Here is a 56,809-nt window from a genome sequence, read left to right as displayed (position 1 = left end):
TTATTGGAAATTCAACGAACAGGCCTGTGTTTGTTTTTTTAATCTTTTTAGATCGATTTCAAGCTTGTTGTTGTACGTTCTGGCAATGTCCAGCAATTCTTCTTTAGGACCGTAATACACGACTTTAAATTCACCATCAAGGTAGTGCACGATGAAGAAATCATCAAAATGCGAAAATGTATTTTGGTTGACTGTAATAAATCCGTTTGTTTGGGCAGTCGTTTTTACACTTATCCGCCTTCCCTTGCTGATCACGTCGAAGCCATGCTGATTAGTCTGTCTTGATAAATGGCCGTTTGTGTGAATGGCACATAGGAATTCGCCGATTCTGCCTATCAGGTGGCGCAATTCCGTAGGTTGACAGTTTAGTAAACTCATTTCATATCTCAACATTTTATTATATTCTTCATAAAGCGTGATCATCTGCTCTTTGCTGATGAATTCGACCCCGTCTTCTCCATAGGAGCTCTGTTTGTAAATTGTTTTTATGCCACTTTTCCATTCTCCAACAACTATGTCTTCTTTAGAACCTTTAGGTCTGTGAAAAATTAAGCCTGTGTATGGATAGCATTCTCCCAGATATTTATAAATCCCCCTATTGACGTACTCAAATAAATGATGATTGAAGATCGCTCCGTTATTCATCCGGTTATAGCAATAGTCGGATAAGATAACGCTTGCAGGATTCGAATCGAATTGCTTAACTAAAGCTGCTTTTACATCCGATGACGTGAGTAATTGATTTATTTTGGAATCCAATACAGCTTTTATTTGTTCATAGATGATCATGTTTTCACTGCTTTCCTTTATAATTTCTTCAATTACTGGATCGGCTAAAGATCAGAAGCTTTAACTTTTATTTTTGAACCCTTTCAAAACATGAGATACGATAGATAAAAGAAAGAATGTAATCAGAAAGGAAGGGGCTTATGCTCAAAAAGTTCACGTTAACGACAACTAGCCGTGACCAGATGATTGAGGTGACAGAGCAGGTGCAGCAGTTTGTCACAGAGGAAGCGATCACAGAGGGAGCGGCGGTGGTGTATTGTCCTCATACGACGGCGGGTGTGACGATTAATGAGAATGCTGATCCGGATGTAAAGCGGGATATGCTTCGCCGGTTTGATGAGGTGTATCCATGGTCTCATGAGCTGGATCGCCATGCAGAGGGGAATACGGCTGCACATATGAAGGCAAGTACAGTTGGTTCGTCGCAGCATGTGATTATTGCAGCCGGCCGTTTGTTGTTAGGGACCTGGCAGGGCATTTATTTTTGTGAGTTCGATGGACCGCGGACACGCACGTTTTATGTGAAAATTTTATAAAAGGATGAAGAAGGAAAGGGGAGCGGAATGGGCGCCCCTTTTCTTTTTTTGAAGAGCAGTTTTTCCCTCCTCTTTCATTTTGTTTTCAGAAATAGAGAGTACATTAGTAAGCAAAGGGGGGAATAACATGCGAAAAAAATGGATGGCATCTCTTTTAATGATGTTCGTGCTCTTTTTCGGTTTTTCTTCAGGACAGTTGGCGAGCGCGGATGATGAGTATGAGCATGAATATGGTGAAGGCAAAGTAGAGGATCATGAATGGGACGATGAGGATGACGATTGGGAAGAGGAGGAAGGCTATGAATATGAGGTGCCTAGTCAGTCTTCTTATTGGCACATGTGGACGCGGGATACGAGTGTTGCCGCAGACAGCAGCCTGCCTTTTCAGGAAGCCCAGGAAGTCGCTGTTCAGTTAAACAAGGAGAGCGAACAGCTTTACGTGATTCCCCGGAATGGCCAGCTGCTGGTCTCAGGGGAAAAGATGGCGAATCTGCTTCAGGCAGATTATACGTATCATAAACAGAGCAGAATTCTAGAGGTGTCCAAAGGGAGAGATGAGCTGATCGTTCGTTCAGGCTCAAACGCAGCTTATGAAAATCTGGTGAAGACACCTATGCCTTCAGAAGCGTATTTTTTCGAGAAGTCCGTGTACTTGCCAGTTTCTGTCATAGCTAATACATTCGGTTACCGGGTGAGCTGGAATGAAGGCAGCCAAACGATTGTGCTGCAGTCTATTTGATGAATGAGGTGAAATGATGAAGAAAAATGCGAAGGCTAAGTGGATAGTCGGTATGTCTGGAATTGCCTTCTCCGCTTTTATTCTTGGACAATTGGACGATTTTCAAGCAGAGGGCCATGATACAAATACATTGGCAGTAGAAGCAAATGATACGATGAGCCAGCGGGAAAAAGAACTTTTGAAACTTGATTGGAGCAGCTTTTCGGTTCAAGCAGCCAATGAAGGGAATGGGGAAAGTGATCGCATGTCAAGAAAGTCGAAAAGAGACTAATACGCTTGAAGTGGAAGTCATGGATAGTTCGTTTTTTGTTTCCATTTCCAATAGCGAACAGCCGGATTGGAAAGAAGCCATTCGTTCGTTGCTTCACTATTTTGATTACGCCTTTTCAAGGTTTCGCACGCACAATGAATTGTGGATATTCAATCAAGCTGCAGAGGGAGCTGTTGTTTCTGTTTCTCCTGTTTTGTACGACCTGTTGAAAACAGCCGAGAGTTATCGATTGAAAACAGGAGGATGTTTTTCTCCTTACATGCTCAATCAGATGGAGGCTCATGGATATAAACAGTCTTTTCCTTTTGTCACAGCCCCAAAGGAACAAGGAGAGGCATTGACCGAAGAACTGGGAGGAGAGCCTCTGATATTTCACAGTAACGGTACCATCACAAAGAAAACGAAGCACAACATTGATCTTGGAGGAATAGCCAAAGGCTACGCGGTGGAAGCGGCGGCCAGGTGGCTGCGAATCCATGCACGGAGCCGCTTTGGCATTGTAGATGGCGGAGGGGATATACAGGCTTGGTCAAATGGAGAAAAGACGTGGAGAATCGGTGTAATGGATCCCTTTCAAGAAGGGCGCGAGATCGGATCATTCAGCTTTCAAAATGGAAGCATCGCCACCTCTAACCTCATCTATCGCAGCTGGTGGCAGGGAGAAGAGAAAAAGCATCATTTGTTAGATGGAAGAACGGGAAAACCGGTTGAGCCGGTTATTGTCCAATCCACTGTTTTGGCTGAGTCCTGTCTGGATGCTGAGGTAGGGGCTAAGCTTTGTTTCATGGACGGTCTTGAACAGGCGGGAGATCAGTTGCAGAAGCTTGGCGGCCGTTTTCAATTTGTGCTTGTTCAGCCGGATGGACGATTGACAACAGGAGGTGTTGGCGTATGAGCGTGGAGTTTTTTTCTACTTGGCATTTCATCCGCTTTTCGGGGCTTCTTGCCTTCTTTCTGATGACTTTTTCCGTTTCTGCCGGCTTATTAAGCAGCATGACGATGTTCAAGAAAAAGAAGCCGCTGATGCTTGAACTTCATCAAACAAGCAGCTGGATCGGATTTCTAGTTATGTTGTTTCATATGGTGGTTCTTTGGAAAGATGAGTACGTTTCTTATCAAATTGCAGAAATAATTATACCTTTCATGGATGACTATGCACCTGTGTATTCGGCTTTTGGCATTTTTTCCTTCTTTCTTTTCCTGATTGTGCTGGCGACATCCGATTTCTTTATGAAGAAGCTGGGAAGAGGGCTTTGGAAAAAAGTTCATTTACTAGTGCTGCCTGCCTGGGTGTTTATGATGCTTCACGGTTTGTTCATCGGTACGGACACAGAACAGTTCGGCATTGCCTCTGTTTATGCAGGAAGCGCGGTTCTTGTTGCGTTGCTGCTTGCGCTTCGGTATGCAGAGGCTCTTTTTCAGCCCACAAAAAAAACGCCATAACGGCGTTTTTTTTTGGCTTTTGTGAATGTTAAGGAAAAGTAATTGTAAATTCAGTCCCTTTGTCGAGCTCGCTTTTTACGGTGATTTTTGCGCCGTGGGCTTCTGCAATCATTTTGGCAATGGAAAGGCCGATGCCGGAGCCATTTCGGTTGCGTGACGGGTCTGCCCGGTAAAAACGGTCAAAGATATGAGGCAGATCATCTGGCGAAATGCCGCTGCCTGTGTCCTTTATCACTACGATTATTTTCTCTCCTGCCTTCTTTGCAGTACAGCTAATTACTCCCGCCTCTGTATAATGGGAAGCATTATCCAATAAAATGTAAAACAGCTGCTGGAGGCGTTCTGAATCGCCTTTTATGTGAAGGCTGGCGGTAATCTCGCTTTCCAGCTGCAGGGAGACAGGGAGCACGCGTGAAAATCTTTCGAGTAAATTCTGTAACAGCATAGAAAGATCGACTTCCTTCAGTTCAAGTTCAAAATGACCTTGATCACTGCGTGCCAGCATCAGCAGATCATTGAGCAGCTGATGCATCAATTCCGCTTCTTTTTTTACATCATCTAAAACATCTTGGTTGAAAGGGCTCAAGTTTTCTTTTTCTTTATCGAGAATTTCGATCGAGCTGTAAAAAACGCTGAGCGGCGTCCGCAGTTCGTGGGAGGCATCTGAGACAAACTTTTTCTGTGTCAGATACGCTTGCTGAATCGGCCGCATGGCTTGCCCTGCAAAGAAATAGCCCATCCAAGCAAACAGGAGGCTGAATAAGACAGCAAGCGCGATAAGGATCCAGATGATTTTTTGGATTAAATGCTTCTCGGAGGTGATATCCATACCAATGATCACACTTCCAATCATTTGCTGGCCCTGTTGTATATCGTAACGGGCCAGCAGCAAATGGGCGCTTTCCCATTCCAGCTCTTTCACGTATTCATCCTCCTGCTGTTGAAGATTATTGCTTTTAATATAAAGCGAGAGGCCTTTAACTGTTTCATCCCCTTTGACCAGCCGGCCGCTTTCATCAAACAGATAATAAAAAATGCCGCGATCCGGTTCAAAATCAATATCTTCATGATGGAGCTCAAGCAGTTCCTCTGCCCATTCATGCTCCTCTTCGCCATAGAACTGTGAAAGTTCATGTAGCTCATTGTTTTTGATGGCTCCTGAAATAAATATATACAAGGTAAAAATGAAAATAACAAGAATGACGAGCAATGACCCGGTAAACAGGAAAGTCAGCTTGGACTTGACGGAATTAAACATCAGCATTCCTCAAAATGTAACCGACTCCTCTTACATTTTTAATGATAGACGGCTTTCCAGGCTGATCCACCTTTTTGCGGAGCAGCTTCACTAAGGCATCAAGGGCGTTTTCAGTTACCTCCACGTCAAATCCCCAAATTCTTTCAAGCAAAATCTCCCGCGTTAATACGTAATTCTGATTGCGAATCAATAATTCAAGCAAATCGTACTCCTTTTTGGACAGCTCAATGATTTCACCGCCGCGGGTCACTGTCCGTGTATTTAAATTTAACTTTAAATTACTGCAGGAGAGCACTTCTTCAAAGGGCTTGTCGATTCTCCGCGACAGGGCCCGCAATCTCGCGGCAAGCTCCTCAAACTTAAATGGCTTGACGATATAATCATCGGCGCCGGCATCCAGTCCTTCAATCACATCCTCCAGTGAATCCTTGGCAGTCAGAAACAAGATGCCTCCTTTGTATCCATTCTTTCTTAGATGCTGGCACGCCTCAATCCCGCTCATCTTAGGCATCATCCAATCCAGAATGATCACATCGTACTGCGTAAATTGCGCATAATCGCAGGCCGTTCTTCCGTCCTTGACCCAGTCGGCGCAACTGAACTCTTTTTGCAATAAATGGTGAATAAGCTTTCCTAAACGCTCGTCATCTTCCGCAAATAAAATATTCATCAGACTATCCCCCTCTGCAATCATGTTTTTTACTTTTAGAATAGCAGATTATCCTGAAAACCTCCTGAAAACGATAAAAGGTTTTTCTCTTTATTCAAAATAGGGTAAAGCCACCCAATTTTGAATAAACGTGACTGTTCATTGTTTGCTCGTGCTGCCGTTGGAGGGTGTTCAGGCGCCAGACCGCCTTGGCCTATGCCTTTGTTTTCAAAATGGCACAATTCTTGCTTTTATATTCCACAACAAAAAGAAATGAGCGCAAATAAATTTGTTTGCTAAAAAAGCGAAAAAGGAGGAATGGCCATGGATATTACTTTCTTGATGGATGAATCGGAGCTGCAATCCAATCGGTTTGTTTGCTTGATGACGGAGGAGCATCGTTATGATTTTGCCATTATTAACACGAAGCAATTTTTAGGCAACAGCATCGTTCTCTCACTGCAAAACCACCGAATGGTATTGATGTGCGAAGAGGATATTGAAGATCGTGACTATTGGCCGCAGAGGCTGGGGATTGAAGCAGGGGATATAGAGGCTGTGCAAAGCTTTCTATATGGCGTTTTGGGAGCCTTGGAGCCGGCTGAGCTTTCTTATTAAAGAGAGAGCTTTGTTTGTAACAAAGGTGTGATCCAAATGAGAAGGCAGTTTTGCTGACAATCTGTTCGTTTTTTTAAATAAGAGAAATGAAGGGGATGGATAAGACATGGAAACCATTCATATTCGACCTGCTGAGGAAAAAGATGTTCCGCAATTGATGGAACTGATGTATGAGTACATCGTCGACTTCTACAAGTGTGACCGCCCGAGTGAAGAATCATTGGAAACATTGATTAAGCATTTAATTCAACATCCTTACGAAGGCATCCAATTTGTAGCGGAAAGGAGCGGAGGGGACCTTGCCGGTTTTGCGACCTTGTATTTTACTTTCAATACACTTGAAGTAAAGAGAATGGCTTTTCTCTATGATTTATATGTGACGCCGAGAATAAGGGGGCAAAAAATCGGAGAGCAGCTGCTGCAGACTTGCATCCGTTATATGAGGGAGAATGGCTATTCTCACATGATTTGGGAAACCGCTCATGATAATCTGGCTGCGCAAGCTTTATATGATAAAGTCGGTGCGAGTAAAGCTGCTTGGTTAAACTATGAAATCACTTGAGCGGCATATGCAAATGCGCAAGCGATAGATAAACAGCTAAAAAGATAGAAAATTCTTTTTATTTCCAGCTATAATGATATACTTTGAGTAGTGAGACATTGCATAGGGGGAATAGAAATGAACGTCTATCAAGTAACACGGGAAGATGTACACAGTGTGGCTGAGCTGTTCGATGCATACAGAGTTTTTTACGAGCAGCCTTCTAATAAGGAGGCCGCGGAGAGCTTTATCCGTGAGCGTCTGGAAAAGGAGGAATCGGTCATTTTCATGGCGGTTGAAAACGGCCAATCTATCGGGTTTACTCAGTTGTACCCAACGTTTTCTTCTGTGGCTATGAAACGAGTATGGATTTTAAACGATTTGTTTGTCACAGCGGACAGCCGCAATAAAGGAGCAGGGAGAGCACTGCTGCAGGCTGCCAAACAATTTGCAAAAGAAACGGGCGCCAAGGGATTGCAATTGCAGACAGCGGTAGACAATAAATCAGCCCAGCATTTATATGAATCGGACGGCTGGGTGAAGGATGAGAAGTTTTTTTATTATGAATTTAAGCTATGAGCGGGACCGATTCGCAAAAAGACATTCTAAAGGCTGCCTTTAGGATGTCTTTATTTTGCTATAAAAGCCGTACAGGCAGCATATGATAAATAATGTTTAAAATGAGATGAACTTCCAATTCAATAGCTATTTCAGTTGCTTCATAGTTATAATAAAAGGGAAAAAATAATAAATCATTGCTTGATAGCAGGCAGATGACTAGATAGCTTTTGTGGAGTGGATAAACGGCTTTTCTTTACAGCCATAAGTTTCTATTAATAACGATTGAATGGTGATGACGTGGAAAACTTTGTTCAGCATTTAGAAGCATCTTTACATAAAGGTTTTATCAATCAAAATATTCGGCAAATCGGAAATTACAAGCCAAAATTATTAATCAATAACACACAAAAAAATGAAACGGTTCTTACCTCGATAATTGAAGAATTGCATCAAAGCCAAACATTTATATTTTCTGTAGCCTTCATTACCGAAAGCGGACTTGCCACCTTGAAGTCCTGCCTTTGGGATTTAAAGAAAAAGGTGTGAAGGGTCGGATTTTAACTTCTACCTTTTTAAACTTTAACCAGCCCAAAGTGTTTAAAGAGCTGCTGAAAATTGCAAATGTGGAAGTAAGATTGACGAATGTAAAAGGCTTTCATTCAAAAGGATATATTTTTAATCATGGAAGACATTATTCATTGATTGTCGGAAGCTCTAACTTAACAGCCCATGCCCTAAAGGTGAATTATGAATGGAATGTAAAATTGACTTCCCATGAAAACGGGGAAATTGTTCATCATTTTCGCGACCAGTTTGAAGAAGTGTGGGAGCAATCCCAGCCGTTAACTGAACAGTGGATTGCGGAGTATGAAGCAGACTATGTGCAGCTTGTTGATAAGAAGGCGATGGATCAAGTAATGGAGCTGCCTGCACCTTATCGTGTAAATTCCTTAAAAGAATCGATTGAAATCAAGCCAAATAGGATGCAACATGAAGCGCTGGCTGCCATTCAGGCTGTTCGGGACGCAGGAAAAGACAAAGGGCTTGTTGTCTCAGCAACAGGCACAGGAAAAACCTATCTTGCAGCTTTTGATGTCAGACGGTTTGCACCTAAGCGTCTGCTGTTCATTGTTCATCGGGAGCAAATTGTAAACAAAGCAAAATCAGATTTTCAGAAGGTGCTTGGCGGGATCGATGAAGAGTTTGGCACGCTCACAGGAACGAACAGACAAACAGAAGCGAAGTATTTATTTGCGACGATTCAAACCCTGTCCAAGCAAGAGGTGCTAGGCCAATTTGATCCCAATGAATTTGATTACATTTTGATTGATGAAGTACATAAAGCCGGAGCTGCCTCTTATAAGAAAGTGATCGAGCACTTTCAGCCGCACTTTCTAATGGGCATGACGGCAACCCCGGAACGAACAGACGATATTAATATTTACGAATTATTCGATTACAATGTTGCTTATGAAATTCGTCTTCAGGAAGCGCTTGAAGCGGATATGCTTTGTCCCTTTCATTATTTTGGCGTGACAGATTTTGAATATAACGGCGAGACGATTGATGATACAACTGTTTTATCCCAGCTTGTGACGGAAGAGCGCGTCCAGCATTTACTGGACAAAATTCAATACTACGGATTTTCTGGCCGAACGGTGAAAGGGCTAATGTTTTGCAGCCGGAAAGAAGAAGCGAAGGAATTGTCCCGCCAGTTGAATGAAAAAGGCTTGCGTACCGCGGCGCTGACAGGTGAAAGTTCTCAAGAGGAAAGGATCCGCTCTGTCAGGAAATTAGAAGAAGGGGAGCTTGATTATATACTTACTGTTGATATTTTCAATGAAGGAATCGACATTCCAAGTATTAACCAAGTTGTCATGCTGCGGCAGACGCAATCCAGCATTATCTTTATTCAGCAACTGGGAAGAGGATTACGGAAGCATAAAGCGAAGGATTTTGTTACGATTATTGACTTTATAGGAAATTATAAAAATAACTATTTAATACCGGTTGCCCTTTCTGGAGAGAGCTCGCAAAATAAGGACAGGCTTCGCCGAAGGACCCTGGATACGAGTTATATTAAAGGCATTTCTACGATAAATTTTGAAGAAGTGGCGAAGAAGAAAATTTTTGAAGCTATTGATAAAAGCAATTTGACGGCAATGAAAATATTAAAAGAAGCGTTTATTCATTTGAAAAATAAAATTGGCAGAACGCCTTATTTGTATGACTTTATCAATAATCATTCTATTGATCCGGTCGTCATTGCAGAAAAGAATGCGAATTATCATCAGTTTCTCGCCAAAATGGGAGAGGATGTCCCGCCGTTAACTGATTACGAAAACAAAGTGTTGACGATGTTATCGCTCGAAATATTGAATGGCAAGCGAAAACATGAAATCCTGTTACTAGAGTGCCTTTTAGAAAAAGGAAGCGTCCCTTACAGTGAATATCTTAGCTACCTGGCTGACATGAATTGCCGGGCAGATGAACAGACACTTGCCTCAGTTCAGCGCCTTTTTGACTTATCATTTTTCACGAAGAGCGAGAGAAGTCAGTATGGAGAGGAGCCAGTCGTTTTGTTCACTGAACGGGACTGCCGCTTAAATGTAACCATAGAGAAAAGTCTCTCTTCTAAGCCATATTTTAAGGAGTTAGCACTTGATGTCTTGCGGAGTGCAAAAGAAAAAGCTAAGCTGTACAGCTGCAGTCAACCATTTACTTTATATCAAAAATATACGAGAAAAGATGCCTGCCGGCTTTTAAATTGGGAGAAAAATGAGCAATCGACGATATATGGCTATAAAACGAAACACGGCACATGCCCTATCTTTATTACTTATCACAAGCATGAAGCGGTGGATTCGAGTGTTGCTTATGGGGATGAGTTTCTCAGCAAGGACATTCTGAAGTGGTATACGAGAAGCAATCGGAAATTACAGTCGGAAGAAGTCCAGCAGATTATCAAGGCTAAAGAAAGGAACATTGACATCCATATTTTTGTGAAGAAGGATAATGATGAAGGCGGCGACTTCTATTACTTGGGACAAGCATGGCCAGATGAAAAGAGCGTTGAGCAAACCACAATGAAAAATAAGAAAGAGCAAGATATTCCGGTTGTCCGCATGAATATGGTGATGGAGAAGCCGGTTGACAGTAATCTGTATAACTACATTAGAACAGGGACTCAAGGTTGAAAGGAACTGGCCAATAAGTCTCTCACATAAAAACAGAGGAAGAAAAGAGAACGATTTTTTCCGCCGGAATGACAATCAGCCGGTTTCTAAGAAGAAAATAGAGGCTGTCTCAAAAAATCATGTGTTATGACCTTTTGGGACAGCCTCTTTTAGTTAGATTGAGAGTAAAGTGCCAAACATAACATCGATAGCTAAAAAAGGAATTAGGCATCTACCCTCGTGGACAGCAGCTTATTGATCGTTGGAATATCTGCAGGTGCCCATTCTAATGAACGTAAATCATGAAGGGGGACCCATTTAATTTCAGCATGCTCTTTTGCACGCGGTGTTCCTGCTGTTATTGTGGTGCGGTATGTAAGTAAATTAACAATAATATTAGGGTATTCATGAACTACATCCTCAATCAGCTCATGTACTTTCACTGTACATCCAAGCTCCTCTTGGATTTCTCTTATGAGCGACTCTTCAGGAGTTTCCTCTTTTTCGACTTTTCCTCCTGCAAACTCCCAGAGATTAGGCAAAGACATGTCTGGTGAACGGAGTGCGCACAAAACCTCATTTTGTTCATTAAAACATACAGCTGCAACTACTTTAATTGTTTTTTTCATCTGAACAGCTCCTTTTATTCGTTAAGCAGATCTATTCTTTGTCTAATGTAACATAATTTCGCTCACAAACGGGAGGACTTCCTGAGTTTACAGAGTTTTTGAGAAAGCATGGAGGTTATTAGTCGAAAAAAACAGCCGTCCTTGGAATGGGGCTTCCAAGGCGACTGTTCTTATCTCTGTGTTAAATACTTAAAAGATTCTCTCGTAATTCTTGGAACTGCCACGCTTCTCTCGGCCCGGGCAGCCAGGTGCTGGGCAAATTCACTGACTTTCTCAAATTCATTCGGGTAAGCGAAGGCCAATTCTTCATCCTCCTCAATCGGAAAGAGCTCAATAAAGTAGGTCGTATCCGGCTTATAATCCAGCATCCCATCGACAAATCCTAATATTTGACGGAACTCTTGCTGTTTTTCTTCTGCCTCCGTATCAAAGTAAGAAAAGAATAATACCTCAATATGATTGGCGCGGGCATAGTCCTGAAATCCCTCTTCGGTCATCCCGCTTTCAACTAGAACCTGATTATCGCTTAGTCTAGATTTTCTTCGGGCATCATGAAACATCAAGTAGCCCACATCTTCAAAGTCCGTTCCTATTACCCTGTAGAACTCAACATTCTGACTGGCAATTAATCTTTGAAAAGTAACGATGGCTATCAAACTCCTTCTAAGAAAAGGTTCTCTATCAGATAATTTTAACGGAGAGGGTGCTTTTTTTCTATTCAATCGATGAAAATTTTGGAAAGTGGCGAGCGGGTGTTTGTCCAATAAAAAAATCCGCTCTGGCCAATGATCGGACAGGCGGATTTATGGAAAAGAGAGACATGGAACAGGCAATGGTTTATTCCTCCACTTTGCTTAGGCAGTGCTCGCATTCGTTATGGTAAGACTCGTGCTGCTCAACCATTTTTACGCCGCATTGGCAGCATTCCTTCTGTGGGATATTGCGGTAGAATTCTAATGGCATCATAGAGATACCCTCCTTTTTTGATTATTCTGATTTATCTTTATATGAATTGTATTATAACAGATATATAAAGTCAACAACTGTTATATAATTATTTTGTTTTTTTAAATAAAAAAACTGTGTCCAAACCTTGGGCTTGGACACAGTAGAACAAAGTAGTTTAACTGAATAGATTGATCGTTGTAATAATGATTGGTATAGAGAATACATCAATTAAGAAGGCTCCAACAATTGGAACGACTAAGAACGCTTTTTGGGAAGGACCGAATTTATTGACAATTGCGCTCATATTGGCAATCGCATTTGGCGTCGCCCCAAGGCCATGTCCGACAAATCCAGCGACCATTACGGCCGCGTCATAATCTTTGCCCAGCAATCTGAAGAGAATGAAGATAGTGAACAAAGAAATGAAAATTACTTGAATAAGCACGATAAGAATTAGCGGAAGTGCGAGGTCCGCAATTTCCCAAAGCTTGATGCTCATAAGTGCCATCGACAAAAAGATGCTGAGCGATATATCTCCGATCAGTGAAATGCTATTCATTTGAACGATGTTTCCGTCAATACGGTCCAAGACGTTCCGGACAATAACAGCAACAAACATAGCACACACATAATCAGGAAGAGAAAAGTCCGTCAAGCTCGTAAACAGATTGCCGAGATAAGAGCCTGCGGCCATGCATAAAGTAATAATAAACACTTGCATCATAAAGGATCGAGAGGTGATCGGCTTCTCCTCTTGTTCTTCTAAGTCGGAAGGGAGATCCAATTGGGATTCTGAAGGCTTCAGGTTATGTTTATTGATGAGATATTTGACAATTGGACCGCCAACCAGCCCGCCAGCGACTAATCCCAGCGTGGCAGCAGCTAATCCGATAGATAGAGCCGAGTCGATGCCCAGGTTTTCAATAGTTGTCCCGAATGCTGTCGCTCCGCCATGGCCCCCCTCCATCGAAACAGCACCGACCATTGCGCCGATGAGCGGATGAATATCAAGCAATTTAGCTAAGGACACACCAATAACGTTTTGCATAAGAGCTAAAAAGCCGCATGAAACCCAGTAAATAACCAGGAGCTTTCCTCCAAGCTTAATCAGTCCAAAGCTCGCACCCAAGCCGACTGTTGTAAAGAAAGTAATCATGAACAGCCCTTGAAGGGAAGTATCTAAAGTGATATGGAGAAGGTTCGTGCTTTTCAGGATGGTTGCAATGATAGCGAATATGAGCCCGCCAACTACCGGGGCAGGTATACAGAATCTGTCCAGAATCGTTAGTTTTCTATTTAAGTATGTTCCAAGCATAAAGACAGCTACTGCTAGGAAGATAGTAGTCTCTTGGTTGATTTCAACTGTCATAATGTCACTCCTTGTTATGTTTGTATCTTGTTGTAATGGTGCAGCACTTCTGCGACCAGATAGGCGGCAAGCCGGATCGTCCGGTCTCCTTCGTCATAGATCGGATTTACTTCTGAAATGTCGAAGCTGAGCAGGTTGTTTTTCGCCACTATATATTTTAACAGAATTTTGACGGTTTTTGGTTCTAAACCGAAAGGAGACGGGGCACTGACACCAGGTGCTGCGTCGGCACGAATGGAATCTGTGCATAAAGTTAAAATAACATAGTCGTATTGAGCAGCAAACCGGTCAATTTCCCTAAACGTATTCAAGAAGTCATTAGCCGCTACATCTTCTTCATAGATATAAGTGCAGCCTAACTGGTCAGCTGCTTCAAACAGTGCTTTTGTATTTCCTAATTCTTGAATGCCGATACATAAGTAGCCTGCCTGCTCGTCCTCTTCAAGAATTTGTCTGAACATCGTGCCGGAAGAAGGAAGAGGATCCTGGCGCATATCGAAGTGGGCATCAATATTGATAATTCCCAAGGAAGCATGAGGCCCGATGTGTTTTCTCGCACCTAAATAATGGCCATACAGCGTTTCATGGCCGCCTCCTAAAATAATCGGGACACAAGAGTGGCGATATAGCTTGCTGATATGGCTGCCGAGTTCTTCCTGGGCTTTTTCCAGCTGGTTTCCGTCACAAGCGATATTGCCGGTGTCGATGAGTTTTTTATCAAAAGTGTACGGAAGATTCGACAAAAATCGTCTAATTTTATTTGGAGCCAAAGCCGCTCCTAATCTTCCTTTATTGCGTCGCACGCCTTCTTCGCACTCAAATCCGACGAGGCCAAAAGCGCTTTCATTTTCATTTAATTGTTCGATGTTTTTTAACGTTACTATTTGATGGAGACGAAAAGCGCTCCGGTCGCTTTCACTGTCAATTCTGCCGCTCCAGTGCTGTTGATCTGCTAAAGTATAAATCATAATCACCTCATAACTGCATAATCATTCGATTTGAAAATTGCTTATCTTTTTATTATAAAGCAGGCCGATATATAATGACTAATATAGAAAAAGTATATTTCTATAGTTTTTAGCTATAACAGGAGGAAGATGGAAATCAGACAACTTTATTATTTCATTGCTATTGCAGAAAAACGTACATTTACCGAAGCGGCTTCTGCTCTTCACATTTCCCAGCCGTCTTTAAGCACCGCTATCAAAAAGCTTGAAAATGAGCTGGGCTTAACTTTATTGGATCGCAGCAATAGAGAGGTGCAGCTGACAAAGGAAGGGGAAATCTTCTATCAGAAAGCCAAAAAGCTTATCGATCATTTTGAACATGTCACTGATGAAATGAAAAGACTGAGAGAAAACGGTCCGATGGAATTGTCACTTGGGATGATTGAATCAGCAAAGTACTGGGTGCCGAAAGTGCTGTCTCTCTTTAAAGCCGAGCATAACGACGTCAGAATTCAGCTGATGGATATATTAAGTCTGACCGATGTAGAAAAAGCGCTAAACAATTTTGAGATCCATGCAGCGATTACTAATCAATATATTGACAATGAGGAAATCGAAGCGATACCTATTTATGAAGAAAGATTAGTCGCGCTTTTGCCTGGAAATCACCCGTTAAAAAATGCTTCGTCTCTCGTTATAGAGGACTTGAATGAGGAGCCTTTTATTATATGCAAGGAAGGGTTTCAAACCCGTATAGATATTTTGAATGCTTTTAAAAAATCCGGGGTTAAGCCGAATATTCAGTTTGAAGTTGAACGCTTTGAAATATCCTGCCGGCTCGTGGAGGAGGGAATGGGCGCAACGATCCTTCCTGAAAACTATGTCAAGTTCGACAGGCAGGCGTCCTTTCATGTGAAGACGTTAGAAGATCCGAACTTATCGCGAATGGTGTATCTGGCGTTTAATAAAAACAGCTATTTGCCGCCGCTTGTGCTGCGCTTTATGTCCTTAGTCAATGCCTTTTTTAATGGGAAAGTGAACGCTCTCTAACAGGCAAACAAATGGAACAGGTAACACAGACCTGGTAAATAAGATTGATTTTGTTAAAATGAAAAAGAGTACATAGTAGGGTTATTTTCCTATTTTAAATAAAAACGACAATATCACCCATTTTTTGAAACTTTTCGATGGTTGATTCGTATAGAATAGAGAGAAGACAGATTACTTAGGAGGTAAAGAAATGAAAAAATGGGCAAGCTGGATGGCAGCTGGAGTTTTAACACTCGGTCTTGCTGCTTGCGGGGAAACGGCAAAACCAACGCCGGAAACGCCAAAAGAAGAAACGAGCAAAATGACACTTGGAGAAGTATTTAACAAGACGATGGAAGTGTCTAAAGAAACAAAAAGCTTGAGCGCAGCGATGGATATGAAGCAAAAAATGACCTATTCACAAGAAGATAAGTCTATGACAACTTCCATGAAAATGGACATGGACGTGACAATGGAGCCAATTGCTGTCTATCAAAAAGGAACAATGACGGTGGCTGGAGACGGAGCAGAGCAGATGGAGCCGATGCCGGTTGAGTCTTATATGACAGAGCAAGGCTTTTATATGAAGGAGCCTGAAGGCGGCCAATGGATGAAGCTGCCGAAGGAAATGTATGACCAAATCATGAAAATGTCTCAGCAGCAGGCAAAGCCTGAAGAGCAGCTGAAGCAGCTAGAGCAATTTAAAGATGACTTTAAATTCGAGCAGACAGCAGATAGCTATGTGTTAAAGCTTGATGCTTCCGGAGAGAAATTCAATAAGTTAATTGAATCACAAATGTCCCAAATGATGCAGGGGGCCGAAGCTGAAGAAGCCCAGGCATCGCTGAAAGAAATGATGGACGCTATGAAAATAGAAAAAGTGAATTATACGATTTATGTAGACAAAAAGACTTTCGAGACAACAAAAATGGATATAAATATGGATATGGCCATGGATATTGAAGGCAACGAAATGAAAACCTCCCAAGTAATGAATGTCGTGTACAAGGACTACAACAAAGTTGAGCCGATTAAAGTGCCAGATGATGTTGTAAAAAATGCTCAGGAAGTACCGATGCCAGAGATGGAATAATCCGGTTGTCCCCGCTTGTATAAGCGGGGACTTCTTTATTTGATGGGTCCGTGATTGATGCGGCTCAGCCCTTCATTGGCTTGGAATATCTTCCCGCGGACATCTGTGATGCCAAAGCCATTTAAGCGTTTCGTGTGCTTCGTCAAATAGTTTTTCGCATCCTCTATAGCTTCAAACAAATAAATGCCGCCGGCTTCATGTGTTTCTGCATTCTCTGTCCAAATTTTCCAAATCAGTCCTTTTTCTTCGTTGATGCTTCTGGCCAAATCGGAAAAGGCCGCCTCCATCTCCGCTCCGAATGGTCCCGCATGATGAAAATCAACTTGTAATATGTAAGCCATCTCGATTCTCCTTTCTTTGCTTGCTTTTATAATAGCCGAAAAGAGCGATCAATATAAAGGGAGAAGATCCAATGGGCGTGAGGAGGCGTTTGCTTTCGATTCAGGGAATGCTGTTCATTCCAGTCAGCATGGCAGGCGGTCGAGGGGAAGTGTTAAAATAAAAGGAGGCATCAACAGAGAAAGGAGATCGGGATGAAAGGGTTCTTTGTCATGGCCGGAGGGTTTGCGGGGGCGATAAGCAGATATGGATTCGGTGAATGGATCGATCCGGTGCATGGCTTCCCTCTAGGAACGTTGCTTATTAATCTTATCGGCTGTTTTTTGCTAGGCTGGTTTCTGACCTATGTAAGCTGCAGCCCAAGAGTTAAGCCTGAGATCGTGTTAATGATTGGTACAGGATTTATCGGTTCGTTTACTACTTTTTCAACCTTTTCTGTGGAAACGATCCGCTTGGTGCAAGCAGGCAGTGTATTACCGGCTGTGCTTTATGTTTTACTCAGCACGCTTGCCGGCCTGCTGCTGGCTGAGGCGGGGCGCAGATGGGCATTATCGGGCGGAAAAGAAGGAGGCAAAGAATGATCTGGCTAATTGGGATTGGCGGAGCTTTAGGAGCGGGAGCAAGGTTTTGGCTTGGCGGGCTGTTCAATAACAGATCCCTATTCCCTATTGGAACATGGCTGGCGAATATGACAGGAGCCCTCCTGCTCGGCTGGCTGACCAGCCTTTATCTAGCGGAAAATATAAGCGACGAGCTATGGTTCTTCGCTGGTGCCGGATTTTGCGGGGCGTACACCACCTTTTCTACATTTAGTTATGAAACCATCACGCTTATTCAAGAGGGAAAGCTTACTGCCGCTGTTATCTACCTAACTGTTTCAGTCACAGTCGGCTGCTTGGCTGCCGCACTTGGCATGCTGCTATAAAAGAAAAAAGTGTCAAAAAATCAAAACATTCTTATAATTTATTGACGTTTGATGCAGCGTCCTCTAAAATGAGAAGCAAGTTGTTTTGACATTGTGAATCAAACTGATAAATCTACGGGACTTCCTGCAAGAAGCCATTAGTAGATCCAGCCAGTTAACGCCAAACATACAAAGGGGGTTAACTGGCTTTTTTTCGTTCCTGAAACAAATAAAGAAGGAAAGGATGATAATATGGAGGTCACTTTGTTAATGGATGAAACGGAGCTGCAATCCAGTCGTTATGTATGCATTCTTACCGATAATGAGCTTTACAATCTGGCGATTATTCATACGGGCCAATTTTGCGGAAAAAGTCTTGTTCTTTCCATTTTAAATGCAAGAATGGTTGTGATGTCTCAGGAAGACATTGAAGATACAGAGTATTGGGCTGGAAAACTTGGAATTGCTGATGAGGATGTCAAGGAAATCCAGTCATTCTTTTATACAATCTTGGGGAATCAGGCGTCTGTTGGTGCTTCTTACTGACCGATTGTTGATCTATAGCGAAAAACCGGTTCAAAAGAGCCGGTTTTTTGTTTGCAAAATCATGACGTCCTGACAGTTGGTATTAGACAGATGGGCGGTTTGGCTTTTATAATAGAAGTTAAAATATTGAAAATATTATGAATAAAAGGAGGGTTTGATGGAATCACTGGCAGCAGAATCAAAGCATGTAACAGCAGAAAGGAAGTATGGGCTGCTGACAGCAGTCTTCTTCTGCAGCGGACTCTTTATTGTTTCAGCCTTATTCGTGACGATCCCGCTGCATCCATTATTCGCGGCAGACTTTCAGCTTACAGCGGAACGAGCGGCCTTGGCATCAAGTATCTGTTCCTTTTGCTATGCGTTTGGCACAGTATGCTTTGCGCCTCTTTCTGATCGTTATGGACGAAAGCGCATGATTTTATTAGGCATGATCTCTTTGATCATCGTCTCACCGGTGATCGGCTTGTTAAAGAGCTACGAGGCCATTCTTCTCGTTCGCGGGCTTCAAGGGTTTGTGGCCGCCTCATTTGCACCGACGGCCCTTACATTTATTACAGAGCTGTATCCTCAGCGGAAGCGCGCGACAGCCATCGGCTTTATCAGCGCGGGCTTCTTGATGGCAGGCATCATCGGCCAGGTATACAGCAGCACGGTCGCTGCTCTTTTCGGCTGGAATTTTGTGTTTTACATACTCGGTCCGGTATACGCTTTTGCAGCACTGGCATTTTATGTTGTTATTCCACAAGACTCAGCTTATGCGTCCGAGGGCAGAAGGTCGATCATTGGCGCATTTGCCGTTGTGTTATCCCAGCGCTTCTTTCGGTTTTGTTACTTTATTACGGCGCTGCTGTTATTAAGCTTTGTCGGGATGTATACCATTCTTGAAAGCTATTTGCAAGAGACCTATGCGCTCGAAGCCGTGCACATTTTGCTGGTGAGATCAGCAGGAATTCTCGGTATGCTGCTTGCACCGTTTGGCGGCCGTCTCGTTTCTCGTTTTGGCGTGCTGCCGTTAATGCGTACAGGTTTGGCTTTAGCGGCTCTGGGTCTTTCTTGCATTGGTATCTTTGAGAATATCCTCCTGATAACGTTAATGAGTGTGATTTTTACAGCGGGAATTTCTGTCACCGTTCCGGCCCTTGTGTCATTGCTCGGACAGTCTGGAGGAGATGAAAAATCATCAGCCATGTCCCTTTATTCCTTTTTCCTATTTATCGGATCGACTCTCGGCCCGGTCATGGCCGTTGTATTCATGAAAACAGGCAGCCACCTATTTGCGTTTACAATCATGTCTGCCTTCTTGGCCGTTGGTTTTTTGACCACATTTCCGCTCGCTAAGCAAGCAGCGACTTAACAACAGAAACAAACAAGTTCGCGCAGGTGATGCATAAAGCCTGCGCGAACTGTTTTTCGAGGTGAGTATTTTGATTAAGATCAAGTTAGTAGTCCCCCGCAAGGGATATATTAAAGATGCGTTTAAAAGATTTGAAGAATTTGAACAGCTTGAGGAGAGAGAGAATCAGAACGACCATATGCCGAAAATTGAATTAGAAGAAGTCATAGTCGCTGCCGATAAAATTCCCCAGCTAGAAATGGATGCTGACGTGATTATATCAAGGGGATTAATGACGAAGCTTTTAAAAGAGCGTAATGAATTTATGCCAATCGTTGATATTCCAGTGCAGGGAATTGATTTGATCCGCTGTTTGTCCGATTGTAAAGAACGTTTTGGGAAAAGAAAAGTCGCGGTCATTGGGGCGCTTAATATGATCTATGGTGTAGAAAGCTTGGCTGATATTGTCGATTTGCCCATTCAATCTTATATTCTCGAAGATATTGAGAAATCAGCGGCTTTGGTTGACTTAGCTGCCAGTGAAGGCTGTGAGATTGTAGTCAGCGGATTAAGTACGACTGAATATGCGAAGAAACTCGGTCTAGGGACCGCAATCGTGGAAACTGGAAAGGAATCTTTTCGGCAGGCTTTAATGGAGGCAAAGAGACTGGCACTTGTAAGTTTAAGAGAGCAGGAAAAAGCCCAGCGCTACCAAACCATTCTGAATCATGCCTACGAAGGAATCATCGCGATTGATTTAAGAGGGAAAATCTCTGTGTTTAGCAAAGCAGCCCGAGAGATGCTGGTGATCCCGGAAGAAAATTTAATAGGATGCTCCATCACGGAGGTATTACAAAAAGGAAAGTTCAGGGATTTATTGCTGAGTGAAGGCGAGTATCGGGAAGAGATCGTTTCTTACCAGTCTGTTCAGCTATCTGTGAAGAAGGTCGGGATTTTCTTGAAAGGAAATAAAGTAGGAAACATGGTTGCGTTTCAAGATGTGACCGGCATTCAAGAGATGGAAGGCAAGATCCGGAAAAAAATTTATTCCCGCGGGCATGTAGCTAAATATACATTTGCAGATATTCTGTTCGGCAGTACAGCCATCGAAAAAACAATTGAAACGGCTAAACGCTACAGTGAAGTAGATTCCAATATTTTGATTATTGGAGAAACAGGAACGGGAAAGGAAATCTTTGCTCAGAGCATTCATAATCACAGCAAGCGAAAGAGCAATCCGTTTGTAGCGATTAACTGTGCCGCCCTTCCGGAGGATTTATTGGAAAGTGAGTTATTTGGCTATGCGGAAGGAGCTTTTACAGGGGCAATGAAAGGCGGGAAACAAGGTTTTTTTGAGTTGGCTCACAGAGGAACTATTTTTCTAGATGAAATTGGGGAAGTTTCACCCAAGCTCCAAAGCCGGCTGCTCCGTGTACTGCAGGAAAGAGAAATTATGCGTATTGGGGATGACAGAATTATTCCTGTTGATGTGCGAATTATAGCTGCTACTAATAAAAACCTTATAAACATGGTTAAATCAGGAGGGTTTCGGGCAGATCTTTACTATCGCTTGAGTGTATTGGATTTAAAACTGCCGCCGCTTCGGGCACGCAGAGAGGATATACCCATGCTGGCAGACGCTTTTATTCAAAAGATGTTGCCAATGATTGGCGGTAAGGTGATGACCGAGGCGGCGAGCCGGAAGCTAAGCGAGGCTAACTGGGAAGGAAATGTCCGCCAGTTACAAAATTTTTGCGAACGATTAACGGTGCTTTGCAGAGGAAAGGTCATTGATGTATGCGATATTGAAAAGCATTTACCGGAGACTCAGGGAAAGGAGGACATACAAGTAAAAAGTCCCTTATCAGGAATGGTACAGGCGTCGGCTATTTCTGAACGTGAACAGGTTGTGCAGGTGCTGAGAAGCTGTCATTACAATAAAGGAAAAGCGGCAGCTGAATTGGGGATGAGCCGCACGACATTGTGGAGGAAAATGAAGCGCTGGAACATTGAAATAGAATGAAACAATTTGAAACAAAATGTTTCAATTGGAAACACTTTGTTAACAGATAGGGCCAGCAAGGGTCGAGAGAAAACAGCAATACCAATAAAAAGATTATATTCTGAATATTGGCATAATTATTGCAGATATATACAAAGAGTGTTCACACTAAGAATAGTCATTTGGAAATGAAAGAGGGGAAGTTATGAGCTGCCTGGTATATATTCCGCAAGATATTGAGGCAGAAGGAAAGAACTATTTACTAGAGAGAGGATACGAGTTAAGAATAGGTTCAGATTTATCGCAAAAAACCTTAATGAACGAAATACGAGACTGTGAAGCTTTGCTGACGAGATCCATGGCGGCTATCAGCAAAGAGGTGATCGCAGCAGGCAGAAGATTGAAAGTGATTGCCAAATACGGGGTAGGCTTGGATAACATTAATGTAAGAGCGGCCACTGAAAGAGGCATTTATGTCACCAATACTCCGGAGGCTAATGCGAATACAGTAGCTGAACATGTCATGGCCTTCATTTTAGCTCTATCTAAACAATTGATGGCAGCTGATAAAGAACTAAGGAAAGGAAACTATGAAGTCCGCCATCAGCTCTTAAGCATGGATCTGGAAGGAAAAACGTTAGGTGTTATCGGTCTAGGCAGAATTGGGAGGCTGTTGGCGCAAAAGGCGGGAAAAGGTTTTGGGATGCGGGTGATCGGATATGATCCTTATTTAACTGCAAATCCGGATAGGGATATAGAATTTGCCGCTGATATCGAGCGGGTATTCAGGCATTCTGATGTGATCAGTCTTCACCTCCCTTTAACAGAAGCAACAAAAGGAGCAATAGGAAGCCGGGAGTTTGCCTGGATGAAATCTTCTGCTTATTTTGTTAACGCTTCCAGAGGGGAGATTGTGAAGGAAAAAGATTTAGTCGAAGCGTTGAAAACAGGAGCAATTGCCGGAGCGGGAATTGATGTGTTTGAGGAGGAACCTCCTAGTGAGAATAACCCTCTTTTTCAACTAGAAAATGTCATTGTCAGCCCCCATAGTGCAGCTTTGACAACAGAAGCTTCTGCCCGTATGGCTATTCATGCAGCAATGCAAGTGGATCAGGTGTTAAGGGGAAGGCGGCCTGAGTGGGCTGTGAATGAGCCGCAGAACAGGGAGAAGATGAATGGGACCGGCAAATTAATGAAGAGGCTGTAAGAAGGAGTAATGTTTAATTTTCATAGTGCACTAGAGATAGAAATAGGAGGAGCATGTATAAAGGTTAGCGGAGATCAAGCTGTTGTGAACGTTATGGTCAAAGAAAGAGCGGAAAAAGCTTTTTATGTACCAGGAGAAAGTTATTTTGGGATCAGGGACGCATTATATAAGCATTCCGCAATAGTGAGTTCATCTCGGCGCGCCACGCCACGAAGGCCAGACTGGCCATTTAGAGAAAAACTTTTAGGAGGTTTACTCATGTTAAAGCCTTATCTAGTCGTAGAGTGGAATGATACTGAAACAGATGCGAAAGGGTGGCTTGTTGTTCATAATTTTGTGAAAGGCTATACTGGCGGCGGAACAAGAATGCACCCGACAGTGACAAAAGAAGAAGTGGAGCGACTGGCTGAAGCAATGGCCTATAAATATGTAGCCTGCGAATGTGGAACAACCGGCGGATGCAAAGCGGGAATTGCCTATGATTATAAGGCACCCGATGCTTATGCTGTATTAAGAAGGTTTTTAATCGCCATGATGCCTTATATTGACATTGGCGTTTCGTTAGGCAGTGATTTAGGCACTAAATATGAAGATATTCTCAAAGTATTTAATGAATTCGGCATAGATATACCATTGACAAAGTCCATGAAGAAAAACCCTGATGTTCTGCAGGGAATGAAGGATTTCGATGAATTGCTGACAAAGCGGATTGATGGTCTGTTGTTAAATGATGCAGTCACAGGTTACGGTGTAGCTTTTTCAGCAGACGAAGCGTGGCGGTTCAAAAACGGAAGACCGGGAGCGAGAGTTGTCATTCAAGGGTTTGGCTGTGTAGGAGCAAGCTGTGCCCTAAAGCTGTCCCAGCTAGGCTACAAAGTTGTTGGAATCTCTGACGCAAACTTGCTGGTCACATGTGACGAAGGGCTTGACATACAAAAACTGATTGACCATAAAAATGTCTATGGAGAAATGGACCCTAATCACTTTGAAACGCACTATACTGTGAGACCGAATACGGAATGGCTTGATGTGGATTGTGATATTTTAATCCCTTCAGCGCTAGAGGATGTTATTAACAAGTCTAATGCTGATAGGGTAAAGGCAAGTTTACTTGTGGAAGCTGCCAATATTCCCGTTTCTGCTGAAGGAGATGAAATGATTAAACGGAGAGGAATCGATGTAGTCAATGACTTTGTCGCTAACCTAGGGGCTATCCGGTTTTATGATGCCGTGATCTTTGGACTGGTGAAGCCGACTCCAGATGCTGTAATAAACGATATTGAAAAGCTGTGCAGAAAAAATACACGCCGGCTCTTTGTAGAAGCCAAAAAGCAAAAGAAGTACCAGAGAGAGATCGCTCATAAAATTTTTAAGCCTACAATCAATGATTTACTGGAGTATAAAGAGCCAACTGAGGCAGAAGTTGCACAAAAGTAAAGTTAAATATCAGAATAATTGAAATGTTACGAACGAAATGAGCGAACGGTGAGAAACGGAGGGAGTTTCATGCAAAAAGGGCAAGAAAACCAGCCGCGAGAACTGCAGCGGTCAATGAAGAGCCGGCATTTATTCATGCTTTCGCTTGGTGGGATTATTGGAACAGGGCTTTTTCTAGGTTCAGGTTATGCAATAGGGGAAGCCGGTCCTGCGGGAGCCATTCTCGCTTACTTAGTCGGCGGATTACTAATGTATCTGGTAATGATGTGTCTCGGGGAATTATCAGTCGTAATGCCAGTTTCTGGTTCTTTTCAAGCCCATGCAGCGAGATTTATCGGCCCGGCTACAGGATTTGTGATCGGTTGGACTTACTGGATGAGTTGGGCTCTTTATGTAGGTCTGGAATTTATAGCGGCCGGGTTGCTCATGGCTAGATGGTTTCCGGATACGCCTGTATGGGTGTGGTGTGCTGTTTTTGCCTTGATCTTATTTGCAATAAACGCGTTGACAACAAGAAGCTTTGCAGAAACGGAATATTGGTTTGCAGGCATCAAGGTGCTTACCGTTATTTTATTTATCATTATCGGTGGAGCAGCAATGTTTGGGCTTCTTCCCATGAAAGAGCAATCCGCCCCGTATTTCTCTAACTTTATCGGTGATGGCTTATTTCCTACAGGATTTACAGGGATTTTTATTTCAATGATGACTGTTGTATACGCCTTTCAAGGTTCTGAGATTATGGGGGTAGCAGCGGGAGAAACGGAAAATCCAGAAAAAAGCATTCCAAGAGCGATCCGAAGCATTGTGATCCGTGTGCTGCTTTTTTACATTTTGGCGACCTTTGTTTTATCGGCTATTGTGCCATGGAAAGAAGCAGGGGTACTGGAAAGCCCATTTGTCACTGTATTTGAAATGATTGGCATTCCGTATGCAGCGGATATTATGAATTTTGTCATCCTGACGGCTGTTCTCTCTGTTGGGAATACGGGGTTATTTGCTTGTACGAGAATTCTCTTTTCACTCTCACAAACAGGCATGGCCCCTGCCTCATTAGGAAAACTTAACAAGCGTGGAGTCCCTATGAATGCTTTGTTAATCACCCTCGTTTTTGCCTTGTTGTCTCTGCTTACTAGTGTGGTGGCAGAAGAAACATTATTTGTGGTCATGCTTGCGATTAGCGGAGTGGGCGGAGTACTTACTTGGATGGCGATTGCGTTTGCCCAGTATAGATTTCGCAAGCAATATGTCAAAGAAGGGGGAAAGATAGCGGATTTGAAGTTCAAGGTTCCTTTTTTTCCATTCGTGCCGATTCTTTGTCTCATCATGTGCATAGGCATTTTCGTGTTTACGGCATATGATCCGACGCAGCGTACTTCGCTCTATTGGGGCTTTGGTTTCATTGCTGCTTGTTATCTTTTTTATTATTTAAAATATACAAGGCGAAAGGTAGAGACTCCCGTTTTAACGACTGTGGCGGAGCAGTCGGATAAATTAGTTCCATAGAAATAAAGAAAACAGGACGCAGGAGAAGAAAGTATGCGTTATTTAAATTACATCAATGGTCAGTGGAAAGAGCCGTCCAGCGGGTTTATCTAGATCGGATGTAGTCGGCCAAATATAAAGGCAAAGGAGAGGGGTTTTCGCTATGACAGCACCAGAAAAGTTGCAATTTAATTCTACGCAGCCTTATTCGCGTTATGTAGATCCGGCGGTATTTATAGAAGAAAGAGAAAAGATTTTTGCGAGAAATTGGATCTTTATCGGGCATCTAAGTCAGCTTAAAAAGCCAGGAGATTTTTTGACGATGGATGTTGCTGGAGAACCGATCATTGTGACCCATGATAAAGAGGGAGAATTAGGAGCTTTTTACAACATTTGTCCGCATCGCGGGATGAAGGTGGAGCAAAGCGATCACGGCAATAAAAAAGTTCTGCAATGCAAATACCATGGCTGGACGTTTAAGTTGGATGGAAGCGTCAATCGAGCGCCTAACTTTAGAACGACTGAGCTTGGACAGCATAGCTGTATGAAATCTATTCGGCTGGAAGTGCATCATTCTTTAGTTTTCGTGAATTTAGATAAAAACGCGTCCTCTCTTTCAGAAGAGTATAAGGAGTTTCTAGAAGAGATGGAGAAATACTCCTTTTTTGATTCAGTGAAGCTAGTAAGGGAAACGCGCCGTGTAGTAAAAGCAAACTGGAAGGCAGTTGTTGATAATTATTTGGAGTGCGATCATTGTGCGATTGCTCATCCAGGGTTTGCTAAATCTTATGATCTATCCAATTTCTGTACTGCTATACATGAGAAATTTACTCATCAGTACATGGCAGCCAGTAAAGGGACCGATGAAAGCGAACTTGCCCGCTTTTATTGGATTTGGCCAAACATGATGATTAATGTCTATCCGGGGGATGGCAACGTCAATACGATTCAAGTTATTCCATTGGATGAGAACACTTCACTTGGCATTTATCGCGATTACTCGTTAGAAGAAACGATTACGCCAGAGAAAGAAGAGTATTTTAAATTTGTTGATCAAGTCCGCCGGGAGGATTTTGAATTAGTGGAAGAATTGCAGAAAGGGCTAAGTTCAAGAGCGTTTACCAATGGGATTTTCTCCCCTACCGAAAACGCAGAAGAATATTTTCATGAACTTGTTGAAGAGGCTTTGAAAGCTGAATAGCCCTAGGAACACAGCATTGTTGTCAGCTCAAGGATGAAAACGAACATAGAGGACATGTATGCAACTGGATTTGTCGAAGTACCGACCACTGTCAGCAACAGGAAAGCCTTAGGCGAAAGGACAGCTGTTTCACAGTACGTTCGTTATGGGGGAACAAAAAAGAAGGATAAGAAAGTTTGATAACGCAGTATATCTTCTGCGTTATTTTTTATTTTCATAAATTAAGGAAGATATCCATTCAAATTTTCTGAAAAATCAATTAAGATAAAGGGGAGGGGACAAATTAAAAGGACCGGGGGATGAGAGAAATGAATGTACCACTTGTCGTCACGCAATTTCTTGATCGGGCTGTCACTTATTATGGAGAGAAAACAGCGGTAATTACACCGACTGGCTCACTTACGTATAAAGAATTATTTGCAAGAGTGCAGCAGCTGTCACGCGGCTTAAGGGCAGAAGGGGTTCAAAAAGGAGACAAGGTAGCTTATTTAGCTCCTAATTCCCTTGAAATGCTGGAAGGGTTTTATGGTGTGTTCCAGCTTGGAGCTGTCATGGTTCCGCTTAATATTCGCCTGAAGCCAGATGATTATTTATTTATTCTTAACCATAGCGAGTCAAAAATTTTGTTTGTGGATGATGAACTGTACACACTTATTGAACCGATAAAAGCCAAATTAACAACAGTTGAACAAATTATTGTTCATGACAAGAAAGAAAGCTGCCCGGAACTTGGCTATGATCAGTGGCTTGCTCATTTTTCTGACATCGCTTTCGAGCGGGAGGAGGTTGAAGAAGATGATCTCGCCAGCCTTTTATATACAAGCGGAACGACAGGCAATCCAAAAGGAGTCATGCTTACACACCGCAATAATTACTTGCATGCGCTGTCTTCCATGCATGCCATTCGCGTATCGGACCGGGATGTTTATTTGCATGTGCTGCCAATGTTTCATGTCAATGGCTGGGGAGCGCCCTTTTATTACACGGCAAATGGAGCCACGCATATTTGCTTAAAGAAAGCAGATCCAAAAACGATTTTCGAAGCGGTTGCTGCCCATAACGTGACGGTCATGCATATGGCTCCTACTGTCTTAAATAGCCTGCTGCAATATCATGAACAGCATAAACCTGACATTCCTCAAAAACTGCGCGTTGTGATTGCCGGATCAGCTCCGCCGCCAGCCTTTGTTGCCCGTGTGGAGGAAGAGCTTGGCTGGGAGTTCTTGCAGGTTTACGGCATGACCGAATCTTCGCCGCTCAGTACATATTCGGTTATTCGCCCGCAATGCGATGAATTGCCTTTAAAGGAAAGGTATCGAATGAAAGCAAAAGCGGGGTTTGCGATGATCGGCAATGAAGTGCGTGTCGTGGATGAATGGGGAAAGGAGGTGCCTCATGATGGACGGGCGATTGGTGAATTAATCGTTCGCAGCAATGGGGTAATGAAAGGATATTGGAAAAACGAACAAGCAACGATGGAAGCCATCCGGGATGGCTGGCTGCATACAGGGGACATGGCTACTGTTGATGAATATGGAAATGTCGATATTGTTGACAGAAAGAAGGATGTAATTATTAGCGGCGGTGAAAATATTTCCTCAATTGAAGTAGAAGGGGTATTGTATGAGCATAGTGATGTGTTAGAAGCGGCTGTTGTAGCTGTTCCCCATGAAAAGTGGGGGGAAACACCGCACGCTTTCGTAGTGAAACGCCCTGCTTCCAATATAAGCGAGCAAGAATTAATCGATTTCTCAAGAAGCCGTCTCGCTCATTTCAAAGCGATCACAGGGGTAACGTTTGTGGAGGAACTGCCCAAAACGGCCTCAGGGAAAATTCAAAAGGTTCATTTGCGAAACGAGTATTGGAATGCTGAAGGCAAAGCTGGACGATTTGTCAATTAAATGCAAGAGCAAACAGAGAGAAAGGGGCTGGATCAGGTCCTTTCTCTTTATTTTGATGGTAAAAATTTTCCTGTTATTGTAGCTTTATAGTATGGAAGAATATTTTATCGTTTTTAAACAGACGTGAAAGCGTTAGAATCTGAGTGGACGCTTGCGGGATATTGGGAGCCTTGACACTGAAACAGGAAAGGAGGATAAAGTGAAAATACTGTACAACTTGCCTGAAAAGAATGCGAGTGCACATAGAAAGCTTATGGAGGACGGCTGGGTGCCGCTGAAGGAGCCTAAACAGATGGTGAGTGCCATTTTATGGTCTATTCCCTTTATGATCGTGGCTGTGCTCATCTCTATTGGCAGCCTGCATGTCTTTTCAACCGTTTCCTTGAGCGAGTTTGGCCTGACGGCAGGTTCATTCTCGATGACGATTAAATTCAGCACAGTTTTTGAAATAGCTTTGCTGTTGCTCCTTCATGAATTTCTTCATTTGCTGTTCATTCCCCATTTTATTCGATCAGACAAAACAGCTATTGGACTTACCTGGTCCGGCGGGTTTGTGATAACTGAAGAAGAACTTGCAAGGTCAAGGTATCTGCTTATTACTATGGCGCCTTTCCTAGTCATTTCATTCATTGTTCCGCTCTTAGGGGGCGCGCTTGGATGGCTCACGCCTTTATTAAAATTTTTCATCCTATTAAATGCTATGGGCTCATCAGTGGACTGGCTGAATTTTTTCCTTGTCATCAAGCAGGTGCCAAAAACAGCTGTTTTGAAAAGCGATGGGCCGAACACGTATTGGAAGAAAACAAGGTGAAGAAATCCAGGGACATTTAAAAGAATGGACAGCCCCCTCCCGCTGCCGCGGAGGACGGCTTCCTTGTCGGAAAGACCTTTTGCTGACAATGACCTTCTTTATATAAGCTTTAACGATTGATTTCGTTCTGGATGACAAAAGAGATTGAATATTAAAAATAAAGTGACAAGTGCGAGCTTTTTTTGCCAGTTTTTGTTCATTTTTTGATACAGTAGAGAGTAAGTACATAACAAGGGAGAGATGAAGAATGGAAAAAGCAGAACAGCAAACGCTATTTAAAGAAGTCATGGGGAACTATCCGACGGGTGTGACAGTTGTTACCGGGGTAACGGAGGATGGAACGCCGGTTGGTTTGACAGTCAATTCCTTTGCCTCTGTGTCACTTGATCCGCTGATGGTGTTATGGTCTATTGATCATAGAGTATCAACAATCAAAGCGTTCACGGAAGGCGGCAAGTTTGCTATCCATGTCCTTGCAGGAGAGCAGCAGGAGCTATGCCAAACATTTGCAACGAAAGGGGTAGATCGTTTCAGTCAATGCAAATGGGAAATGTCCGAAAACGGGCTGCCAATCATTGAAGGGGCGTTCGGCGTATTCGAATGTGAAACATTTAAGGCGATTGAAGCAGGTGATCATACGGTCTTGATCGGCAATGTGACCAACATTCGCCTGGATAAAGAAAAAGATCCGATGCTGTATCATCGTCGCTGCTTTGGTCCAATTCCTGCTGAATTTTATACAGAATAATGCTGCTTTGTCCGCTGCCTGTCTGCAGCGGACTGTTTGTTTGAGAAGAGCAAATTGACACACTAGCGGGAGGAGTTATACAATAAATCTCGAAATCGAGATATTATATAGGAAGGAATGATAAGAATGGAAGCAGCTGATCAGCAAGATCTGTCTTTAAAGCTATTCGTTGTGCTTTCTAGAGCAGTGCAGACGATCACGAAACGAGTAGAAGAAGATATTAAGAAATACGGATTAAATCCAACGGAATTCGCGGTGCTTGAGTTATTGTTTAATAAAGGAGATCAGCCTATACAAAAAATCGGCGAAAAAATATTGCTCGCAAGCAGCAGCATTACATACGTCGTTGATAAATTAGAAAAGAAGCAGCTGCTGGCGCGTAAGCCATGCCCGGAAGATCGCAGGGTGACCTATGCAGTCATCACTCCAGAAGGCAAGCAGCTGATGGCGAGCATCTTCCCCCATCACAAAGCAGCAATAGAAGAAATATTCGGAGGCTTGGATGCGGAGGAGAAAGAACTGATGATTACACAGCTGAAAAAGCTGGGTTTTTATGCAAAAGGACTGTGAATAAAAAAGGAGAATGTGCATAAATGCACACGTTTCGCGCGTAAAAGGGGCTTTTGCGCGCATAAATAGGCGCATTTCGCTCATAAAGCACATAGATTCGCTTATAAACCACTCTTTGCCGCCCATCAGGAATAATTCCCCTCCATTTCATGAGTCTGGATTTTCAGAAAAAACTATCATCTCTTGAATCTCTCGTTTCCCCCTTATAATAGGAACAATTAAAGGGTGGATAGGAGAAGGGAGAGATGAAATGAAAAACGTTGGACTGATTTTGTTCGGTTCATTTTTAGTAGGGGTAGCTTATAATTTCTTTCTCATTCCGCATGAGATATTAAGCAGCGGATTGAGCGGGGTAGCGATTATGTTTGGTCTGATCACTCCTTTAAATACGGGCGTAGTAAACCTTCTTTTAAATTTGCCGCTGCTCGTCATTGGCTTAATGAAGCTCGGGAAACGTTTTATCAGTTATACGATTTTGTCGGTGCTGGCCATTTCATTTAGTCTCTATGCTATTCCGATTATTAAAGTGTCAACAGAGCCGATCTTGTCTGCTGTATTCGGCGGGGTGATAACCGGAGCCGGCATTGGCTTGATTTTTCGCGCTTCCGGATCATCAGGCGGATTTGATATTCTTGCCATGCTGTTGACAAAGAAAAAGGATTTTCCAATTGGTACTATTTTAACAGCCATGAATGCTGTCGTTGTCCTTGCTTCCGGTTTTATTTTCAGCTGGGATGCGGCTCTTAATACAATGATCACCATTTATGCGACCGGGAAAGTGATCGATATGATTCATACCAACCATGTGAAACTGACTGTCATGATCATTACATCTAAAGGGGAAGAAGTGAAGGAGAAGCTTCTCTCCAATTTGTATCGGGGCATTACGGTAATGAACGGTGAAGGAGCCTACACAGGTGAAGGACGTGCGGTGCTTGTTACCGTTATTACCCGCTATCAGCTTACGGATGTAAAGAAAATGATTCATGAAGTCGATCCTCAGGCATTTGTGAATGTCACTCAAACGGTGGAAGTCGTCGGTTCATTTCACCGCGCCTCTTAAAAAAAGCAAGCCTTTTCCATTTGGAGAAGGCCTATTTTTATTGGTCAACTTTTCTTGGTTCGATTAAATCCCCGCAATACTGCCGAATGAGCCGTGAAGCTTTTGTTTGGCTGATTCCGAGATCCCCGGCTACTTTTCTTGATGATTTATGTGTTTGATAGGCTCTTCTAATGAAGGTGCGCTTTGTTTCCTCTAAAGCTTGATCCAATGTATGCGGCAGGGAGAGTCTGGTAATCGGACCGGCATTTTCAGTGATCATATCCGGCAGATCGGTTGCTTGAATCACCGAATCGCTAATCACGACCAGTCGCTCAAGTAAATTTTCCAGCTGCCGCACGTTGCCCGGCCAATCATAATGAATCAATATATTCAGGCATTCTTCAGAAATCACTTTGTTCGTGTGGTACTTTTCGTTAAATTTATTTAAAAAATTATAGGTTAAGGGAATGATATCTTCTCTTCGCTCCCGCAGCGGCGGAAGCTGGATGTCAATCACGTTAAGCCGGTAAAACAAGTCCTCTCGGAATTTTTTATCCTTGACCATATTTACTAGGTTTTGGTTTGTGGCGGCAATAATCCGGATGTTGACTTTTTTTGTTTCACTGCCGCCAACTGGGATAAATTGTTTGTCCTGAATGACCTGCAGCAGCTTTGCCTGCAAAGAGAGAGGCATTTCCCCAATCTCATCGAGAAAGACGGTGCCGCTGTCGGCTGCTTCAATTAAGCCGGGTTTTCCAGATTTGCTTGCACCGGTAAATGCGCCCTTGGCGTAGCCGAACAGCTCTGATTCGAGCAGCTCTTCCGGGATAGCTGCGCAATTAATCGTCAAAAACGGCCCGTTTTTCCGCCGGCTGATTTGATGAACAAAATGAGCGAGCACTCCTTTGCCTGTGCCGGACTCCCCCTCGATCAAAATGGTCGAATCGGTAGGTGCCACTTTTTCACAGAAAGAGATAATTTGTTTGATTTTTTCGCTGTTCGTTACAATCCGTTCAGCTTCTTCTTTAAGGTGAGTTGTATTTGACTCATTAGCCTCTTCTTTTGCTTTGACCATTTTATACGTCTGCGCTTCGGTCGATGTAATCACAACAAGCTCAATATCTCCCGCTTCATTTAAAAGAGGAACCGCAGAGGTAAGCAGCTCCGCGCCAATGTACGTTTGTTGCTTTAGATAACAAGGCTTTTTTCTCCTATACACCTCTGGAACGATAGAAGGCTTCCAATAGCCTTTCTCAAATAATTCTACATTATATTTGCCGATGACATCTGTCGGCTTTAACCCGTAATGGCGTTCGCATGCTTGGTTGACATAAAGAATTCTTTTTTCGCCATCAAGAACGAAGATTTCATCAGAAGAATGATCCAGAATTTTTAATAACGTTTGCAGTGTCATTTCTACACTGCTTTCTTCGTTCGGCTGCTTCATATATGCTCCTCCTTTTTTAAAAAAGTGAGTCATTTTTGACTATGCACTCTCTATATTGAGTTAAATATAACTCAATTAACGGATAATTAGAAAGAATTTTCGGTATATTTTTATTATTTTCGCTATTTTTCTGCCTTGGCATCTTAATTGCATACAGAATAAGCAAACCTAAGCGTGTTTGAAGATAAGAGGCATATTTCATATCAGAGGGGGAATGGCGATGGAGCAGCCTACAGTATTTGATATTACGATTATCGGCGGAGGACCAGTCGGATTGTTTACCGCTTTTTATGCAGGGATGCGCCAGGCATCGGTAAAGGTGATTGAAAGTCTTCCGCAGCTTGGCGGCCAATTATCGGCTTTATATCCCGAAAAATATATTTACGATATCGCCGGCTTTCCGAAGGTGCGGGCTCAGGAGCTTGTCGATCAATTAACGGAGCAAATGAACCAATTTGAAACAGCGGTGTGTCTTGGGGAGTCCGTAGAGAGCATTGTACGGACAACTGATGGTGTACTGGCTATCACAACAAACCAGAAAACCCATTATGCTAAAGCGGTGATTATTACGGCTGGCAATGGAGCCTTTCAGCCGCGCAAGCTGAAGATAGAAGGAGAAGAAAAGTTTGAAAACACGAATCTTCACTATTTTGTTCGCGACTTAAGTCAATTTACAGGAAAGAAGGTGGTCGTGTTCGGCGGTGGAGACTCTGCGGTTGACTGGGCCTTAATGCTGGAACCGGTTGCTGAAAAAGTGACCCTGATTCATCGCCGGGATACATTCCGTGCCCATGAGCACAGTGTCGAGCAGCTGAAACAGTCCAGCGTGCGTATTTTAACTCCCTATGTGCCGGCTGGGCTTGCAGGCGAAGAAAGAGTTGAAGCAGTCATTGTGAAGGAAGCAAAGACTGGCGAACCGCTTGAACTAGAGGTTGATGATGTACTGGTTAACTATGGATTTGTTTCTTCACTCGGTCCAATTAAAGAGTGGGGGCTTGAAATCGATGGCCATTCCATTGTGGTGAACTCCCGGATGGAAACAAGCATTGAAGGAATTTACGCGGCTGGTGATAGTTGTACTTATGAAGGAAAAGTGAAACTGATAGCGAGCGGCTTTGGGGAAGCGCCAACCGCTGTCAGCAACGCCAAAGTGTATATTGACCCGCAAGCGAAAGTGCAGCCGCTTCATAGCACAAGCGTCATGGGAGAAAAAAGCAAAAGCGCTCCATCGGTCTGACAGCTGAAAGTCAAGCAGACTAGCAATAAGAGGAGAGAAAGGAGATAGGCGGTGGCTAAATATACAATTGTAGATCAAGAAACCTGCATTGCTTGCGGTGCCTGCGGAGCAACAGCGCCGGATCTGTTTGATTATGACTTTGAAGGGCTGGCTTTTGCTAGTCTGGATGATAACGAAGGAGCAGCAAAGGTGCCGGCTGAATTAGAAATGGATTTAGAGGATGCGCTTGATGGCTGTCCGACAGACTCCATTAAAGTGGCAGAACAGCCTTTTACTCCAAAAGAAGCGTTAGGCCGTTAAAGCGGCAAATCAGTAAACTTGCAAAGGGGAATGAATAATGGCTTATAATAAAGTAGAGAATGCGACAAATCGGACATTTGAAAGAACGATGACTTACGATCTGTATACAGACCCAAAAGTCTTGGATAAGGAAATGGATTTGATTTTCTCAAAGTCCTGGCAGCTTGTGGGGCATGTCAGTCAATTGGAGAAACCGGGCTCTTTCTTTACAACTGAAGTAGCTAAAGAGCCTATTATCGTTATCCGCGGTCAGGATGAAGTCATCCGCGCTTTTTACAATGTCTGTCCGCACCGTGCGACAAAACTTGAAAAGAGTGAGGCCGGCAAGAAGAAAATTCTTCAATGCGGCTATCATGGCTGGACCTTTAAATTGGACGGAAAATTAAACAAAGCGCCAAACTTTAGGGGGGAAGATGCGGCTTGTGTGCAAGATGCTTGTTTGCGCCCGGTTCGCATGGAAATCTTGGAATCTTTAATTTTTGTGAATCTGGATGACCAGGCAAAGCCGCTTAGTGAGTCTTACGGGGATTTCTTTGAAAGGCTCAGCAAGTTTCCGTTTCTGGGCAAATTAAAGCGAACCCATCAAAAAACAAGAATCATTCAAGCGAACTGGAAGGCATTTATTGATAATTATTTAGAATGTGATCATTGCCATGTGGCGCACCCTAGCTTCGTCGCCGCCTTGGATATGGATGATTATCAAATTATCACTTGTGAGAACTACTCCATTCAGGGAACGATCGTCAAGCCTGATAAAAACTACGGGTCTGTTGATTTAAATCAAGCAGAAATGCAAGGGGGGTCTTTCTACTGGTTGTGGCCGAATTTAATGGTGACGATTTATCCCGGTCCAGGAAATATGGCTACTATTCAAATGCTTCCAATCGATCATGAGAACACGCTAGCCGTCTATACTTATTATTTCCGTGATGAGAATTTAACCCAAGAGGAAAAAGACTTGGTCGCTTTTGCTGAGCAGGTCCGCCAGGAGGACGTAGAACTCGTGGAGTTGGAGCAAATTGGCTTCCGTTCCCGCGCATTTAAAAAAGGGGTTTATTCTTCTTCTGAAAAGGCAATTGTTCAATTTCATGAAATGGTGCTGGAGGCTCTCAATGAGTAGATTAGCGAATCAAGCGAAGTCCATCAAACAATTTCTTTTCATCAATGGTACAAAAATAGAAGCGCCAGCCTACGCACCGCTTTACTCTCCTTATTCCGGGGAAGAGATCGCTCAAATTGCCATGGCGGACCGCCATCTGACGAAGCAAGCTATCACAGCTGCTTATCATGCGTGTAAAGTGATTGGAAAAATGCCTGCCTATCAGCGGGCTGAAATTTTAGAACGGGTGGCGGCCTTGTTAAAGGAAAGAGCGGATGAAGCTGCTGAAATCATTTCCCGAGAATCTGCCAAGCCTATTATGTTTGCGCAGGCAGAAGTAGCAAGAACGATTGAGACGTATAAGTTCTCGGCGGAAGAAGCGAAAAGAATTCATGGCGAAACGATTCCTTTTGACGCAGCTGCCGGAGGCGCTGGCCGGATCGGTTATACCGTCAGAGAGCCGATCGGTGTTATCGGCGCGATTACGCCGTTCAACTTTCCGCTTAACCTGGTGGCCCATAAAGTCGGTCCGGCTGTCGCAGCAGGCAATACAATTGTATTAAAGCCTGCTTCACAAACACCTTTGTCTGCTCTTTTCATTGCCGAGATCTTTGCAGAAGCGGGGCTTCCGGCAGGCGTGCTCAATGTGGTGACAGGACCCGGCGGGACAGTAGGCGATGCCATTGTGGAAGATGAGCGTGTCAGCATGATTACATTTACGGGCAGCCCCAGTGTCGGTATCAGCATCCGCAAGAAAGCCGGGCTGAAGAAGACAACGCTGGAGCTCGGTTCTAACTCGGCGCTGATTATTGATAAAAGCGTGAAAATTGATGAAATCATTGATCGCTGTATTATGGGGGCTTTTTCTAACCAAGGCCAAGTCTGCATTTCTCTTCAGCGTGTATATGCCCACCGGGAAATATATGAGGAGTTCGTCGAGAAATTTACCAAGGCGGCTAAACAGCTTAAAGCAGGGGACCCGCTTGATCCAGAAACGTATATTTCCGCTTTGATCGCTAAAGGGGAAGCTGACCGTTTACTGGAATGGATGGAAGAAACGAAAGCAAGTGATGCCCAGATCATTACGGGAGGCAAGCTGAAAAACGGCATTTTGGAGCCAACTATCATTACGGGTGCAGATCGTAAGTTAAAGGTATCGTGTCAAGAGGCATTCGCCCCGGTTGTTGTAGTAAATCAAATAGACAGTATCGAAGAAGCGGTTGAACAGGTGAATGATTCCCGCTATGGACTGCAGGCAGGAATCTATACAAATGATATTAAGACTGCTTTATACGCATCGCAAGAACTGCAAGTAGGCGGTGTCATCATCAATGATGTCCCAACCTACCGCGTTGACCAAATGCCATACGGAGGCGTTAAGGAAAGCGGAACAGGACGCGAAGGCATTAAATATGCAGTGGAAGAAATGACTGAAATGAAGCTGGTCGTTTGGAATCAAAGTTGAAAAACGAGGGAGATTACAGTGAAAACATTTAAAATAGCGGTAATTGCCGGAGATGGAATTGGTCCCGAGGTGATTGATGAAGGCATTAAAGTATTAAATAAAACAGCTGAGCTGGATTCAGGCTTCCGGTTTGACTTTACTTATTTTCCGTGGGGATGCGAGTTTTATGCGAAGCATGGCAAGATGATGGACGATAACGGGATTGAACAACTGAAAGAGTTTGATGCTATTTATTTAGGAGCTGTCGGGTTTCCGGGGGTTCCCGATCATGTGTCGCTTTGGGAGCTCCTGTTAAAAATTCGCAAAAGCTTTGACCAATATGTCAATATTCGTCCGATTAAGCTGTTAAAAGGGGCGCATCTGCCGCTTGTCGATGTGAACCGCGAGGACATTAATATGCTATTTATTCGTGAGAATAGTGAAGGCGAATATGCCGGAGCCGGTGACTGGCTGTTTAAGGGACAAGAAAATGAAGTCGTCTTGCAAAACAGTGTGTTTTCCCGCAAAGGAACAGAGCGCATTATTCGTTATGCATTCGAAACGGCTAAAAGAGAAGGACGGTCGCTCACAAGTATTTCTAAAGCGAATGCTTTGAATTATTCGATGGTTTTTTGGGATCAAGTATTCGAAGAGGTCAGCAGGGACTACCCGGAAGTTGAAACGGCTTCTTATTTAGTCGACGCGGCAGCCATGCTGATGATTAAAGATCCGAAGCGTTTCGAAGTAGTGGTTACCTCCAACTTGTTCGGAGATATCTTAACAGATTTAGGCGCCGCGCTTGCCGGCGGGATTGGTCTTGCTGCTGGCGCTAATATTAATCCGGAAAGGCACTACCCATCCATGTTTGAGCCGATTCACGGATCAGCTCCCGATATTGCCGGGCAGGGATTGGCCAACCCGCTCGCTTCTATTTGGTCTGCAAGCCAAATGCTGGACTTTTTTGGCTGCGAAGACTACGGAAAAACCGTCTTGAATGCCATCGAGCAGCTGCTGTTGGAACAGCAAGTATTAACACCTGATATGGGGGGCACGGCCTCTACCGCTGAGGTCGGCGACCGGGTGGTAGAGATTGTCGCTTCGCTGGCTAAAAAATAAAACAACCGCCCGGCCGGCGGCAAAGAGCTTTTCAGCTGCCGCCGGCCGAGTGATGCTAACGCGTTACGTTGAAAATAGCCAATTATTCCTTGTTCCATCTGTCTATTTAATGTATAGAAACCGCTTACATTGCAGCAAGAATGTCGCACAGAATGTAAAACAATCTAATAAGGAGTGATTGGATGACACACAAAAAAGCTGTCTTTTATACCTCTTTGGCGGCCAGCTTGTTGCTAATCAGTATCGGTGTATTGGCACCGAAGCAACTAGAGAGGTTTTCTAATTCATCATTAAATTTTATTTATAATTATTTAGGATGGTTCATTCTTGGAAGTGTCTTTGTTTTCTTTGCTTTTTGTATGTATATCGGGCTGTCAAAGTTCGGCCATATTCGTTTAGGAGATGATAATGACCGCCCGGAATATAAGACCGCTACTTGGATTGGCATGCTCTTCAGCGCTTCGATCGGCATCAGCCTTGTTTTTTGGGGAGTAGCCGAGCCTGTTTCTTATTACATTGATCCTCCGTTTGGAAAAGGCTCCTCTGAAGAATCGGCCAAGCTCGCCATGCAATTTGTTTATTTGCATTGGGGGGTATCAGCCTGGGCGTGTTATGCGCTCGTAGGCGTGTCTTTGGCTTTCTTCCAGTTTCGAAAAAAACTGCCGTCTTCCTTGAGCTCTGTTTTCTATCCGCTCATTGGGGATAAGATTAAAGGCTCAGCGGGCAAGGCGATTGACGTAATGGTCATTCTATCCATCGTTATCGGCATTGCTACCTCTCTTGGATTTGGGACGCTTCAAGTGAACAGCGGCATGAGCTTTCTGTGGGGAATCCCGGTAAACATCAGCACACAAGCACTCATTATTATTGCAGTTACTCTCATTTATATAGGCTCTACCGTTTCAGGGCTTCAAGGAGCCATGAAACATTTATCCAACCTTAATATGCTGCTTGCTTTTGCTTTGCTGGGGTTTGTTCTTTTTCTGGGACCGACCCAGGCTATTTTTAAAATTTTTTTCCAAGGAATCGGCGATTATGCCCAAAACTTTATCGGAATGTCTTTCCGTACCGAACCTTACAGTGACGGCTCTTGGATTGCCAGCTGGACATTGTTCTATTTTGGCTGGTGGATTGCCTGGGCGCCGCTCGTTGGCAGTTTTGTTGCCCGCATTTCTAAAGGACGGACAATTAAAGAGTTTATGATGGGAGCGGTATTCATTCCTGTGATTGGGTCTTTCTTCTGGTTCGCCGTGATGGGCGGCTCCGCGATCCACCTGATTCAAAATATGGGCGAAAAGGCACTGGCTGCCGCCGTATCAACCGACGTGACATCCGCTTTATTTCAGTTCTTTGAATATTTTCCGATGAGTGCGTTTCTAAGCGTGCTGGCAATGGTGCTGGTGCTGATCTTCTTTATTACATCAGCTAACTCCGCTGTTTTCGTATTAGGCATGATTAGCGAGAATGGAAATCCGAATCCGGCGCACCGGACGAAAATTGTTTGGGGAGTGGTGATCGCTGCGATCTCAGTTGTACTGATTATGACAGGCGGTTTGCAAGGGCTTCAATCGGCACTTGTAGCCACCGCTGTTCCGCTTGCCGTCTTAATGCTCGTTATGTGCTACTCAACCTATAAAGGATTACAAGATGAATGGCTTCAGCTATCTCGACAAGAAAGTGAAGAACAAATGGCAGCGAGAGCCAGAGCTGAAAAACAAGCGCGATAAAAAAAGAAAGGGTGACTCCCAAGCCGTTGAGGTAGTGACGGCGTGGGGCACCCTTTTTTGCTGCTGTCTGCATAGATTATGTTTTTTCGCTTTGTGTTTGCTTCCCCGCAGATGCATTAAGAAGAGCAATCCCAAAAATGATTAGGAATAAACCGCTGATTTTCAAAAAGTGAAAGCTTTCCCCGAATACAAAACCGCCAATGACGGCTGTCAGCGCTGTGCCTGCTCCGGACCAAGTAGCATAGGCAAAGGAAAGAGGAAGCGTTTTGAGGGCAAAGCTGAACAAGGTAAAAGCAGCGAGGAATCCGGTGGCGACACCGACCGAAGGCCAGAGATTTGTAAAGCCGTCCGAAAGCTTGAGCATAGTTGACCCAAATACTTCTAATAAGATAGCCAATGCCAGAAAAATAAAACCTTTCATTTTAGCTCTCCTTAACTATTTAGTAATACAAGGCCAATGATAAGAAGAAAGATCCCGGCAATGCCTTGCTTATTCATTTTTTCTTTAAAGAAGAGGATGCCTACCGCGACCGTCAAAATGGTTCCGCAGCCGCTCCAAGTGGCATATACCACTCCTAAAGGCAGCGTCTTCAAGGAAATGGATAATAAATAAAAGGCCAAGCCAAAGCCCGCAATAACTCCAGCCACCGGGAGAATACGGGTAAAGCCATTTGAAAGCTTGAGCATAGTTGAACCAAACACTTCCGATAGAATAGCTATCCCTAATAATAAATAAGAAAGCAGAATCATTTTATCTCCTCCGCTGAAATACAAACTATGCAAATAGTTTAACACAGATTGTTTTTCAGCTGGATAAAAATGAAACTGAAGGAAAATGGTCACTTTTTTTCAAAGAGAAGAGGGAATTTCTGTTATAAAATAATAAGAAGAGATAATAATTTAGTAAAGGAGGCTGTTCACATGAATGCTGCACATGTATCTCAGCCAAAATGGAAATGGTTCATCATTCTGTCAGCAGTGATTGTGCTATCCAATTTTTACGCCCACCGTCTTCTTCCTCTTTCCGAGAATGATAGACAATGGGCAGCCGCTGGTTCATTAGTGGATTTTGTACTTGTTCTTCCTCTTCTTGCCTACCTCTTTGTTTTTCGAAGAAAACGCCAGGTTGTTCCGGTGATTGGTGTAGCGCTCAGTGGCTATTTTGCCGCAAAGGCGATCATTCCTCAAGCTCACCTAGCAGGAATGGAATGGGTAGGCTGGCTGCTGCTTGCTGGAGAAGCCGCTTTATTTGCTGCTGAAATTTGGATTATTGTTCGGCTCGTCAAAACGATTCGCTCGATCCGGCGAAAAGTTGATGCAACTGAAGGAGCGGTTACACCAGCGCTCACTGTTTGGCATGAGGCTGAAGCCGCTTTTTCAGAAAACCGGCTGGCAAAGGTCATCATTTCTGAGTGGATGATGTGGAAATTTGCGGTGACCAGTTGGCGGCAAAAGGCTCCCGAGTCCAATCGTCACTTTACCGCTCATCGCCGGACGAGTGTTTTGGCTTTTCGCATTATGCTGATCCATGCCATTATATTAGAAACTGTGGGAGTTCACTGGCTTATTCATTCATGGAGCCCTGTCCTTGCTTGGATTATGGCAGTCTTGAATATATACGCCGTCTTTTTCTTTCTTGGAGAAATTCAGGCAATCCGTCTGAATCGGGTAACTGTGGAGCCAGATAAAATTACGATTCCGATGGGATTAACGAAGAGAGTGGTCGCTGAAAAGGATCATATTCTTTCCGTTCGCTGGATAGAGGAGGGAGAATATAATCCAAAGGATCAAACAGCTTTTCATGGGATATATACAGATATGGAAAAGGGCAAGCCGCAAATTGTCATCGAACTTGACAGGCCGGCAACGGTTCACTATATTTATGGATTTGCTAAAAAAGCCGATACAATCTATTTGTGTCTTGATCAGCCATCCGAGTTTCTTGAGGCAGCAGAGGCAGAAGGATTTAAACATACAAGCCAAAAAGGGGATGGCTAAAAAAGCATCCCCTTTTTCATGAGTTGATCGTCATTTCAGCTGCACGGAAGGTATTTAAGAAGCGTTCAGCTTTTTTGGACAAGTAGCGGTCTTTCAGCCAGATAATAGCTGATTCAGATTGAATCGTACAATCTTCAATTTCAACGATCTGCAACCCGTTCGTTGGAAAAGAGAGAAGGGTCGATTTCGGCAGAAGAGCCGTGCCTAGTCCTGTTCGTACGAGGGACAGCAGCATTGCCGCATCCGGACATTCGCAAATGATATTTGGTTCGAAGTCATGCCTTTTGCATTCATTAATGACCAGTTCATAAAGTCCAACGCCGCTGACTCGATGCAACAGCATAAGCGGCATGCCGCTGAGCTCCTTCATTTGCATCACAGTGGGTGTGCGGGGGTTTTCTGGCATCACTGCCACAAAAGGATCAGTCGGCAGGGGCAAGTAAGAAAACTCCTCCATTTCCAGCGGCAGCCGAACGATAGCTAATTCAACTTCGCGCTGTTTCACATAATTGGCCAGCAAAGAAGAGTCTCCTTCTTTTAACCGGAATTTGACACGGGGATACTTTTCCCTGAAGTGAAGAAAGCGTTCAGGTATATAAGAAAAACAAGTTTTAACGGAACCGATCGATAAAACTCCTTTTAACCCGTCTCCGACCTCTTTTACCTCTACAATTGTTTCCTCCATTTGTTCAAGCAAATGCTTGGCCTTCTTATACAATACTTTTCCTGCTTCTGTCAATTCGAGCTTTCTTCCTTTGCGTTCTAGCAGCAGCACGCCCAGTTCTTCTTCTAGCGACTTTAGCTGCTGGCTGAGAGGAGGCTGAGCCATGTGCAGTTTTTTGGCAGCTTTCGTAATTTGTCCTTCTTCGGCAATCGTGGCGAAATAGCGAATTTGCCGGATATCCAATGTGATGACCTCCTTAAGTATATCTTTTTTATATATTTAACCAATATTTTTAATATTTTCAATATTTCAATCTCTATGATAAGTTATTTATGTAAACGATTCCAGTATTTTTTCCGAATTTTTAGAACCTTCCGCTTAGACAGTGGAATTAATTAAAACGAATGAAGAAGTAAACATAAAAGGAGAGAAGGACATATGTCAAAAGTTCAGGAAGCAAAAGAAAAGCTAAAAGGATCAATAGCACCTGTTATTACGCCGTTCAAACAGGATGAAAGATTGGATCTTGATACATTCAAAAGCTTAATCAACTGGCAAATTGAAAGCGGCAGCCACGGGATTTCCGTTACAGGCACATCCGGGGAACCAAGCTCGTTAACTGTAGAAGAAAGAGAGCTGGTTATGGAAACAGCGTTCAAAACAATTGATGGCCGCGTTCCGTTTGCGCCGGGTACGGGCTCTGTTAACTACAATGAAGCCCTTCGCCTGACAAAAGCCGCTCAAGAGATGGGCGCAGATGCAGCGATGGTTATTGTTCCTTATTACAATAAACCGTCCCAGCATGCTCTTTACAATCATTATAAAACGATTGCCGATGCAGTTGACATTCCGATTGTGGTCTATAACATACCGGGACGTACAGGCGTCAATCTTGAAGTCAAAACATTGGCGCGACTCGTGGAGGATTGCCCGAACATTATCGGCGCAAAAGAATCCAATAAAGATTTTGAACATGTGAATCGTGTCATGCTGAATTGCGGACGGGATTTTAAGCTGTTCTCCGGCATTGAATTGCTTTGCTACCCGATGCTGACAATTGGCGGAGCTGGTTCAATCAGCGCAACCGCGAACGTGGCACCGGCGCAAGTAGCCGAAATGCACAATGCCTGGATGGAGGGAAATACAGAACGAGCATTGGAGCTTCACTATGAATTAATGCCGTTAAATGATGTTCTCTTTAAAGATACAAATCCTGCTCCAGTCAAGGCTGCTATGGGCATGATGGGTAAAATTGAGCCGGTTCTTCGCAAGCCGATGGCGTTGCCGACACAAGAATTGCAAGATGAAATTCGTCAGGTATTGACAGCTTATAACATTTTACCAGAAGGCGTTTCAGCTAATTAAGCAGCGGAAAGCTGCAAACTTAATGAAGCGCAGGGGGATGAAAGAGGAGGGACCATGATGCAAGTACAAGCAGCTGGCCAACAGGAGCTGACTCATAAACGAGTAGATGACGTAAAGCTTTATATTAACGGCCAATTTACCGATGCCGCAACAGGGGCAACCTTTGAAAATATGAATCCATTTACCAATGAAGCGAGTAATGTGGTTGCCGAAGGCCGTGCAGAAGATATTAACAAAGCAGTAGCAGCGGCAAAGAAAGCGTTTGAAGAAGGGCCATGGGGAAAGATGAAAGTGGCCGAACGCATGAAATATATTAATCGCATTGCGGACCTTATTGAGGAGCATGCCGAAGAAATTTCTTATTTGGAATCGCTGGATACCGGCCTTCCAATCAGCCAAACGAAGAAGCAGGCAGCCCGGGCAGCGGAGAACTTCCGCTTCTATGCCCGGATGGTGCAGTCGCTGATGCATGGAGAGTCTTATCCGATGGATGATGAGTTCATTAATTACACGGTGTATAAGCCGCTTGGGCCAATTGGGCTGATAACTCCATGGAATGCGCCGTTTATGCTTGAAACGTGGAAGGTGGCTCCGGCTTTGGCTACAGGAAATACAGTGATATTGAAGCCGGCTGAACTGTCTCCTTTAACAGCGAACAAGCTGGCGGAAGTGATCGATAAAGCGGGTCTTCCAGAGGGCGTATTTAACATTGTCCACGGTTTTGGAGAAACAGCAGGAGCAACGCTTGTCGCGCATCCGGATGTCAAGGCCATCTCTTTTACCGGTGAAACAACAACGGGATCAGTGATCATTAAAAATTCTGCCGATACACTAAAGAAAACATCCATGGAGCTTGGGGGTAAATCTCCGCTGATCGTGTTTGACGACGCGGATCTTGACCGGGCGCTTGATGCAGCCGTCTGGGGGATCTTTTCCTTTAACGGTGAACGCTGCACAGCCAACTCTCGTGTGTTTTTGCATAAAAATATTAAAGAAGAGTTTGTTGAAAAGCTGAAGAAGCGTGTCATGAATATTAAAATCGGTGATCCGATGGATGCACAAACGCAGCTTGGCCCGCTGATTGAGAAAGAGCATTTTAATAAAGTAAAAGGCTATATTGAACTGGCAAAAGAAGAAGGCTGTGAAGTTATTCAAGGGGTCGTTCCGGAAGAGGTGAAGGCTGGCAACTTCGTACCGCCTACTCTCTTGTTGAATGCTAAAAACGAGATGAAGGTGTGCCAGGAAGAAATTTTCGGACCCGTCATGGCTGTCATTGAATTTGAAACGGAAGAAGAAGTGGTTAAAGCAGCTAACGATGTGCGCTATGGGCTTGCTGGATATGTCTGGACAAATGATATTAAGCGCGGGCATCGCGTGGCGCAGGCAGTGGAAGCCGGCATGCTGTGGATCAATGCGCAAAATGTGCGTGATTTAAGAATTCCGTTTGGAGGAATGAAAGATAGCGGTATCGGCCGAGAAGGCGGCCGTTATGCCCTCTTTGAATTTTATACTGAACCAAAAGTGATCCACGTAGCGATTGGCGATCATCATATCCCGCAGTTCGGAAAGTAAAAAATGCATAAAGATGAAGGCGCTAAGCGGGCGCCTTCTACTTTCACTAGAGAAGGAGCGAGTAAGATGCCAGCTAAAACAGGTAAAGAGTATATTGAAAGAGTAGACCAAGCGCAAGCAAATATATGGATTAACGGAGAACAGGTAAAAGGAAACATCTCTGAGCATCCGTCATTTAAAGGCGTGATGAAGACTCAAGCTGAATTGTATGATATGCAGCATGACCCAAAGAAGAAAGAATTTATGACGTATGAATCACCTGCGACAGGCGATCGTGTCGGAACCTCCTTTATTCAGCCGAGAACGAAGGAAGACTTGGAAATGCGCCGCAGAATGATGCAGGAGTGGGCTCGCCATAACAATGGAATGATGGGACGTTCACCAGACTATATCAACGTTGGCATGATGGCCTACGGTTCAGCATCAGAAATGTTCGGCAAGCAGGACCCGTTTTACGCTCAAAATATGTCGAAATATTACGAATACTGCCGCGAAAATGATTTATCTTTAACGCACACTCTCATCCAGCCGCAAGTCAATCGCGGCGTCAATGCAGCACAGTTGCCGGATCCGTATATTGCAGCTCGCATTAAGGAGAAAACTTCAGAAGGTGTTGTTATTAAAGGAGCCCGTTTGCTGGCTACTCAAGGCGGGATTACAGATGAGATTATGGTCTTCCCTTCCACGCTGTTAAAGCAGGCAGAAGAGGAAAATCCTTATGCGTACGCTTTCTCTATTCCAAACAACACGCCAGGATTAAAGTTCATTTGCCGTGAGTCCTTTGATTACGGAAAGTCTAATTTTGATCACCCGCTTGGTTCGCGCTTTGAAGAAATGGATACGATCGTTGTGTTTGATGATGTGGTTGTTCCGTGGGATCGCGTCTTCGCTCTCGGAGATGTTGGTGTCTGCAACCAGGCATACAACGAAAGCAATGCGGTCGTTCATATGACGCATCAGGTTGTTTCGAAAAACGTGGCGAAAACAGAATTTATTCTTGGATTGGTCCAATTGATGATCGAGACGATTAACATCGGCCAATATCAGCACGTTCAAGAGAAAGCCTCTGAAATTATTATGGCATTAGAAACGGTAAAAGCGTACCTGACAGCTTCCGAAGCGAACGCCAAAATTGACAAATGGGGCATCATGACACCGGATTTCACACCGTTAAACATCGCCCGCAACTACTACCCAAAAATTTATCCGCGCTTCAGTGAAATTATGCAATTGCTCGGCGCCAGCGGCTTAATGGCCATTCCGAATGAGGCTGATTTCAACTCAGATATCCGTCCGGATCTCGATAAGTACTTGCAGTCAGCGACTGGAAACGCTTACGACCGTGTGAAGTTGTACCGCTTAGCATGGGATGTCTGCATGAGCGCGTTTGGAACAAGACAAACATTATACGAGCGCTTCTTCTTCGGTGATCCGGTGCGCATGGCGAGCGCCTTGTACAACGGTTACGACAAGCAGGAATATGTGGATCGCGTGAAAGAGTTCTTAGACCGCTCAGAGGAACTCGTCCAAAAATAATTCATATCGATAAGCAAAAGGGAGGCAGGGGCAAATGGATTTTAATATTATCCGTATCGCCAGAACAGTACTGAATGTAAAGGATCTTGAACGCTCAAGAAAATTTTATGTCGACGCTTTAGGTTTTATTGAAACAGAAAGTAATGATGAATGCATTTACTTAAGGGGCTTGGAAGAACATGTCCATCACAGCCTCGTATTGAAAAAATCAGACAAAGTGGGCGTTCATGCACTCGGTTATAAAGTAGAGAAAGAAGAAGACCTCGATAAGCTGGCAGAACTCTTTAAGTCAAAGGGCTTAAAAACAAAATGGCTGGAGGAGGGTTCGCAGCATGCGGTTGGCCGAGCGCTTCATGTGCAGGATGTATCTGGCCTGCCGCTGGAATTCTTTTGCAAAATGGATAAAGCAGAGCGGCTCCTTCAGCGTTACGATTTGTATCGAGGAGCTCGAATTCAGCGCATTGATCATGTGAACTGTGCGGTTCCCGATGTGCAAAAGGCCTACGATTTCTTTATTAATGAACTGGGATTTGCCTGCTCTGAGTATACAGCGACAGAAGATGAGAGCATTTGGGCGGCTTGGCTGCACCGCAAGCCGAGCGTTCATGATCAAGCATTCATGAATGGAGAAGGACCGCGTTTGCATCACTTTGCTTACTGGCTGCCGGACCCGTTAGCTCTTATTCATTGCTGTGATGTTCTTGCTTCCCTTGGATACGCGGATAGCATTGAACGGGGACCTGGCAGACATGGCTTATCTAATGCCTTCTTCTTATATTTAAGAGATCCGGATGGCCATCGCATCGAGCTATATAACGGTGACTACTTAACGAGTGATCCTGACTTTGAACCGATTCGCTGGGACTTGAACGATCCGCGCCGCCAAACATTCTGGGGAGCTAAAGCACCGGATAGCTGGTTCAATGAAACTTCTCCATTCATCGATATTGAAACAGGAGAGCTTGTTCAAACGGAAGCACCGAAGCTTGCCCAAAAGAAGCCTGAATTCATTATCTAATGTCAAGTAACGGAGGAATCAACAATGGATGATCGGTTATTTCGCAATGCAATGGGAAAATTCGCGACAGGAGTAACAGTTATTACGACAGAGCTGGACGGGGAAGCACATGGCATGACGGCAAACGCCTTCATGTCCGTATCCCTTAATCCGAAGCTTGTTGTCATATCGATTGGCGAAAGAGCGAAAATGCTTGAGAAAATCAAAGAATCAGGCAAATTTGCTGTCAATATTTTAGCAGCGGAGCAGCAGGAAGTATCCATGCTATTTGCTGGACAACTGAAAGAAAAGCGGGAAGCAGAGTTCGGCCGTATAAAAGATATGCCGGTCATTAAAGAGGCGCTTGCTAATATTGTGTGCAACGTGCATTCGACGCAGGTAGCGGGAGACCATACGCTGTTTATCGGTGAAGTGCAGGAAATTGTTCTGCGCGAAGGAACTCCGCTTACTTTCTTTGAAGGAAAATACGGACAGCTGGCGGAAGAGCAGCTCGTTTAAACGAAATGAAAGGGGACGTGCAGCAGATGGAAACGATTCACATTGAACACCCAAATGAGATCCCAGCAATAGCCGGATCCGCTCCTTGTGTACTGGCGCTCGGTTTTTTTGATGGAGTGCATATCGGTCACCGCGGCATTCTGGAAGCAGCCAAAGCAGCAGCAAGATCAAAAGGCTATCAATTTAACGTCATGACTTTTTATCCTCATCCAAAGGATATTCTTTTTCCTTCTCAGGAACCTATGACGTATTTAACGCCGCTGCCGCTAAAAGAAGAGCGGTTTCAGGAGCTGGGTGTCGATCGATTATTCATTGTGAAGTTCACGCCTGATTTTGCACAGCTTTCCCCCGAAGCTTTCATCGAGCGTTATATCTTAGCTTTACACAGCAAGCATGTAGTTGCCGGCTTTGATTATCATTATGGACATAAAGGCAAAGGAAATATGGAGACACTTACGAGAGCAGGAACCGGCAAATTCGAAGTGACAACGATTCAAAAGATTGAGCAGAAGGAAGAAAAAATCAGTTCGACGGCGATCCGTGAATTGCTGGCTGCCGGGAAGGTGGATAAAGTTCCTTCCTTGCTTGGCTGTTCATATGAAACGAGGGGCAGGGTCCAAAAAAACTCCCTGTTTTATAAGAATCACCAATTTATCAAAGTGGACATTGACAAGGAATACCGCTTGCCAAAGCTTGGGATTTATCGTGTTGAAGCAGAAATAGAAGGGCGAGTATATAAAGGAATCTGCCATCAAATGTCGGTGGCGGGCTGCCAGCCTTCTTTACTCGTTCAACTGAAAGAGTGTTTTGCAGACACATATGCCAAGCAGGTGAACATCAAATGGCTGAAATATACGGCTGGCAAACAAAACGAGACGACGGAAGTAAGCGAGTATATCCATAAGGAAGAGCTGGTGATTTAATCGCAGTTTCGTCAAATGGCCATACAACCGTTAAAGCTATGAACAAACGGGAAAGGAGGGGAGCAGCCAGATGCCTCCCCTTTCCTCCTGTCTGGATTTTTTATGAAAGATTTTTTGGTGCGTTAAAGCGTCCTAGTGAAAGTGCCTAGAAAATCCGGAACTCATTTACTGCCAAAGGAGTGCGAAATGAATGATAACAGCAAAGGCAAAATTTCAAGGTAAACTGCAATCGGATGAAATTTATATAAAACTGGCGGAAGGGAAAATCGAGAAAGCGGGGTGTTCCTTCTGTTTGAATGAGCTAATGTTTGATGCACCGGTGTCCGGGACGATATACGGAACGCTATTAAACTATAAAGGAGCGCTTGAATTACTCGGAGAAGCCGTTCATGAAGCGCCTTACAAAGCAGCGCCGAAAGCACCTGTTCTTTATATCAAGCCTGCAAATACAATTAATAGCCACAGCCGGCCGGTGATTCTTCCGGAAGGAGTAGAAGCGCTGGAGATCGGAGCAGCGCTTGGCATTGTTATCGGCCGGACAGCCACGCGGCTAAAGGAAGAGGACGCATTGGATTATGTAGCTGGCTACACGATTGTCAACGATGTAAGTGTTCCGCATGAAAGCGTCTATCGCCCGGCGATCAGGCAAAAAGCACGGGACGGCTTTTGTCCGGTTGGGCCTTGGATAGTACAGCGGGAAGCGATTCAAGATCCTGACCAGTTATACACTCGCGTCTATATTAACGGGGATCTGCGCCAGGAAAATACCACAGCTAATTTAATTCGGCCAATCGCTAAGTTATTGGCAGAGGTAACGGACTTTATGACATTAAACGAAGGAGATGTCCTTTTAGCGGGCGTTCCTGAGAATGCACCTCTGGCGAAAGCAGGTGATCAAGTGCGCATCGAAATTGAAGGATTGGGTGCACTTGAAAATATAGTTCTGTCTGAGGGGCAAGCAAAGGAGGAGTCACAATGAGACGAGCGAAAGTAGCTTATGCCGGAGCGATTCATGGCGCTGTAGAAAAGGATGGGCGGCTGCAGCTTAATGACGGACGGATAGTAGAAGAACAAGCCGTTGTCTGGCTTCCGCCGTTTGAGCCGAAGACAGTCTTTGCTCTTGGTCTGAATTACGCAGATCATGCGGCCGAATTGTCTTTTAAGGCGCCGGAAGAGCCTCTCGTTTTCTTAAAAGGGCCGAATACTTTTATCGGCCACCGCGGACAAACCCGGCGGCCGGCAGATGTGGAATACATGCATTATGAGTGTGAGCTGGCCGTTGTTATTGGCCGTCCGGCACGAAATGTAAAAAGGGAAGAGGCCTACGAGTATGTATCAGGCTACACGATTGCTAACGACTATGCTATCCGCGATTATTTGGAGAACTATTACCGCCCTAACTTGCGGGTGAAAAATCGGGATACATGCACCCCAATCGGCCCTTGGTTCGTTGATAAGAAGGATATCCCTGATCCGATGAATTTGTCACTGAAAACATATGTAAATGGAGAGGTGACCCAGGAAGGCAATACGAAGGACATGGTATTTGATATTCCTTATCTGATTGAATACTTGAGCAGCTTTATGACGCTGAATGAAGGGGATGTCATTTTGACGGGTACACCAAAAGGCTCCGTCGACACGAAAGTCGGCGATGAAGTCATTACTGAAATTGAAGGCATCGGCCGTCTCATCAATACAATTGTGGGCGATGATTTATTTGGCATCGGTCCAGTGCCGCAAGAAGAAGCGTCTAAACAAACAACATGAGAAGGGAGGGAAATGCCTGTGCCTCATTTCATTATCGAGTATACAGATAATATTAAAGCAGAGGCTGAGATACCGGCTTTGCTGAAAAAGGTGAATCAGCTGCTTATCTCTTATGATGGAACGTTTCCAATTGGCGGGATTCGTTCCCGGGCGATCGAACTGCATGATTACGTTATCGCCGACGGCACAGAGGATGATGCATTTGTCCATGCTGTCTTGAAAATTGGAGCAGGCCGGCCGGAATCAGTAAAGAAGATGGTATGCGATGAGCTGTTTCAGGTAATGAAAGACCATTTTGCTGATCTTTTCGCTAATCGTTACCTGGCTCTGTCAATGGAATTAATCGAATTTAGCGAGGCTGGAACTTATAAGCACAATAATATTCATGCCCGCTACAAAAAGACAGCTACAGAGAAATAACATCACACTTTTTATTCTGCAAGGGGATAGCAAGGATAAGAATAAAAGTCTGCTTGTAACAGAAGCTTGCTTTGAATCGCGCTTTTGTTACAAGTACTTTTCGCTTTTGGGAAGGTTATATAAAAGGGGGAAATGACCTATGTTTGGTATGGAAGATCCAATTATTGCTTTTGCATGGCTGGGGACGATTTTATCGATGGTTGGCTGCATTATTTTTGGAGTGGTTATGTGGAACCGCGGAGAGGGAGAGTGAGCTAAGTGAATTTTGCTGTATTAATTCCAATACTTTTACTTTATTTAGGCATTATGTCGGCGCTTGCTTATTACGGCTATAAAACTACAAGGTCCGAAGCTGATTATTTAGTAGGCGGGCGGGGAATTAATCCTACAGTTATGGCACTTTCCTATGGGGCCACTTTTATAAGCACATCTTCTTTAATTGGCTTTGGCGGTGTCGCGTCATTACATGGCTTTGGTCTGTTATGGCTCTGCTTTCTCAATATTGTTTTTGGCGTTTTTGTCTCCTTTGTGTTTTTTGGAACCCGCATCCGAAAGGTTTCCGAACAGCTGGGGGCCTACACCTTTGCTGAACTTTTAGGAAAGCGTTATCAATCAAAGTTTATTACTGTGTTTTCAGGGATTGTTATTTTCGTATTAATGCCGGCTTACACGAGTATCGTTCTAGTGGGCGGAGGACGGTTTCTGCAGGAAACTCTTTCGATGGACTATAATATCGCACTGTTAGTATTGGCCGTCATCGTTGGTTTTTATGTATTAAGCGGGGGAATTAAGGCTGTTATGTATACGGACGCATTTGCAGCGATCGTCATGTTTATTGGTATGGCCATCTTCTTGTTCATGGGATACAAGGCTGTGGGCGGTGTTATTGACGGACATGCTGGATTAACAGCTATGAAAGATCTGGTTCCCCAGTCTCTAGTCGAGCAGGGCCATCGCGGCTGGACTTCCATGCCGGAATTAGGGTCTCCGATCTGGTGGACACTAGTAAGTACAATTGTTATGGGAGTGGGAATCGGAGTGCTGGCACAGCCGCAGCTTGTGATGCGGTTTATGACAGTAAAAAATAATCAAGCGCTTTACCGCTCTGTTATTGTCGGCGGGGTATTCATTTTCTTTATGACCGGTGCCGCTTTTATGCTTGGACCAATTAGTAACCTGTACTTTCAAGAACATCTAGGAAAGCTGTCCATAGAGGTGGCAAAAGGAAATGTAGACCTTGTGATTCCTGCTTTTATTAATCATTTGATGCCGGAATGGTTTGTTTATCTATTTACTTTAACCTTGTTATCAGCGGCGATTTCAACGATTAGCTCTTTAATTCATTTACAAGGCTCGGCTTTTGGACAAGATATCTTAAAAAGCTTCGGTATTCGGTCGGTATTTGGAATAGATGCTTCCCGTATCGGCGTGCTTCTCGGCATTGTGGCCGCTGTTGCGTTATCTTATGTATTGCCTGGCGGTGTCATTGCCCAAGCGACTGCTTTCTGGTTCGGCATATGTGCGGCCGGATTTTTGCCGGTAATGATCGGCGCCTTCTTCTGGAAAAACTCAACAAGAACAGGGGCAAAAGCAAGTATGATTGTCGGTTTTGCTGTAAGTATTTTTGGTTTTCTGTTCTTGCATGAGAAGGAGGCGGCCGTTCTAGGCCTCTCTAAAGCATTGTTCGGAAAAGACACGTTGTTTGCGTACCCAATGACGCATATTGATCCGTTATTTTACGCGTTGCCAGTGTCGGCAATGGTCTTTATCGTAGTGAGCTTATTTACAAAGAGTGAAGCAGTGAAGGAAGAGGAAGAACGTCGCGAACAAATTATCTAGCAACAACAAAACCAGGCCCATTCATTCGGGCCTGGTTTTGTTGTGTGCAGCAGTTAATCGTTGTCACGTTGTTCTGCGCGAGCGTTTCCGCCTTTTTCACCAATTTCTTGATAGAAGTCTTTATCGTGATTTTCGGAGGTCGCTTCTCCTCCTTTTTTGCCGATTTCTTGGTAGAAGTCTTTATCGTGGTTTTCAGCAGTGGCTTCTCCGCCCTTTTGTCCGATTTCTTGATAAAATTCCTTATCATGATTGCGGGCAGTCGTTTCTCCGCCTTTGCGTCCAGCTTCCTCTAGGCTCATTTTGTTTTCGTTGTTTTTTCTTGCCATTTTATACATCTCCTTTTTAATTTAATGAATCATATGGTTTTTATTTCCTTTTTTTAAATAATTTAAACCGTTATTTTAAAAATATTATTTATTAGATTCTCTTTGTTCCGCGCGGGCATTTCCGCCCTTCTCGCCAATCTCCTGATAGAAATCCTTCCCATGTTTTTCAGCGGTCGCTTCTCCGCCCTTTTTGCCGATTTCTTGGTAAAATTCCTTATCATGATTGCGGGCAGTCGTTTCTCCGCCTTTGCGTCCAGCTTCTTCTAAGCTCATTTTATTCTCGCGATTGTTGTTATTGTTTTCTGCCATTTCTCTCATCTCCTTCAATGGATTATTTGGTGTACGGTTGTTATATAGCCTCTTTCATTTGTCCGGAAACACATAAATATATATAAAATAAAAACTCCTACTTTTTTCATAATTTATTTTTTTCCTTTAAATGTTATGAAGGGATTGATAAACGGAGATAAGATGTTTTTATCTTTTGAATGCAGTCATTTACGTTGGAAAAATCCAGAGGGTGTTATAAGATTTAATAAGAAGACCTTATTTTCTGAAAGGAGAGTGCGATGAATTTTACGATTGAAAACATTATCTTAGCTGTATCTATTCTTTTGCTGGCCGGTGTCATCGGGGCCAAGTTCTCCACAAGGCTCGGTTTGCCGTCCCTTGTGCTGTTTATTGTTGTCGGCATGATATTAAATCGTTTTGTCTTTTTTGATAATGCCTGGCTTGCTCAGCTCCTGGCAACGGTTGCCTTAGTCATTATTTTATTTGAAGGGGGCCTGCAGACAAAGTGGGAAAGCGTGAAGAAGGTATATAAACCCTCCTTGTCGCTTGCTACGATAGGAGTCGTTGTCACCACTGTCACAGTTGGGGCGGCTGCCAAATTTATTCTTGATTTAACGTGGGCAGAGGGCCTGCTTGTCGGGGCAATTGTCGGTTCGACGGATGCCGCAGCTGTATTCAGTGTACTTGGAAACAAGAACGTGAAACAAAAGCTGACAACCGTGCTTGAAGCTGAGTCAGCCTCCAACGATCCGATGGCTATCTTTTTAACCATTAGTTTAATTCAAGTGATTCAATCACCCTCATTTGAACCTCTTCACCTCGTTTTCAGCTTTTTTTGGCAAATGGGAGTTGGACTGATTCTAGGAATTATGTTCGGTATCCTCTCTATTTGGATCATTAATAAAATTAACCTCGATTCCTCCGGGCTTTATCCGGTTCTATCTATTGCTTTAGCGATCTTTGCGTTTAGTACAGTCACCATTATGAATGCGAGCGGGTTTTTGGCGGTATATGTAATGGCGATCATTATTGGAAATGCCGACCTAACCTATCGCCATTCTATTCTTGGGTTTAATGAGGGTCTGGCATGGATGATGCAAATGGTCATGTTTATGATTTTAGGCCTTCTTGTTTTTCCGGGCGAATTGCTCCATGTTGCTTGGCAGGGAATTGCCTTGGCTGTTTTTTTAATGCTTATTGCCCGGCCTATTGGTGTATTTGTCAGCTTGTTTTTTTCGAACATTAATCTAAAAGAAAAGCTCTTCATTTCATGGGCTGGCTTAAAAGGAGCTGTACCGATCATCCTTGGCACATACCCGCTGGTAGAAGGACTGGAGCATGGCCAGCTGATGTTTAATGTTGTCTTTTTCGTTGTTCTGCTGTCCACCGTTATTCAAGGAACGACAATTTCTAAAGCAGCAGAACTGCTTAACGTGACCGGAACGGGAAAAAAGGCGCAATCCTCCCACAGCTTGGAATTAATTTCTATTGGTAAGGCAAATAGCGAAATGGTAGAAATGCGCATCCTTGAAGAATCACCGGCAGCGAATAAACAAATTCATGAAGTCCGCTTGCCGCCGAAGACATTGATTACCGCGGTGGTGAGAGGGGAGAGGCTTATTACTCCGGAGGGAGCAACGAGGCTTCTCCCAGAAGATGTGCTGTATGTATTAGTAAAGAAAGATAAAAAGAAGGAATTGAAGGAAACCCTTATGAAAAAAGGCGGCGATTCATAGGAAGGAGAAAGGACAGCACAGGTTGTGTGCTGTCCTTAGTTTGTCGGCAAAAAAGAGTTCGGAAGGAGATTCTTTCTGCTTTTTGAGGTGGATGTCAAGCTATCTGAGAGAATAACAGACCTATGACTCAGGCCATTTTTTTAAGAGTCATGGCAGCTGAAGTAAACATCGCCTGCCTCAACCATTTTTAAGCTCTCTTCATCTTGTTCAACGCATGCTCCATTTGACGAACCAGATGATTCTCTGGCACAAGCTGATTGGAGGGGCCGATGTTTCGAAGGCCTCTTCTTTACCTCAAGCGTTCCATCTATTTATTTTTAAACAGTCATCACTGTCACGTTGTCCACCGTGTTGATTGAAATGG

Annotated in this window: 56 protein-coding genes and 3 pseudogenes; 44 read left to right on the top strand and 15 right to left on the bottom strand. The window is 43.8% G+C overall.

Annotated elements, in window-relative coordinates:
• On the bottom strand, nucleotides 1-789 hold the full coding sequence (locus BBA02S_RS05525) for a DUF7225 domain-containing protein (RefSeq protein WP_041113483.1): 789 nt from the start codon (nucleotides 787-789) through the stop codon (nucleotides 1-3).
• Nucleotides 790-929: 140 nt separating this feature from the next.
• Here BBA02S_RS05525 and BBA02S_RS05520 point away from each other — a divergent pair, with 140 nt between their 5' ends.
• The 5 genes from BBA02S_RS05520 to BBA02S_RS05500 all read left to right on the top strand — a co-directional run bounded on the left by BBA02S_RS05520 (nucleotide 930) and on the right by BBA02S_RS05500 (nucleotide 3,778).
• On the top strand, nucleotides 930-1,325 hold the full coding sequence (locus BBA02S_RS05520) for a secondary thiamine-phosphate synthase enzyme YjbQ (RefSeq protein ID WP_041094628.1): 396 nt from the start codon (nucleotides 930-932) through the stop codon (nucleotides 1,323-1,325).
• A 127-nt stretch (nucleotides 1,326-1,452) separates the two neighbouring features.
• Complete coding sequence (locus tag BBA02S_RS05515) at nucleotides 1,453-2,064, top strand: copper amine oxidase N-terminal domain-containing protein (RefSeq protein WP_041113484.1); 612 nt, start codon at nucleotides 1,453-1,455, stop codon at nucleotides 2,062-2,064.
• 13 nt (nucleotides 2,065-2,077) lie between these two features.
• Nucleotides 2,078-2,335: a hypothetical protein gene (locus BBA02S_RS05510; protein ID WP_156136524.1), complete on the top strand. Its 258-nt coding sequence runs from the start codon at nucleotides 2,078-2,080 to the stop codon at nucleotides 2,333-2,335.
• A complete protein-coding gene (locus BBA02S_RS05505) occupies nucleotides 2,301-3,230 on the top strand; it encodes an FAD:protein FMN transferase (protein ID WP_169799349.1) in 930 nt (309 codons plus the stop codon). The genes BBA02S_RS05510 and BBA02S_RS05505 overlap by 35 nt, the downstream gene beginning before the upstream one ends.
• The gene (locus BBA02S_RS05500) at nucleotides 3,227-3,778 is read left to right on the top strand and encodes a ferric reductase-like transmembrane domain-containing protein (RefSeq protein ID WP_041113485.1); all 552 of its coding nucleotides are present in this window, start codon (nucleotides 3,227-3,229) and stop codon (nucleotides 3,776-3,778) included. The genes BBA02S_RS05505 and BBA02S_RS05500 overlap by 4 nt, the downstream gene beginning before the upstream one ends.
• A 28-nt stretch (nucleotides 3,779-3,806) precedes the next feature.
• Here the strand turns inward: BBA02S_RS05500 and BBA02S_RS05495 are convergent, their stop codons facing one another.
• Nucleotides 3,807-5,036, bottom strand: coding sequence for a sensor histidine kinase (locus BBA02S_RS05495; RefSeq protein WP_041113531.1), 1,230 nt, complete (start codon nucleotides 5,034-5,036; stop codon nucleotides 3,807-3,809).
• Entirely contained in the window at nucleotides 5,029-5,706 is a 678-nt protein-coding gene (locus tag BBA02S_RS05490; RefSeq protein ID WP_041113486.1) for a response regulator transcription factor, read from the bottom strand. Before BBA02S_RS05490 ends, BBA02S_RS05495 begins: the two co-directional genes overlap by 8 nt.
• 303 nt (nucleotides 5,707-6,009) lie before the next feature.
• Here BBA02S_RS05490 and BBA02S_RS05485 point away from each other — a divergent pair, with 303 nt between their 5' ends.
• From BBA02S_RS05485 to BBA02S_RS05470, 4 genes and pseudogenes are all read left to right on the top strand, one after another.
• The gene (locus tag BBA02S_RS05485) at nucleotides 6,010-6,303 is read left to right on the top strand and encodes an SAV0927 family protein (protein WP_041113487.1); all 294 of its coding nucleotides are present in this window, start codon (nucleotides 6,010-6,012) and stop codon (nucleotides 6,301-6,303) included.
• A gap of 106 nt (nucleotides 6,304-6,409) precedes the next feature.
• The gene (locus tag BBA02S_RS05480) at nucleotides 6,410-6,865 is read left to right on the top strand and encodes a GNAT family N-acetyltransferase (protein ID WP_041094616.1); all 456 of its coding nucleotides are present in this window, start codon (nucleotides 6,410-6,412) and stop codon (nucleotides 6,863-6,865) included.
• A 117-nt stretch (nucleotides 6,866-6,982) separates the two neighbouring features.
• On the top strand, nucleotides 6,983-7,423 hold the full coding sequence (locus BBA02S_RS05475) for a GNAT family N-acetyltransferase (RefSeq protein ID WP_041094614.1): 441 nt from the start codon (nucleotides 6,983-6,985) through the stop codon (nucleotides 7,421-7,423).
• A gap of 279 nt (nucleotides 7,424-7,702) precedes the next feature.
• A pseudogene (locus tag BBA02S_RS05470) lies at nucleotides 7,703-10,602 on the top strand (DEAD/DEAH box helicase).
• Between the two features lie 203 nt (nucleotides 10,603-10,805).
• Here the strand turns inward: BBA02S_RS05470 and mutT are convergent.
• The 5 genes from mutT to hutG form a co-directional block, all read right to left on the bottom strand.
• Nucleotides 10,806-11,210 carry an 8-oxo-dGTP diphosphatase MutT gene (gene mutT / locus BBA02S_RS05465; RefSeq protein WP_041113488.1) on the bottom strand — a complete coding sequence of 135 codons (405 nt, stop codon included), beginning with the start codon at nucleotides 11,208-11,210 and terminating at the stop codon, nucleotides 10,806-10,808.
• Nucleotides 11,211-11,380: 170 nt separating this feature from the next.
• On the bottom strand, nucleotides 11,381-11,866 hold the full coding sequence (locus tag BBA02S_RS05460) for a hypothetical protein (RefSeq protein WP_041094612.1): 486 nt from the start codon (nucleotides 11,864-11,866) through the stop codon (nucleotides 11,381-11,383).
• A gap of 181 nt (nucleotides 11,867-12,047) precedes the next feature.
• Complete coding sequence (gene yhfH, locus BBA02S_RS20185) at nucleotides 12,048-12,176, bottom strand: protein YhfH (protein WP_082027979.1); 129 nt, start codon at nucleotides 12,174-12,176, stop codon at nucleotides 12,048-12,050.
• A gap of 157 nt (nucleotides 12,177-12,333) precedes the next feature.
• Nucleotides 12,334-13,527 (bottom strand): sodium/glutamate symporter, encoded by a 1,194-nt coding sequence (gene gltS / locus BBA02S_RS05455; RefSeq protein WP_041094610.1) that lies wholly within the window; start codon nucleotides 13,525-13,527, stop codon nucleotides 12,334-12,336.
• A 14-nt stretch (nucleotides 13,528-13,541) separates the two neighbouring features.
• Nucleotides 13,542-14,495 carry a formimidoylglutamase gene (hutG, locus tag BBA02S_RS05450; protein WP_041094608.1) on the bottom strand — a complete coding sequence of 318 codons (954 nt, stop codon included), beginning with the start codon at nucleotides 14,493-14,495 and terminating at the stop codon, nucleotides 13,542-13,544.
• A 129-nt stretch (nucleotides 14,496-14,624) separates the two neighbouring features.
• Between hutG and BBA02S_RS05445 the strand changes: the two genes are divergently transcribed.
• On the top strand, nucleotides 14,625-15,524 hold the full coding sequence (locus BBA02S_RS05445) for a LysR family transcriptional regulator (RefSeq protein WP_041094606.1): 900 nt from the start codon (nucleotides 14,625-14,627) through the stop codon (nucleotides 15,522-15,524).
• A gap of 190 nt (nucleotides 15,525-15,714) precedes the next feature.
• On the top strand, nucleotides 15,715-16,596 hold the full coding sequence (locus BBA02S_RS05440; RefSeq protein WP_041094604.1) for a DUF6612 family protein: 882 nt from the start codon (nucleotides 15,715-15,717) through the stop codon (nucleotides 16,594-16,596).
• Between the two features lie 35 nt (nucleotides 16,597-16,631).
• Here the strand turns inward: BBA02S_RS05440 and BBA02S_RS05435 are convergent, their stop codons facing one another.
• Nucleotides 16,632-16,937: a monooxygenase gene (locus BBA02S_RS05435; RefSeq protein ID WP_041094602.1), complete on the bottom strand. Its 306-nt coding sequence runs from the start codon at nucleotides 16,935-16,937 to the stop codon at nucleotides 16,632-16,634.
• A 192-nt stretch (nucleotides 16,938-17,129) separates the two neighbouring features.
• Between BBA02S_RS05435 and crcB (BBA02S_RS05430) the strand changes: the two genes are divergently transcribed.
• The 14 genes from crcB (BBA02S_RS05430) (at nucleotide 17,130) to BBA02S_RS05365 (ending at nucleotide 32,140) form a co-directional block, all read left to right on the top strand.
• Complete coding sequence (gene crcB, locus BBA02S_RS05430) at nucleotides 17,130-17,516, top strand: fluoride efflux transporter CrcB (protein ID WP_041094600.1); 387 nt, start codon at nucleotides 17,130-17,132, stop codon at nucleotides 17,514-17,516.
• Nucleotides 17,513-17,860: a fluoride efflux transporter CrcB gene (crcB, locus tag BBA02S_RS05425; RefSeq protein WP_041094598.1), complete on the top strand. Its 348-nt coding sequence runs from the start codon at nucleotides 17,513-17,515 to the stop codon at nucleotides 17,858-17,860. The genes crcB (BBA02S_RS05430) and crcB (BBA02S_RS05425) overlap by 4 nt, the downstream gene beginning before the upstream one ends.
• 231 nt (nucleotides 17,861-18,091) lie before the next feature.
• Nucleotides 18,092-18,385: an SAV0927 family protein gene (locus BBA02S_RS05420; RefSeq protein WP_041094596.1), complete on the top strand. Its 294-nt coding sequence runs from the start codon at nucleotides 18,092-18,094 to the stop codon at nucleotides 18,383-18,385.
• Between the two features lie 157 nt (nucleotides 18,386-18,542).
• Nucleotides 18,543-19,739, top strand: a complete 1,197-nt coding sequence (locus BBA02S_RS05415; RefSeq protein ID WP_041113489.1) for an MFS transporter — start codon at nucleotides 18,543-18,545, stop codon at nucleotides 19,737-19,739.
• 70 nt (nucleotides 19,740-19,809) lie between these two features.
• Complete coding sequence (locus BBA02S_RS05410) at nucleotides 19,810-21,741, top strand: sigma-54-dependent Fis family transcriptional regulator (RefSeq protein ID WP_041113490.1); 1,932 nt, start codon at nucleotides 19,810-19,812, stop codon at nucleotides 21,739-21,741.
• Nucleotides 21,742-21,925: 184 nt separating this feature from the next.
• Nucleotides 21,926-22,927, top strand: a complete 1,002-nt coding sequence (locus tag BBA02S_RS05405) for a hydroxyacid dehydrogenase (protein ID WP_041113491.1) — start codon at nucleotides 21,926-21,928, stop codon at nucleotides 22,925-22,927.
• A gap of 258 nt (nucleotides 22,928-23,185) precedes the next feature.
• Nucleotides 23,186-24,364: a Glu/Leu/Phe/Val family dehydrogenase gene (locus BBA02S_RS05400; protein WP_041113492.1), complete on the top strand. Its 1,179-nt coding sequence runs from the start codon at nucleotides 23,186-23,188 to the stop codon at nucleotides 24,362-24,364.
• A gap of 69 nt (nucleotides 24,365-24,433) precedes the next feature.
• Nucleotides 24,434-25,867, top strand: a complete 1,434-nt coding sequence (locus BBA02S_RS05395) for an amino acid permease (RefSeq protein WP_041094586.1) — start codon at nucleotides 24,434-24,436, stop codon at nucleotides 25,865-25,867.
• 142 nt (nucleotides 25,868-26,009) lie between these two features.
• Nucleotides 26,010-27,047 carry an aromatic ring-hydroxylating oxygenase subunit alpha gene (locus BBA02S_RS05390; protein WP_041094584.1) on the top strand — a complete coding sequence of 346 codons (1,038 nt, stop codon included), beginning with the start codon at nucleotides 26,010-26,012 and terminating at the stop codon, nucleotides 27,045-27,047.
• Nucleotides 27,048-27,355: 308 nt separating this feature from the next.
• Complete coding sequence (locus BBA02S_RS05385) at nucleotides 27,356-28,948, top strand: long-chain-fatty-acid--CoA ligase (protein WP_041113493.1); 1,593 nt, start codon at nucleotides 27,356-27,358, stop codon at nucleotides 28,946-28,948.
• Nucleotides 28,949-29,147: 199 nt separating this feature from the next.
• A complete protein-coding gene (locus tag BBA02S_RS05380) occupies nucleotides 29,148-29,759 on the top strand; it encodes a DUF3267 domain-containing protein (protein WP_041113494.1) in 612 nt (203 codons plus the stop codon).
• 247 nt (nucleotides 29,760-30,006) lie between these two features.
• A complete protein-coding gene (locus BBA02S_RS05375) occupies nucleotides 30,007-30,507 on the top strand; it encodes a flavin reductase family protein (RefSeq protein ID WP_041094578.1) in 501 nt (166 codons plus the stop codon).
• A 126-nt stretch (nucleotides 30,508-30,633) separates the two neighbouring features.
• Entirely contained in the window at nucleotides 30,634-31,077 is a 444-nt protein-coding gene (locus tag BBA02S_RS05370) for a MarR family winged helix-turn-helix transcriptional regulator (RefSeq protein WP_041113495.1), read from the top strand.
• Nucleotides 31,078-31,327: 250 nt separating this feature from the next.
• On the top strand, nucleotides 31,328-32,140 hold the full coding sequence (locus BBA02S_RS05365) for a YitT family protein (protein ID WP_041094574.1): 813 nt from the start codon (nucleotides 31,328-31,330) through the stop codon (nucleotides 32,138-32,140).
• Nucleotides 32,141-32,177: 37 nt separating this feature from the next.
• On the opposite strand, the gene BBA02S_RS05360 is transcribed toward BBA02S_RS05365, so the two are convergent.
• Nucleotides 32,178-33,566, bottom strand: coding sequence for a sigma-54 interaction domain-containing protein (locus BBA02S_RS05360; protein ID WP_041113496.1), 1,389 nt, complete (start codon nucleotides 33,564-33,566; stop codon nucleotides 32,178-32,180).
• Between the two features lie 220 nt (nucleotides 33,567-33,786).
• Between BBA02S_RS05360 and BBA02S_RS05355 the strand changes: the two genes are divergently transcribed.
• The 6 genes from BBA02S_RS05355 to BBA02S_RS05325 all read left to right on the top strand — a co-directional run bounded on the left by BBA02S_RS05355 (nucleotide 33,787) and on the right by BBA02S_RS05325 (nucleotide 40,489).
• Entirely contained in the window at nucleotides 33,787-34,803 is a 1,017-nt protein-coding gene (locus BBA02S_RS05355; protein ID WP_041094570.1) for an NAD(P)/FAD-dependent oxidoreductase, read from the top strand.
• A 51-nt stretch (nucleotides 34,804-34,854) separates the two neighbouring features.
• Nucleotides 34,855-35,103 (top strand): ferredoxin, encoded by a 249-nt coding sequence (locus BBA02S_RS05350; RefSeq protein WP_041094568.1) that lies wholly within the window; start codon nucleotides 34,855-34,857, stop codon nucleotides 35,101-35,103.
• 37 nt (nucleotides 35,104-35,140) lie between these two features.
• Nucleotides 35,141-36,223: an aromatic ring-hydroxylating oxygenase subunit alpha gene (locus BBA02S_RS05345; RefSeq protein ID WP_041113497.1), complete on the top strand. Its 1,083-nt coding sequence runs from the start codon at nucleotides 35,141-35,143 to the stop codon at nucleotides 36,221-36,223.
• Entirely contained in the window at nucleotides 36,216-37,667 is a 1,452-nt protein-coding gene (locus BBA02S_RS05340) for an aldehyde dehydrogenase family protein (RefSeq protein ID WP_041094564.1), read from the top strand. Before BBA02S_RS05345 ends, BBA02S_RS05340 begins: the two co-directional genes overlap by 8 nt.
• 18 nt (nucleotides 37,668-37,685) lie before the next feature.
• A complete protein-coding gene (locus tag BBA02S_RS05335) occupies nucleotides 37,686-38,762 on the top strand; it encodes a tartrate dehydrogenase (RefSeq protein ID WP_041094562.1) in 1,077 nt (358 codons plus the stop codon).
• 182 nt (nucleotides 38,763-38,944) lie between these two features.
• Nucleotides 38,945-40,489: a BCCT family transporter gene (locus tag BBA02S_RS05325; protein ID WP_041113499.1), complete on the top strand. Its 1,545-nt coding sequence runs from the start codon at nucleotides 38,945-38,947 to the stop codon at nucleotides 40,487-40,489.
• Nucleotides 40,490-40,565: 76 nt separating this feature from the next.
• Here the strand turns inward: BBA02S_RS05325 and BBA02S_RS05320 are convergent, their stop codons facing one another.
• Nucleotides 40,566-40,910 (bottom strand): DMT family transporter, encoded by a 345-nt coding sequence (locus BBA02S_RS05320; RefSeq protein WP_041113500.1) that lies wholly within the window; start codon nucleotides 40,908-40,910, stop codon nucleotides 40,566-40,568.
• Between the two features lie 11 nt (nucleotides 40,911-40,921).
• A complete protein-coding gene (locus tag BBA02S_RS05315; RefSeq protein WP_041094554.1) occupies nucleotides 40,922-41,239 on the bottom strand; it encodes a DMT family transporter in 318 nt (105 codons plus the stop codon).
• Nucleotides 41,240-41,410: 171 nt separating this feature from the next.
• On the opposite strand from BBA02S_RS05315, the gene BBA02S_RS05310 reads away from it, so the two are divergent.
• A complete protein-coding gene (locus tag BBA02S_RS05310) occupies nucleotides 41,411-42,487 on the top strand; it encodes a hypothetical protein (protein WP_041113501.1) in 1,077 nt (358 codons plus the stop codon).
• A gap of 16 nt (nucleotides 42,488-42,503) precedes the next feature.
• Here BBA02S_RS05310 and BBA02S_RS05305 read toward each other — a convergent pair whose 3' ends face one another.
• Entirely contained in the window at nucleotides 42,504-43,394 is an 891-nt protein-coding gene (locus BBA02S_RS05305) for a LysR family transcriptional regulator (protein ID WP_041094550.1), read from the bottom strand.
• A gap of 195 nt (nucleotides 43,395-43,589) precedes the next feature.
• On the opposite strand from BBA02S_RS05305, the gene hpaI reads away from it, so the two are divergent.
• From hpaI to BBA02S_RS05255, 11 genes are all read left to right on the top strand, one after another.
• Complete coding sequence (gene hpaI, locus BBA02S_RS05300) at nucleotides 43,590-44,516, top strand: 2,4-dihydroxyhept-2-ene-1,7-dioic acid aldolase (RefSeq protein ID WP_041113502.1); 927 nt, start codon at nucleotides 43,590-43,592, stop codon at nucleotides 44,514-44,516.
• Nucleotides 44,517-44,573: 57 nt separating this feature from the next.
• Nucleotides 44,574-46,088, top strand: a complete 1,515-nt coding sequence (hpaE, locus tag BBA02S_RS05295) for a 5-carboxymethyl-2-hydroxymuconate semialdehyde dehydrogenase (protein WP_052474955.1) — start codon at nucleotides 44,574-44,576, stop codon at nucleotides 46,086-46,088.
• Between the two features lie 66 nt (nucleotides 46,089-46,154).
• Nucleotides 46,155-47,624, top strand: a complete 1,470-nt coding sequence (gene hpaB, locus BBA02S_RS05290) for a 4-hydroxyphenylacetate 3-monooxygenase, oxygenase component (RefSeq protein WP_041094545.1) — start codon at nucleotides 46,155-46,157, stop codon at nucleotides 47,622-47,624.
• Between the two features lie 34 nt (nucleotides 47,625-47,658).
• Complete coding sequence (hpaD, locus tag BBA02S_RS05285; protein WP_041094543.1) at nucleotides 47,659-48,642, top strand: 3,4-dihydroxyphenylacetate 2,3-dioxygenase; 984 nt, start codon at nucleotides 47,659-47,661, stop codon at nucleotides 48,640-48,642.
• A gap of 24 nt (nucleotides 48,643-48,666) precedes the next feature.
• Nucleotides 48,667-49,140, top strand: coding sequence for a flavin reductase family protein (locus BBA02S_RS05280; RefSeq protein ID WP_041094541.1), 474 nt, complete (start codon nucleotides 48,667-48,669; stop codon nucleotides 49,138-49,140).
• Nucleotides 49,141-49,166: 26 nt separating this feature from the next.
• The gene (locus BBA02S_RS05275; protein WP_041113503.1) at nucleotides 49,167-50,063 is read left to right on the top strand and encodes a cytidyltransferase; all 897 of its coding nucleotides are present in this window, start codon (nucleotides 49,167-49,169) and stop codon (nucleotides 50,061-50,063) included.
• Nucleotides 50,064-50,253: 190 nt separating this feature from the next.
• Nucleotides 50,254-51,042 (top strand): fumarylacetoacetate hydrolase family protein, encoded by a 789-nt coding sequence (locus tag BBA02S_RS05270; protein ID WP_041094537.1) that lies wholly within the window; start codon nucleotides 50,254-50,256, stop codon nucleotides 51,040-51,042.
• On the top strand, nucleotides 51,039-51,833 hold the full coding sequence (locus BBA02S_RS05265) for a fumarylacetoacetate hydrolase family protein (RefSeq protein WP_041094535.1): 795 nt from the start codon (nucleotides 51,039-51,041) through the stop codon (nucleotides 51,831-51,833). The genes BBA02S_RS05270 and BBA02S_RS05265 overlap by 4 nt, the downstream gene beginning before the upstream one ends.
• A gap of 18 nt (nucleotides 51,834-51,851) precedes the next feature.
• Entirely contained in the window at nucleotides 51,852-52,253 is a 402-nt protein-coding gene (locus BBA02S_RS05260) for a 5-carboxymethyl-2-hydroxymuconate Delta-isomerase (RefSeq protein WP_041095710.1), read from the top strand.
• 139 nt (nucleotides 52,254-52,392) lie between these two features.
• Entirely contained in the window at nucleotides 52,393-52,506 is a 114-nt protein-coding gene (locus BBA02S_RS21525) for a symporter small accessory protein (protein ID WP_327809365.1), read from the top strand.
• A 5-nt stretch (nucleotides 52,507-52,511) separates the two neighbouring features.
• On the top strand, nucleotides 52,512-54,092 hold the full coding sequence (locus tag BBA02S_RS05255) for a sodium:solute symporter family protein (RefSeq protein WP_041113504.1): 1,581 nt from the start codon (nucleotides 52,512-52,514) through the stop codon (nucleotides 54,090-54,092).
• A 56-nt stretch (nucleotides 54,093-54,148) separates the two neighbouring features.
• On the opposite strand, the pseudogene BBA02S_RS21520 reads toward BBA02S_RS05255, so the two are convergent.
• Together BBA02S_RS21520 and BBA02S_RS21515 are read right to left on the bottom strand one after the other, a co-directional pair.
• Nucleotides 54,149-54,418, bottom strand: a pseudogene (locus BBA02S_RS21520) (KGG domain-containing protein); the annotation flags it as partial.
• A 96-nt stretch (nucleotides 54,419-54,514) separates the two neighbouring features.
• A pseudogene (locus tag BBA02S_RS21515) lies at nucleotides 54,515-54,727 on the bottom strand (KGG domain-containing protein); the annotation flags it as partial.
• A gap of 260 nt (nucleotides 54,728-54,987) precedes the next feature.
• Here BBA02S_RS21515 and BBA02S_RS05240 point away from each other — a divergent pair.
• Nucleotides 54,988-56,445 (top strand): potassium/proton antiporter, encoded by a 1,458-nt coding sequence (locus BBA02S_RS05240; RefSeq protein ID WP_041094527.1) that lies wholly within the window; start codon nucleotides 54,988-54,990, stop codon nucleotides 56,443-56,445.
• Nucleotides 56,446-56,809: the final 364 nt, after the last annotated feature.

This window comes from Bacillus badius NBRC 15713 (assembly GCF_001591605.1).
In the GTDB taxonomy this organism is placed as follows: Bacteria; Bacillota; Bacilli; order Bacillales; family Domibacillaceae; genus Pseudobacillus; species Pseudobacillus badius.
The sequence above is the reverse complement of the archived record's forward strand: the minus strand, read 5'-3'. Positions and strand labels throughout refer to the sequence as shown.

Excerpts from the sequence above, each read along its gene's own strand:
- BBA02S_RS05525 (WP_041113483.1), bottom strand. The coding sequence starts at position 789 with ATGATCATCTATGAACAAATAAAAGCTGTATTGGATTCCAAAATAAAT.
- BBA02S_RS05520 (WP_041094628.1), top strand. The coding sequence starts at position 930 with ATGCTCAAAAAGTTCACGTTAACGACAACTAGCCGTGACCAGATGATT.
- BBA02S_RS05515 (WP_041113484.1), top strand. The coding sequence starts at position 1,453 with ATGCGAAAAAAATGGATGGCATCTCTTTTAATGATGTTCGTGCTCTTT.
- BBA02S_RS05510 (WP_156136524.1), top strand. The coding sequence starts at position 2,078 with ATGATGAAGAAAAATGCGAAGGCTAAGTGGATAGTCGGTATGTCTGGA.
- BBA02S_RS05500 (WP_041113485.1), top strand. The coding sequence starts at position 3,227 with ATGAGCGTGGAGTTTTTTTCTACTTGGCATTTCATCCGCTTTTCGGGG.
- BBA02S_RS05495 (WP_041113531.1), bottom strand. The coding sequence starts at position 5,036 with ATGTTTAATTCCGTCAAGTCCAAGCTGACTTTCCTGTTTACCGGGTCA.
- BBA02S_RS05490 (WP_041113486.1), bottom strand. The coding sequence starts at position 5,706 with ATGAATATTTTATTTGCGGAAGATGACGAGCGTTTAGGAAAGCTTATT.
- BBA02S_RS05485 (WP_041113487.1), top strand. The coding sequence starts at position 6,010 with ATGGATATTACTTTCTTGATGGATGAATCGGAGCTGCAATCCAATCGG.
- BBA02S_RS05480 (WP_041094616.1), top strand. The coding sequence starts at position 6,410 with ATGGAAACCATTCATATTCGACCTGCTGAGGAAAAAGATGTTCCGCAA.
- BBA02S_RS05475 (WP_041094614.1), top strand. The coding sequence starts at position 6,983 with ATGAACGTCTATCAAGTAACACGGGAAGATGTACACAGTGTGGCTGAG.
- mutT (WP_041113488.1), bottom strand. The coding sequence starts at position 11,210 with ATGAAAAAAACAATTAAAGTAGTTGCAGCTGTATGTTTTAATGAACAA.
- yhfH (WP_082027979.1), bottom strand. The coding sequence starts at position 12,176 with ATGATGCCATTAGAATTCTACCGCAATATCCCACAGAAGGAATGCTGC.
- gltS (WP_041094610.1), bottom strand. The coding sequence starts at position 13,527 with ATGACAGTTGAAATCAACCAAGAGACTACTATCTTCCTAGCAGTAGCT.
- hutG (WP_041094608.1), bottom strand. The coding sequence starts at position 14,495 with ATGATTTATACTTTAGCAGATCAACAGCACTGGAGCGGCAGAATTGAC.
- BBA02S_RS05445 (WP_041094606.1), top strand. The coding sequence starts at position 14,625 with ATGGAAATCAGACAACTTTATTATTTCATTGCTATTGCAGAAAAACGT.
- BBA02S_RS05440 (WP_041094604.1), top strand. The coding sequence starts at position 15,715 with ATGAAAAAATGGGCAAGCTGGATGGCAGCTGGAGTTTTAACACTCGGT.
- BBA02S_RS05435 (WP_041094602.1), bottom strand. The coding sequence starts at position 16,937 with ATGGCTTACATATTACAAGTTGATTTTCATCATGCGGGACCATTCGGA.
- crcB (WP_041094600.1), top strand. The coding sequence starts at position 17,130 with ATGAAAGGGTTCTTTGTCATGGCCGGAGGGTTTGCGGGGGCGATAAGC.
- crcB (WP_041094598.1), top strand. The coding sequence starts at position 17,513 with ATGATCTGGCTAATTGGGATTGGCGGAGCTTTAGGAGCGGGAGCAAGG.
- BBA02S_RS05420 (WP_041094596.1), top strand. The coding sequence starts at position 18,092 with ATGGAGGTCACTTTGTTAATGGATGAAACGGAGCTGCAATCCAGTCGT.
- BBA02S_RS05415 (WP_041113489.1), top strand. The coding sequence starts at position 18,543 with ATGGAATCACTGGCAGCAGAATCAAAGCATGTAACAGCAGAAAGGAAG.
- BBA02S_RS05405 (WP_041113491.1), top strand. The coding sequence starts at position 21,926 with ATGAGCTGCCTGGTATATATTCCGCAAGATATTGAGGCAGAAGGAAAG.
- BBA02S_RS05400 (WP_041113492.1), top strand. The coding sequence starts at position 23,186 with ATGTTAAAGCCTTATCTAGTCGTAGAGTGGAATGATACTGAAACAGAT.
- BBA02S_RS05395 (WP_041094586.1), top strand. The coding sequence starts at position 24,434 with ATGCAAAAAGGGCAAGAAAACCAGCCGCGAGAACTGCAGCGGTCAATG.
- BBA02S_RS05390 (WP_041094584.1), top strand. The coding sequence starts at position 26,010 with ATGACAGCACCAGAAAAGTTGCAATTTAATTCTACGCAGCCTTATTCG.
- BBA02S_RS05385 (WP_041113493.1), top strand. The coding sequence starts at position 27,356 with ATGAATGTACCACTTGTCGTCACGCAATTTCTTGATCGGGCTGTCACT.
- BBA02S_RS05375 (WP_041094578.1), top strand. The coding sequence starts at position 30,007 with ATGGAAAAAGCAGAACAGCAAACGCTATTTAAAGAAGTCATGGGGAAC.
- BBA02S_RS05370 (WP_041113495.1), top strand. The coding sequence starts at position 30,634 with ATGGAAGCAGCTGATCAGCAAGATCTGTCTTTAAAGCTATTCGTTGTG.
- BBA02S_RS05365 (WP_041094574.1), top strand. The coding sequence starts at position 31,328 with ATGAAAAACGTTGGACTGATTTTGTTCGGTTCATTTTTAGTAGGGGTA.
- BBA02S_RS05360 (WP_041113496.1), bottom strand. The coding sequence starts at position 33,566 with ATGAAGCAGCCGAACGAAGAAAGCAGTGTAGAAATGACACTGCAAACG.
- BBA02S_RS05355 (WP_041094570.1), top strand. The coding sequence starts at position 33,787 with ATGGAGCAGCCTACAGTATTTGATATTACGATTATCGGCGGAGGACCA.
- BBA02S_RS05345 (WP_041113497.1), top strand. The coding sequence starts at position 35,141 with ATGGCTTATAATAAAGTAGAGAATGCGACAAATCGGACATTTGAAAGA.
- BBA02S_RS05340 (WP_041094564.1), top strand. The coding sequence starts at position 36,216 with ATGAGTAGATTAGCGAATCAAGCGAAGTCCATCAAACAATTTCTTTTC.
- BBA02S_RS05325 (WP_041113499.1), top strand. The coding sequence starts at position 38,945 with ATGACACACAAAAAAGCTGTCTTTTATACCTCTTTGGCGGCCAGCTTG.
- BBA02S_RS05320 (WP_041113500.1), bottom strand. The coding sequence starts at position 40,910 with ATGAAAGGTTTTATTTTTCTGGCATTGGCTATCTTATTAGAAGTATTT.
- BBA02S_RS05315 (WP_041094554.1), bottom strand. The coding sequence starts at position 41,239 with ATGATTCTGCTTTCTTATTTATTATTAGGGATAGCTATTCTATCGGAA.
- BBA02S_RS05310 (WP_041113501.1), top strand. The coding sequence starts at position 41,411 with ATGAATGCTGCACATGTATCTCAGCCAAAATGGAAATGGTTCATCATT.
- hpaI (WP_041113502.1), top strand. The coding sequence starts at position 43,590 with ATGTCAAAAGTTCAGGAAGCAAAAGAAAAGCTAAAAGGATCAATAGCA.
- hpaE (WP_052474955.1), top strand. The coding sequence starts at position 44,574 with ATGCAAGTACAAGCAGCTGGCCAACAGGAGCTGACTCATAAACGAGTA.
- hpaB (WP_041094545.1), top strand. The coding sequence starts at position 46,155 with ATGCCAGCTAAAACAGGTAAAGAGTATATTGAAAGAGTAGACCAAGCG.
- hpaD (WP_041094543.1), top strand. The coding sequence starts at position 47,659 with ATGGATTTTAATATTATCCGTATCGCCAGAACAGTACTGAATGTAAAG.
- BBA02S_RS05280 (WP_041094541.1), top strand. The coding sequence starts at position 48,667 with ATGGATGATCGGTTATTTCGCAATGCAATGGGAAAATTCGCGACAGGA.
- BBA02S_RS05275 (WP_041113503.1), top strand. The coding sequence starts at position 49,167 with ATGGAAACGATTCACATTGAACACCCAAATGAGATCCCAGCAATAGCC.
- BBA02S_RS05270 (WP_041094537.1), top strand. The coding sequence starts at position 50,254 with ATGATAACAGCAAAGGCAAAATTTCAAGGTAAACTGCAATCGGATGAA.
- BBA02S_RS05265 (WP_041094535.1), top strand. The coding sequence starts at position 51,039 with ATGAGACGAGCGAAAGTAGCTTATGCCGGAGCGATTCATGGCGCTGTA.
- BBA02S_RS21525 (WP_327809365.1), top strand. The coding sequence starts at position 52,393 with ATGTTTGGTATGGAAGATCCAATTATTGCTTTTGCATGGCTGGGGACG.
- BBA02S_RS05240 (WP_041094527.1), top strand. The coding sequence starts at position 54,988 with ATGAATTTTACGATTGAAAACATTATCTTAGCTGTATCTATTCTTTTG.